This is a genomic window from Clostridium zeae (assembly GCF_017312485.1).
Taxonomy (GTDB): domain Bacteria; phylum Bacillota; class Clostridia; order Clostridiales; family Clostridiaceae; genus Clostridium_AR; species Clostridium_AR zeae.
In genome coordinates this window covers 1-57,671 of sequence record NZ_BMBA01000004.1, presented here as the reverse complement: position 1 = coordinate 57,671, position 57,671 = coordinate 1, and the positions used below count along the sequence as shown (strand labels likewise).

Annotated in this window: 52 protein-coding genes and 1 rRNA gene (1 of these 53 running past the window's edge); 42 read left to right on the top strand and 11 right to left on the bottom strand. The window is 31.0% G+C overall.

Annotated features, from left to right (window positions below; all coding sequences use genetic code 11):
• Both J3477_RS17435 and J3477_RS17430 read left to right on the top strand, forming a co-directional pair.
• Positions 1-1,031, top strand: the end of a protein-coding gene (locus tag J3477_RS17435) for a glycyl radical protein (protein ID WP_206871220.1). The gene continues 1,375 nt to the left of window position 1, outside the view; 1,031 of the gene's 2,406 nt are visible here — the last part of the coding sequence; its start codon lies beyond the left edge, outside the window; its stop codon occupies positions 1,029-1,031.
• Positions 1,032-1,153: 122 nt separating this feature from the next.
• On the top strand, positions 1,154-1,831 hold the full coding sequence (locus J3477_RS17430; RefSeq protein WP_206871219.1) for a fructose-6-phosphate aldolase: 678 nt from the start codon (positions 1,154-1,156) through the stop codon (positions 1,829-1,831).
• Between the two features lie 174 nt (positions 1,832-2,005).
• Here the strand turns inward: J3477_RS17430 and J3477_RS17425 are convergent, their stop codons facing one another.
• Entirely contained in the window at positions 2,006-2,245 is a 240-nt protein-coding gene (locus tag J3477_RS17425; RefSeq protein ID WP_206871218.1) for a hypothetical protein, read from the bottom strand.
• A 212-nt stretch (positions 2,246-2,457) separates the two neighbouring features.
• Here J3477_RS17425 and J3477_RS17420 point away from each other — a divergent pair, with 212 nt between their 5' ends.
• Positions 2,458-2,883 (top strand): hypothetical protein, encoded by a 426-nt coding sequence (locus J3477_RS17420; RefSeq protein ID WP_206871217.1) that lies wholly within the window; start codon positions 2,458-2,460, stop codon positions 2,881-2,883.
• 124 nt (positions 2,884-3,007) lie between these two features.
• Here the strand turns inward: J3477_RS17420 and J3477_RS17415 are convergent, their stop codons facing one another.
• Complete coding sequence (locus tag J3477_RS17415; protein ID WP_206871216.1) at positions 3,008-4,069, bottom strand: oxidoreductase; 1,062 nt, start codon at positions 4,067-4,069, stop codon at positions 3,008-3,010.
• Positions 4,070-4,198: 129 nt separating this feature from the next.
• Here J3477_RS17415 and J3477_RS17410 point away from each other — a divergent pair, with 129 nt between their 5' ends.
• Positions 4,199-4,582, top strand: a complete 384-nt coding sequence (locus tag J3477_RS17410) for a winged helix-turn-helix transcriptional regulator (protein WP_206871215.1) — start codon at positions 4,199-4,201, stop codon at positions 4,580-4,582.
• A gap of 96 nt (positions 4,583-4,678) precedes the next feature.
• On the opposite strand, the gene J3477_RS17405 is transcribed toward J3477_RS17410, so the two are convergent.
• A complete protein-coding gene (locus J3477_RS17405) occupies positions 4,679-5,671 on the bottom strand; it encodes a Gfo/Idh/MocA family protein (RefSeq protein ID WP_206871214.1) in 993 nt (330 codons plus the stop codon).
• A gap of 302 nt (positions 5,672-5,973) precedes the next feature.
• On the opposite strand from J3477_RS17405, the gene J3477_RS17400 reads away from it, so the two are divergent.
• The 7 genes from J3477_RS17400 (at position 5,974) to J3477_RS17365 (ending at position 10,430) form a co-directional block, all read left to right on the top strand.
• On the top strand, positions 5,974-6,276 hold the full coding sequence (locus tag J3477_RS17400; RefSeq protein WP_206871213.1) for an immunity protein CdiI family protein: 303 nt from the start codon (positions 5,974-5,976) through the stop codon (positions 6,274-6,276).
• Between the two features lie 177 nt (positions 6,277-6,453).
• Positions 6,454-7,152 carry a flavodoxin family protein gene (locus J3477_RS17395; RefSeq protein ID WP_206871212.1) on the top strand — a complete coding sequence of 233 codons (699 nt, stop codon included), beginning with the start codon at positions 6,454-6,456 and terminating at the stop codon, positions 7,150-7,152.
• A gap of 24 nt (positions 7,153-7,176) precedes the next feature.
• Positions 7,177-7,659 carry a WapI family immunity protein gene (locus J3477_RS17390; protein WP_206871211.1) on the top strand — a complete coding sequence of 161 codons (483 nt, stop codon included), beginning with the start codon at positions 7,177-7,179 and terminating at the stop codon, positions 7,657-7,659.
• Positions 7,660-7,921: 262 nt separating this feature from the next.
• Positions 7,922-8,347 carry a hypothetical protein gene (locus J3477_RS17380; RefSeq protein ID WP_206871210.1) on the top strand — a complete coding sequence of 142 codons (426 nt, stop codon included), beginning with the start codon at positions 7,922-7,924 and terminating at the stop codon, positions 8,345-8,347.
• A gap of 60 nt (positions 8,348-8,407) precedes the next feature.
• Complete coding sequence (locus J3477_RS17375) at positions 8,408-9,130, top strand: hypothetical protein (RefSeq protein ID WP_206871209.1); 723 nt, start codon at positions 8,408-8,410, stop codon at positions 9,128-9,130.
• Between the two features lie 318 nt (positions 9,131-9,448).
• A complete protein-coding gene (locus tag J3477_RS17370; protein WP_206871208.1) occupies positions 9,449-9,982 on the top strand; it encodes a GNAT family N-acetyltransferase in 534 nt (177 codons plus the stop codon).
• Between the two features lie 250 nt (positions 9,983-10,232).
• Positions 10,233-10,430, top strand: a complete 198-nt coding sequence (locus tag J3477_RS17365) for a transcription initiation factor TFIIIB (RefSeq protein ID WP_206871207.1) — start codon at positions 10,233-10,235, stop codon at positions 10,428-10,430.
• Between the two features lie 265 nt (positions 10,431-10,695).
• Here J3477_RS17365 and J3477_RS17360 read toward each other — a convergent pair whose 3' ends face one another.
• Positions 10,696-10,977 (bottom strand): YmaF family protein, encoded by a 282-nt coding sequence (locus J3477_RS17360; protein ID WP_206871206.1) that lies wholly within the window; start codon positions 10,975-10,977, stop codon positions 10,696-10,698.
• Between the two features lie 401 nt (positions 10,978-11,378).
• On the opposite strand from J3477_RS17360, the gene J3477_RS17355 reads away from it, so the two are divergent.
• The 8 genes from J3477_RS17355 to J3477_RS17320 all read left to right on the top strand — a co-directional run bounded on the left by J3477_RS17355 (position 11,379) and on the right by J3477_RS17320 (position 18,072).
• Entirely contained in the window at positions 11,379-11,807 is a 429-nt protein-coding gene (locus tag J3477_RS17355) for an NUDIX hydrolase (protein WP_206871205.1), read from the top strand.
• Between the two features lie 70 nt (positions 11,808-11,877).
• A complete protein-coding gene (locus tag J3477_RS17350) occupies positions 11,878-12,183 on the top strand; it encodes a MazG-like family protein (RefSeq protein WP_206871204.1) in 306 nt (101 codons plus the stop codon).
• A 178-nt stretch (positions 12,184-12,361) separates the two neighbouring features.
• Positions 12,362-13,426: an ROK family protein gene (locus J3477_RS17345; protein ID WP_206871203.1), complete on the top strand. Its 1,065-nt coding sequence runs from the start codon at positions 12,362-12,364 to the stop codon at positions 13,424-13,426.
• 156 nt (positions 13,427-13,582) lie between these two features.
• On the top strand, positions 13,583-14,620 hold the full coding sequence (locus tag J3477_RS17340) for a S66 family peptidase (RefSeq protein WP_206871544.1): 1,038 nt from the start codon (positions 13,583-13,585) through the stop codon (positions 14,618-14,620).
• Between the two features lie 279 nt (positions 14,621-14,899).
• Complete coding sequence (locus J3477_RS17335; RefSeq protein ID WP_206871202.1) at positions 14,900-15,667, top strand: prolipoprotein diacylglyceryl transferase; 768 nt, start codon at positions 14,900-14,902, stop codon at positions 15,665-15,667.
• A 31-nt stretch (positions 15,668-15,698) separates the two neighbouring features.
• A complete protein-coding gene (locus J3477_RS17330; RefSeq protein ID WP_206871201.1) occupies positions 15,699-16,664 on the top strand; it encodes a DUF5700 domain-containing putative Zn-dependent protease in 966 nt (321 codons plus the stop codon).
• 147 nt (positions 16,665-16,811) lie between these two features.
• Entirely contained in the window at positions 16,812-17,489 is a 678-nt protein-coding gene (locus J3477_RS17325; protein ID WP_206871200.1) for an HAD family hydrolase, read from the top strand.
• A gap of 136 nt (positions 17,490-17,625) precedes the next feature.
• On the top strand, positions 17,626-18,072 hold the full coding sequence (locus J3477_RS17320; RefSeq protein ID WP_206871199.1) for a GNAT family N-acetyltransferase: 447 nt from the start codon (positions 17,626-17,628) through the stop codon (positions 18,070-18,072).
• 154 nt (positions 18,073-18,226) lie between these two features.
• Here J3477_RS17320 and J3477_RS17315 read toward each other — a convergent pair whose 3' ends face one another.
• Positions 18,227-18,706, bottom strand: coding sequence for an NUDIX domain-containing protein (locus tag J3477_RS17315; RefSeq protein ID WP_206871198.1), 480 nt, complete (start codon positions 18,704-18,706; stop codon positions 18,227-18,229).
• Between the two features lie 435 nt (positions 18,707-19,141).
• On the opposite strand from J3477_RS17315, the gene J3477_RS17310 reads away from it, so the two are divergent.
• From J3477_RS17310 to J3477_RS17285, 7 genes are all read left to right on the top strand, one after another.
• Positions 19,142-19,405 carry a CD3324 family protein gene (locus J3477_RS17310; protein WP_206871197.1) on the top strand — a complete coding sequence of 88 codons (264 nt, stop codon included), beginning with the start codon at positions 19,142-19,144 and terminating at the stop codon, positions 19,403-19,405.
• Positions 19,406-19,653: 248 nt separating this feature from the next.
• Entirely contained in the window at positions 19,654-20,733 is a 1,080-nt protein-coding gene (locus J3477_RS17305; protein WP_206871196.1) for a nucleotidyltransferase domain-containing protein, read from the top strand.
• Between the two features lie 53 nt (positions 20,734-20,786).
• Positions 20,787-20,918: an N-acetyltransferase gene (locus tag J3477_RS26335; RefSeq protein WP_284692008.1), complete on the top strand. Its 132-nt coding sequence runs from the start codon at positions 20,787-20,789 to the stop codon at positions 20,916-20,918.
• A 301-nt stretch (positions 20,919-21,219) separates the two neighbouring features.
• The gene (locus J3477_RS17300) at positions 21,220-22,074 is read left to right on the top strand and encodes an Hsp33 family molecular chaperone HslO (RefSeq protein WP_206871195.1); all 855 of its coding nucleotides are present in this window, start codon (positions 21,220-21,222) and stop codon (positions 22,072-22,074) included.
• 130 nt (positions 22,075-22,204) lie between these two features.
• Entirely contained in the window at positions 22,205-22,957 is a 753-nt protein-coding gene (locus tag J3477_RS17295; RefSeq protein ID WP_206871194.1) for a MerR family transcriptional regulator, read from the top strand.
• 65 nt (positions 22,958-23,022) lie between these two features.
• On the top strand, positions 23,023-23,283 hold the full coding sequence (locus J3477_RS17290) for a YkuS family protein (protein WP_206871193.1): 261 nt from the start codon (positions 23,023-23,025) through the stop codon (positions 23,281-23,283).
• 287 nt (positions 23,284-23,570) lie between these two features.
• Positions 23,571-24,854 carry an MFS transporter gene (locus J3477_RS17285; protein ID WP_206871192.1) on the top strand — a complete coding sequence of 428 codons (1,284 nt, stop codon included), beginning with the start codon at positions 23,571-23,573 and terminating at the stop codon, positions 24,852-24,854.
• A 61-nt stretch (positions 24,855-24,915) separates the two neighbouring features.
• On the opposite strand, the gene J3477_RS17280 is transcribed toward J3477_RS17285, so the two are convergent.
• Positions 24,916-26,007, bottom strand: a complete 1,092-nt coding sequence (locus tag J3477_RS17280) for a hypothetical protein (RefSeq protein WP_206871191.1) — start codon at positions 26,005-26,007, stop codon at positions 24,916-24,918.
• A 218-nt stretch (positions 26,008-26,225) separates the two neighbouring features.
• The gene (locus J3477_RS17275) at positions 26,226-26,978 is read right to left on the bottom strand and encodes a YiiX/YebB-like N1pC/P60 family cysteine hydrolase (protein WP_206871190.1); all 753 of its coding nucleotides are present in this window, start codon (positions 26,976-26,978) and stop codon (positions 26,226-26,228) included.
• 358 nt (positions 26,979-27,336) lie between these two features.
• On the opposite strand from J3477_RS17275, the gene J3477_RS17270 reads away from it, so the two are divergent.
• Both J3477_RS17270 and J3477_RS17265 read left to right on the top strand, forming a co-directional pair.
• A complete protein-coding gene (locus tag J3477_RS17270) occupies positions 27,337-28,713 on the top strand; it encodes a bifunctional metallophosphatase/5'-nucleotidase (RefSeq protein WP_206871189.1) in 1,377 nt (458 codons plus the stop codon).
• A gap of 290 nt (positions 28,714-29,003) precedes the next feature.
• Positions 29,004-32,009: a carbohydrate-binding protein gene (locus tag J3477_RS17265; protein ID WP_206871188.1), complete on the top strand. Its 3,006-nt coding sequence runs from the start codon at positions 29,004-29,006 to the stop codon at positions 32,007-32,009.
• Positions 32,010-32,247: 238 nt separating this feature from the next.
• Here the strand turns inward: J3477_RS17265 and J3477_RS17260 are convergent, their stop codons facing one another.
• Complete coding sequence (locus J3477_RS17260; RefSeq protein WP_206871187.1) at positions 32,248-33,138, bottom strand: helix-turn-helix domain-containing protein; 891 nt, start codon at positions 33,136-33,138, stop codon at positions 32,248-32,250.
• A gap of 121 nt (positions 33,139-33,259) precedes the next feature.
• Between J3477_RS17260 and J3477_RS17255 the strand changes: the two genes are divergently transcribed.
• Positions 33,260-34,180 (top strand): type 2 periplasmic-binding domain-containing protein, encoded by a 921-nt coding sequence (locus J3477_RS17255; RefSeq protein WP_206871186.1) that lies wholly within the window; start codon positions 33,260-33,262, stop codon positions 34,178-34,180.
• 78 nt (positions 34,181-34,258) lie between these two features.
• Positions 34,259-37,126 (top strand): excinuclease ABC subunit UvrA, encoded by a 2,868-nt coding sequence (gene uvrA, locus J3477_RS17250; protein WP_206871185.1) that lies wholly within the window; start codon positions 34,259-34,261, stop codon positions 37,124-37,126.
• 195 nt (positions 37,127-37,321) lie between these two features.
• Here uvrA and J3477_RS17245 read toward each other — a convergent pair whose 3' ends face one another.
• The 3 genes from J3477_RS17245 to J3477_RS17235 all read right to left on the bottom strand — a co-directional run bounded on the left by J3477_RS17245 (position 37,322) and on the right by J3477_RS17235 (position 41,427).
• Positions 37,322-39,058, bottom strand: coding sequence for a cellulase family glycosylhydrolase (locus J3477_RS17245; RefSeq protein ID WP_206871184.1), 1,737 nt, complete (start codon positions 39,056-39,058; stop codon positions 37,322-37,324).
• Between the two features lie 819 nt (positions 39,059-39,877).
• Positions 39,878-40,507, bottom strand: coding sequence for a hypothetical protein (locus tag J3477_RS17240; RefSeq protein ID WP_206871183.1), 630 nt, complete (start codon positions 40,505-40,507; stop codon positions 39,878-39,880).
• A 182-nt stretch (positions 40,508-40,689) separates the two neighbouring features.
• A complete protein-coding gene (locus tag J3477_RS17235) occupies positions 40,690-41,427 on the bottom strand; it encodes an AraC family transcriptional regulator (RefSeq protein ID WP_206871182.1) in 738 nt (245 codons plus the stop codon).
• Between the two features lie 374 nt (positions 41,428-41,801).
• On the opposite strand from J3477_RS17235, the gene J3477_RS17230 reads away from it, so the two are divergent.
• The 12 genes from J3477_RS17230 to J3477_RS17175 all read left to right on the top strand — a co-directional run.
• Entirely contained in the window at positions 41,802-43,070 is a 1,269-nt protein-coding gene (locus tag J3477_RS17230) for an ABC transporter substrate-binding protein (RefSeq protein ID WP_206871181.1), read from the top strand.
• Positions 43,071-43,313: 243 nt separating this feature from the next.
• Positions 43,314-44,192: a carbohydrate ABC transporter permease gene (locus tag J3477_RS17225; RefSeq protein ID WP_206871180.1), complete on the top strand. Its 879-nt coding sequence runs from the start codon at positions 43,314-43,316 to the stop codon at positions 44,190-44,192.
• Positions 44,192-45,037: a carbohydrate ABC transporter permease gene (locus tag J3477_RS17220; RefSeq protein ID WP_206871543.1), complete on the top strand. Its 846-nt coding sequence runs from the start codon at positions 44,192-44,194 to the stop codon at positions 45,035-45,037. The genes J3477_RS17225 and J3477_RS17220 overlap by 1 nt, the downstream gene beginning before the upstream one ends.
• 241 nt (positions 45,038-45,278) lie before the next feature.
• Complete coding sequence (locus J3477_RS17215) at positions 45,279-47,564, top strand: glycoside hydrolase family 65 protein (RefSeq protein ID WP_206871179.1); 2,286 nt, start codon at positions 45,279-45,281, stop codon at positions 47,562-47,564.
• Positions 47,565-47,915: 351 nt separating this feature from the next.
• The gene (locus J3477_RS17210; RefSeq protein WP_206871178.1) at positions 47,916-49,319 is read left to right on the top strand and encodes a M24 family metallopeptidase; all 1,404 of its coding nucleotides are present in this window, start codon (positions 47,916-47,918) and stop codon (positions 49,317-49,319) included.
• Between the two features lie 390 nt (positions 49,320-49,709).
• Positions 49,710-51,212, top strand: a complete 1,503-nt coding sequence (xylB, locus tag J3477_RS17205; protein WP_206871177.1) for a xylulokinase — start codon at positions 49,710-49,712, stop codon at positions 51,210-51,212.
• A gap of 318 nt (positions 51,213-51,530) precedes the next feature.
• Entirely contained in the window at positions 51,531-52,679 is a 1,149-nt protein-coding gene (locus J3477_RS17200) for an ROK family transcriptional regulator (RefSeq protein ID WP_206871176.1), read from the top strand.
• A gap of 205 nt (positions 52,680-52,884) precedes the next feature.
• Positions 52,885-53,532: a fructose-6-phosphate aldolase gene (fsa, locus tag J3477_RS17195; RefSeq protein WP_206871175.1), complete on the top strand. Its 648-nt coding sequence runs from the start codon at positions 52,885-52,887 to the stop codon at positions 53,530-53,532.
• Positions 53,533-53,791: 259 nt separating this feature from the next.
• Positions 53,792-54,415: a DUF4867 family protein gene (locus J3477_RS17190; protein ID WP_206871174.1), complete on the top strand. Its 624-nt coding sequence runs from the start codon at positions 53,792-53,794 to the stop codon at positions 54,413-54,415.
• A gap of 188 nt (positions 54,416-54,603) precedes the next feature.
• On the top strand, positions 54,604-56,076 hold the full coding sequence (locus J3477_RS17185) for an L-fucose/L-arabinose isomerase family protein (RefSeq protein WP_206871173.1): 1,473 nt from the start codon (positions 54,604-54,606) through the stop codon (positions 56,074-56,076).
• A gap of 553 nt (positions 56,077-56,629) precedes the next feature.
• Positions 56,630-57,001, top strand: coding sequence for a hypothetical protein (locus J3477_RS17180; RefSeq protein ID WP_206871172.1), 372 nt, complete (start codon positions 56,630-56,632; stop codon positions 56,999-57,001).
• 491 nt (positions 57,002-57,492) lie between these two features.
• Positions 57,493-57,671 (top strand): 16S ribosomal RNA (locus J3477_RS17175); the annotation flags it as partial.

Below are 57,671 nucleotides of genomic sequence, written 5' to 3'. Positions count from 1 at the left end.
TTAAAGCCTTTGAACTTACTTTAAATGATGGATATGATAAGAGAACAGGACATACTATGCTTTCTGGTAATGGATCACTAAAAGATTTTGAGACTTATGAGGACTTGTGGAAAGCATGGGAGAAAAATATTGAATATTATACAAAGTTATCTATTGTTTCAGATAAAGTTGCAGACACCAATCTTCTAGAATTCCCAGATATACTATGTTCATCTTTGATTGATGATTGTATTGAACGATGCAAAACAGCAAAAGAAGGTGGAGCTGTTTATGATATAGTAGCAGGTCTCCAAGTTGGACTTGCAAATGCAGCTAACAGTTTTGCGGCTTTGAAAAAGGCAGTTTATGAAGATAAACTTCTTACACTAGAACAGATTATAGAAGTGTTAAATAATGACTTTGAAGGTGAAGAAGGCGAAAGAATCAGAAGGCTTTTAGAGAATATAACTAAGTACGGTAATGATGAAGATTATACAGATAATATAGCTGTAGAGGTTTATAAAACTTATATTAAAGAAATTAGTAAATACAACAATACTAGATTTGGTAAAGGTCCAATAGGTGGTAATTACGGATTATCTACTTCAGGAATATCATCAAATGTTCCAATGGGATGTGTAACAGGAGCAACTCCAGATGGAAGAAAAGCATGGACTCCAGCAGCAGAAGGGTGTTCTCCAGTTCAAGGTACAGACTTTAAGGGACCAACTGCAGTACTAAAGACAGTGTCAAAGCTTCCAAATATATTAATGACTGGTGGACAATTATTAAACGTAAAATTTTCGCCAAATCTAATAAATAACGAAGTAGGTTTCCAAAAGTTTGTTATGTTAATAAAGAGCTTTATTGCTATAAAAGGTTGGCATATACAGTTTAATATAATATCTGTTGAAACTTTGAAGAATGCAAAGGAAAACCCAGAAGAATATAGAGATATAATTGTAAGGGTTGCTGGATACTGTGCGCAATTTGTAACCTTGGACCCAACTACTCAAGATGATATAATAAGTAGGACAGAACAAAAGTTTTAATACGATACTAAATTAAGGTGTCCACACATCTGGTACTTCGTTAAGATATGTAAAGTACTACAGAAAAAGTGCACCTGAAATATTTTAGTAATACCAAATAAATTTGATGGAGGAATAAGAATATGAAATTTATAATAGACTTTGCAAACTTAGATCAAATTAAGGAAATGTACGAGTATTATCCATTAGAAGGGGTTACAACTAATCCTTCAATATTAGCTAAGGAAGGCAAAAATCCTTATGAAGTATTAAAGGCAATTAGAGAATTTATTGGAACAGAGGCAGAGCTACATGTTCAAGTGGTTTCTTTAGAAGCAGCAGGAATGCTTGAAGAGGCGCATAGAATTCAAAAAGAATTAGGCACTAACACCTATGTAAAGATACCAGTATCTAGAGAAGGCTTAAAAGCAATAAAAGCTCTTGCAGCAGAAGGTGCTAATATAACAGCAACAGCAATCTACACACAAATGCAGGCTTATCTTGCTGGAAAAGCAGGTGCTCACTACGCAGCTCCTTATGTAAACAGAATTGATAACTTAGGTGCAGATGGAGTAAAGGTTGCAAAAGATATTCATGATATATTTAAGAAAAATGGCTTAAAGACAGAAGTTCTTGCAGCAAGCTTTAAAAATTCACAACAAGTTTTAGAACTTGCAAGATACGGAGTTGGAGCAGCAACAGTAGCTCCAGATGTTATAGAAGGCTTAGTAAAGCTGGATTCTGTGACAGCTGCAGTAGCTGCATTTACAAAAGATTTTGAAGGTTTATGCGGTGAAGGAAAGACAATGCTTGATTGTTAATATCTTTTGTACATCTTTGGTGTTTGAAAGCTGAGATGAAAACAATTTATCTAACAGAAGCTAAATTATAATATCGTATATATTTGATAACTTAAAGCCTTAAAAATAAATTTATATATTAAAATCCACCTGTTAAGTAATGATAACAAAGGTGGATTTTTTACTGTTCAATCATTAAATTATCCTTTTAGCTTTTTTCGTTAACAAAGTAGTAGAAATAGCTGCAAATATTAAAGTAGGTATAATGTTAATAGAAAAGGTTCTTATATAATACTCCTTAAGCTTGTCAAGAAATGTTGCACTTTCATCCCAATGGATTTGAGCGAAAACATTATTTGCTATGTATCCAACTATTAGATAAGAAATAAGAAAAGTAATAATGAAAGTTAAAAAAATTCGTACTTGTTTATTCATAGAACTCACCTCCTAGTAGATATACTTCGATAAGTTGAAAAAAAGCCTTTTTTATAGTGTATAATTATATGGAAAAATTTTCAATTACAAAATGAAATTGTATAAGGGCTAATTTTAGTGCTCAAAAGTATAATATGTATAATTTATAATTGAACAGGTATCTTCTGTAGCTTATCCAAATATATTTGTATAAATATAAGGGGGATGAAAAAATGAGAAACTTTAAAATGGTGTTATTTATTACTTTAATTATATTTTGCGGAAGTTTAATTAGTGATATGGGTTTTAGTAAGAAGAAAACAATTGATTTAGGTAAACTTGAGAAGGATTTAAATAATGTAAGTTATAGCTTTGATTTTTATAGTCAAAAAAATATGCTTTTAGGAAGCAAAAGAACAATTGAAGTTGGTAAGGAAGATGTAATTATTTATGATTATAAAGATATTGATTTGATGGAGATAGATGAAGCATCAATTAGCAAGGATGGGTATGTAGTAGGTAATTACATGATAGACTGGGCGTCAAAGCCTCACTTTTATAAGAATAATAGTTCTATAGTACAATACATTGGCGATGACAATAAAGTTATAAAGGCTTTAAGTGATCTGTGTGGAAAGCAGTTTGCAGGACAGGAATAATGTTGGAGCAATTAGCTTAATGGGTCATTGAGTTAATTTTAAAGCTATTACAGGATATAATCTATATCATTTTCTTTTTATAAAAAACTCTGCTATGTTAGCAGAGTTTTTTGAGTTAATTGTATTATTTTGCTTCTTTATTTCTATCAAATAAAACTTTTCCAGGGCAAACTTGAGATTGGCCGAAATACTTACATTTTGCACAGCTTAAACAAGCCCCAGTATCTTTTCCTTCTTTAGCGTCATTTGCCCAATTAGGGTTTATAAGGACACCCCTACCTATATCTATTATGTCTACCTTAGTTTCATTTAATATTTCTTCAGCTAGTGCAGGAGATTTAATACTGTTAACTGCAAATACTGGAACTGAAACCACTTCTTTTATTTTTTCTGCAGCATATACAGTGTGAGCATATTTATATCCTTCAGCTATATTTACAATCTGCTCGCTCATAAAACCAAAAGAAACATCAAGGAAGTCTATACCGTTAGTATCTAGAATTTTAGCGTAGTGTAATCCATCTTCTAGAGCTGGTTCGAAACCTGCTAAACGAATTCCAACAATAAAGTCCTGTGGAGTAACATTTCTAATTCCATTTATAATTTCTAGTACAAATTTTTCAGGATTAATACCATATTCATCAGTTCTCTTATTTACATTTTTATTTAAGAACTGGCTTATTAAGTAGCCGTGACATCCATGAAGTTCAATACCATCGTATCCAGCTTTATAAGCTCTTGAGGCAGCTTCAATAAAATCCTTTTGAATAGATTTTATATCTTCTATAGTCATCTCACGGCCAACAACAGTTCTAAAAGGGCCTTTATATTCATAAGCACTTGGACATATCGGATTTTCTGATATTGAAGTTACTCCTGCATGATGAATTTGAATAAATATTTTACTACCTTCTTCATGAACTGCATTAACAATTTCTTTTAGTCCTTCAATTTGATCATCGTTCCATATTCCAAGTTGTTTTTCCATTAATCTACCATCTATGTTAACACAAGTAGCTTCTTGAATTATTAATCCTGCTCCACCTTTTGCTAATTCTCTATAGCGCTGTATATTTCCTGATGTTACATATCCATCTTCGGCTAGTCCGATTACCATTGGAGGAACAGCAATACGATTCTTTAGTTTTAAGTCTTTAATACTAAATTCTGAGAATAACTTAGTCATTAATCCACACTCCTACTTAACTATTCATTTACAGTTAATATATTATTTGATATGCTACTATTATATTTTACTAAGGAACAAAATAACAAGTACGCACATTTTTGTGCCTTAACTTAGGAGGCATTAACTATGAAGAATTCTTTAAAAGGAGTAGAAGTTATAGATCATGAAGAGTGTCCAGTTCTTCAAGCACTTGAAATAATAGGGGGCAAATGGAGATTACCTATAATATGGATTATTTCTGCTGAAAAAAGCATCAGATATAATGAACTTAAGCGAAAAGTACCGGGAATCACTAATATTATGCTTACTCGTTCACTGCAAGCACTAGAAGAATATGGACTGGTAAAAAGGATAGAATATAATAAGATACCTCCACACGTTGAATACTCTTTAACAGAGGCTTGCTATGAACTTTTACCTGCATTAGCAATTATAAATCAGTGGGGGAAAAAGATGTTGCCGATATTTAATAAAGGTAATGAGGATAAGAAAATATCAGCAAGCAAGTAAGCCTAATAGTGATATTTAAACATAGGCTTTACTTGTTGATGTATTATTAAATTTGATGAAGAATTTTATTATAAACTAAATCATAGAGTATATATCTTATCTCAGTGAATTTAACATCTTATCACATAGTATCATAGTAGCAATATTATCTTCAGCATTTGATATTGGATTTTCGCCAGTTTGTAAACAAGTTGCAAAATGTTTAAGCTCCCCTACAAATCCTCTAAGATATAAATCTCGATAGGATCCTGACATTGGTGTTCCGGATGGAGTGAAAACACTATCTTCTTCTGTATGGGATGCAAAAGAAACATCATTGTTTTTCTTGCTTCTATGAATAATAATCTTATTGATTTCCTCTGCTTGAACAAAACCATCGTCAAAAGTTATAGTCATATTTTCACTTTCTCTTGACCATGCAGTCATGCTAGAAAAATAAACACTACCAACAACTCCTGATTCAAATTTAAGAGAAAAACATTGAGAAATATTTTCATTTATATTGTTGTTGTATCCACTAACTTGGGTTACTTCACCAAATAAAAATCTTATCAAATCAATAATATGAATTGCAGCAAGCTTTATAAAATCTTGCTCATTTTTACAAAATGGGGTTCCATCTACAGCAAAATTCACAACAAAAGATCGAGGCTCTCCTAATTTTTTAGATTCTATTATTTCTTTAATTTTTGTATAACATGGTGCAAATCGCTTCATAAAGCCAACCATAACTGATACATTGTTCTCTTTTGCAGCTTCATGTATTATACGGGCCTCTTCTTCATTCCACCCTAATGGCTTATCGACAAAAACATTTTTACCTAATTTAATACATTCTAAAGCAATTAAATATTGGTCCTTTGGTTGCGCAACAACTACAACACCTTGACACTTTTCAGAATTTATCATTTTCTTATAATTATCATATGCAGTTCCTTCACTTCCAAATTTAAGTAAAGCTTTTTTTGAATTTTTAAGATTGCGAGTAGAAATTGCTTTTATATTTATTCCTGCTTCTATGGCAGAAGGATATATATTAGTTGAAGCATGAAAACCTGCTCCAATAAAACATAAATTGATTTCTTGCATATTAATTATCAATCCTTTCATTTGGGAGTCATTAAAGTTTTTCTAGAAAAATTTTAACACAAAATACACTTAAACACTATTTTTAGCGAACCTCATCCTTTTTATTTGGCATTTCAAAAAATACAGGATTTCAAATTAATCTCACAATAGGACGTTTTATTTAGTAATAAGATTATTTGAGCATTTTTGAACTATTAATAATTATTACAATAATATGGTGATTATTCCGATTGCTGGTGTGATATAATTCTTATATATTATATCAGATTAGTACATTAGTTTTTAATTAGGGTGGTGCTTTAATGAGATGTTTTTGTGAAAATGAAGGTCTTGACTTAAAACTTGAAGCAGATTTTTGCCCAGATCCCTTATGGTGTTGCAAATGTGGATGCAATCTTGAGATAGATGAATTTTCTATATCAAGCCACCTTAAAAGTGAAATAAGACAGTGGCTTTACAACTATGAACAATTATCTAATTATGAGGCTAGATCAGAAGAACTTTTTAAGTTTTATAAGGAGCATAATTCTCAGGGATTACAATTGGCAGAAAAAATTCAAAGTGAGTTGGGAGAACAATATACTATTTGTTATTATCCTTCGTGATACTCTGATTATTAAATTACCATACAATATATGGACATTTCTGAAAGAAGTTTATATAACAATATAATGTTTGCTTTCGGATAGAAAAAAATTATAACAAATTTCGATAGGTTAATTAAATCCAGTAGATAAAATATAAATCCATACAAAATAAATGAAAAAGTAGGGGATAGTAGTATGAAAATTGTAGTTTTGCACGGGCAGATGCATAAGGGCAGCACTTATAACATCACAAAACTTTTTTTAGACAAACTTTCGGATAAGGACCCTGAGATAACAGAGTTTTTTATGCCAAAGCATGCACCAGGCTTCTGTATAGGCTGTTTTAATTGTTTTACTAAAGGTGAGGATAAATGCCCACATGCTGATGTGGTACAACCTATCGTAAAGATAATGGAAGAAGCAGATCTAATAATTTTAGAATCACCCTGTTATGTATTTGGAATCAGTGGTCAACTTAAAACCTTCCTAGATCATATGGGATATCGATGGATGCCACACCGTCCCCATGAGAAAATGTTTAGTAAAATTGGATTAGTTATTTCAACAGCAGCAGGTGCAGGAGCAAAAAAGGTTACAAAAGAGCTTAAAAGAAATCTGTTCTATTGGGGAGTACCTAAAGCCTATAGTTATGCTAAGCATGTTGGTGCATTAAACTGGGAAACTGTAAAACCAGAGAAAAAGAAGCAAATAGAAAATGAGGTAGCAAAGTTAGCTGAAAAGATATCACGTGAAGTTTGCAATGTAAAGCCAGGTATAAAGACAAAAGCTATGTTTAAAATAATGAAAATGAACCAAAGCTCCAATGACTGGAATATGACTGATAAAGAGTATTGGATAAAAAAAGGTTGGCTTAATGGAAAGAATCCTTGGTAAGGGATAATTTGAGCGGTGACTATTATGGTTAAGAAAGAAGAAATATATCAGAATTGCCCATTTGCCGAGTTAAAAGCAAGTGATGGCTCTGCAAGAATAAGAATCTGTACGTACAGATATCAATTTCCTGAAGCTACAAATAAGTGGGATGCTGATTGGTATATGAATTATATTTTATTGAACATCAATGGAATTTCTGCTGAAATTGATAAACCTATAATTGAAGGTAGAGTTTTAACACATCTGTTGGAAGAACTTATTAAATTTAAAAGAAATGAAATCAGTGATATTTTCTCATCTTTTACAGAACCGGAAATTAATTTCTTTTTATCTAATGATTTATTAATAGATAAAAATATTTTGGTATCAGGAGAACTGATTGAATATAAAGTTAATGCAAATAAGGCAAAGGTTAAGTTTGAGTTTAAAACTAATTTGGCTTTACTTGAGAAGTTTATCACTGGAATACAGCGAATACTTGAGATGTTTCCATCAAGATACTATTAAAGCTACTTGGTTATTAGGATTTATTAAAGCCATTTATTGAACCTATTCCAGTCATATGCTATAATTACCGTAAAATTCCAGAATGAGCGAAATTAAAAGGAGATTTGGTAATGTTAGATGAACAGATTATATTTGAAAGTAAAGAACTAGTTGAAAACTCAAAAATTGTAATGGTAGGAACAAATGAGGAAAATAATTATCCCAAATGATAGTGGTGATTGAATATATAAAAACATAATTATAAATGAAAGAGGGGCTAAGAATGAAAAAGAATAATTGGGGAGCATATTTTTTGTATGCGGTGTTATTTTTTTGTTACATTGTACTAAGCAATAAGTTGTTACTATCTATTGATAAAGAAAAGCAAATGACATATCAAATTATGCCATTAATTTTATGGTCAATGTTTATTTTTATCTTATTAGGTTTATTACTTGGATTAGAAAAGCTTATATTAGAGCTGAGAAAAAACGGAAGTTGGAAAATTAATATACCTAAACTTGTTTTTTTAGGGATACCAGCACTTTATCTTTCTTTAGGCGTACTGATATACTATTCATCTTTCATTCCACAGGTTTTATCATATCCAATCCAATTCTTTTTGCAGGATAACATTAATTTCTTTTCAATTTTTCAAGTGATTTTAGGTTATGTAATTAGTTCGAGTTTTGTTAAGGTTGAAGACTAAGAATATTTTATTTGAAAATATCTTTCACAAAACCATAAAAGAAAGAGAGAATAGCTAGAAATGAATGATATAGCATTAATTTGTGTAACACATGATCCATTTGGGAAAAATATAAATCTTGTGAAAAAGCTTAGTACTACCTTAAGTGAAATTTATATGAATATGTTTATAACAGTAAGTGAAGAAACAGATAAATATTTAATAAATGAGCTGATAGATAATGGATTTAATGTGAAGATTATACCGAAGAAAGGCGCCGCTCATGCTAGAAGAGAGGCTTTGAAATTTGCATTGACAGGTATAAATCAGTATTTTCATTACTGTGATTTTGACAGATTACTAACTTGGGCTGATAGATATAGAGATGAACTTAAAAATACAGTCATCGAAATACCTAAGAATGATTTTACGATCCTAGGAAGAACAGAACGAGCATTTAATACTCATCCTATTGAATGGGTTGAGACTGAAAAAATTACTAATAAAATTTTTTCTTTAGAATTAGGACAAAATGTTGATATAACTGCTGGTTCATGTGGCTTTTCAAGAAATAGTGCTCAATTAATATCAAGTAACTCAAAGGATAAAATGACTGATGCAGAATGGCCAATGATAGTATATAGAATAGGTAAGATGAAAATTGGGTATAAAGCAGTCGAGGGGCTTGAGTATAGAGAAGAAGTAAATGGATATTCAAGAGAAATTGAAGATTCAGAAAAATGGTTTGGAAGAGTGAGACTATGCTACATTATTAGCCAATCAGCTATAAATACTGGGAAGTGATTCGAGTAATATGTATTATTAATAGAATAATTCAAATGCCATATTATTCAGAAATGAATTTTACGGTATTTTTTTGCGTTGAAATACAAAAGGTGTATAAACGATGAAATTATTGTAAATGTACTATTCAAATTGTTTGTACAATAAATGCCTTTAAAAGCTAAATCATGAGTTAGAAAATTATATGAAAATACGCAAGAGCATATTAATTCTATGGAATTTATTGGTATAAAATGATATAATTGTAGGCAATAAATAGAGAATATTAAGGGCTCTGTAAAAATATAATAGGACATGCTATGTATTGGAGGGATAATATTGTTAGAGCTTTCAAAAGGAAATCAAAATCTTATGATTAGAAGAGCACGTACTGAAGATGCAGTAGAATTAAATGAATTCTATAAAAACATAATGTTAGAAACTGATCATTTTGGTTATGAAGTTGATGAGTTTCACATTACAGATGAACAACAAGCACATACGATAAATATGTTTAATCAAGCAGATAACGCAATCTTGCTTGTGGCAACCTTAAACGATAAAATTGTAGGAAATTTATCTTTTAGAGCAGGTTCTTCAAAAAAAATTCAGCATGTTGGTGAATTTGGTATACAAGTACTAAAAAATTATTGGAACTTAGGAATAGGGAAAGAACTTGTTAAATGCTTGATAAATTGGGCGAAAGAAAATGAAAAAGTTTATAAAATAAGTTTAAGGGTAAGAGCCGATAATCAAAATGCAATACATTTATATAAAACTTTAGGATTTATGGAAGAAGGTATTTTAAAAGGGGAAATGATGTGCAATGGAGTCCTTTATGATTTAATATATATGGGGATTGTGGTAGATTAATCATGTTCCTTCAATCTACATGCGTTACTTTAAATAGATGTGTAGATTGTACTTCAAAAGAAAGAGTTTGCAATATCATTTCTATAATGGAAGTGCAAGCTGATAGTAGTCGAATGAAGTTATTTATAGTTGATGAGGAATGTGGTTATTAAGATAGATTGCTCTTTTACGAAGACGAAATTATAATGCAGGAATATTGAAAAATGAAAAGTTTTATTATCACTACTTACAAAATTGGAGGAAGAATTGAATGAACAATAGAAATGAATGTCCTATTTGTGGCAGCAAGGAAATCAGTAAAGGGATATTAGGAGGAAGTGATGTAGGTGCAAGAGTGATGCCTATAGGGAAAATTTTCACAATGGGATCTGAAATAATAGTAATAATGTGCACTGATTGTGGGCATGTGTTGTCAATGAAAGTATTAGAACCTAAAAAATTTAAGTAAATGCTATATAAATGATGGAACATCATTACTAAAAAAGCGAAATTAAAGATCTTTAAGAGACGAAGTGTAATTAAATATTTAAAACACCGCACTTTTCAAAGTTGAATTTTGCGGTGTCTTGTTGTACATTATAATTTCTAGAACCTTAGACTTTCATATAAATTACTAGGTACTTAAGTAATTTGGGAATTGGATTTTTTGTATTATTGTTCTGATATAGTCAATTTGATTAGAAAAACAGTAATATTTAATGTGTTTAAACTCTTTAGTATCGATATTTACTTGTTGTGTCACTGATAGAATGATAATGTTCTTCGGAGATATACGTTATTCCAGAAATATAATGAATATGTCCTCCATGAACTTGATAAGCTGGGCTTGTTTCAATGATGTAGTAGTGCCTATGTCCATCTTCATAAGCTGTGTATCCAGCTATATGATGTACATGAGGAACTCCAGTAGGAGCTGGTGAAGTTTCTCCTTTATAATCATGACTATGGCCGTCGTTGATAGATGTCATTCCTGAGTAAAAATGGGTATGATACATTTTTATACTCCTTAAACAAAGATTATACTTATAGTATATAAAACATATTATTTAAATGTTACTTCAAGTATTTTTTAACTGAAGAGTTAAGAGAATAACGTTGTGCAAAACATTATAGAAGCAAGAATATAAAAGAGTTATATGTGAGATTAAAAAATATATAATTATAAGAATAAGTTAGCAATTCGCTTATTTAACTACTTAACTTTAAAAAGCTAATAATACATATTACTTAGATACATTTTATTAAAATAAGTTCAATTAAATTACATGCAGGAGCTACAAGATGTAATGCTCAAATTTTTCTAATATGATACTTTAATAACAAAAGCTGAATAATAAATTTCAATATTATATATTTATAACTTAAAGACCTATGTTAGACAAGTAGGAGGGATCAGATGTTAAAAGTAAACTTTTATAAATTAGGATTGATAAAAGATAGTGAACTACGCTTTGCAGTAATAGTAGCTAAGCATAATGGAAAATGGGTGTTTGTAAGACATAAGGAAAGAGAAACTTGGGAAATTCCAGGAGGACATAGAGAAATAAATGAAAATATTGAAGATGCTGCTTCAAGAGAACTTAAGGAAGAAACTGGAGCAATAGATTTCAATATGATACCAGTTTGTATTTATTCAGTAGAGAGAGATAAAATCGAGTCATTTGGACAATTGTTTTACTCAGAAATTAGTAATATAGGTGAATTGCCAAACTCTGAAATAGGTGAAATAAAATTGATTGATAGCATACCAAATGATTTAACATATCCACTTATTCAACCGTATTTATTAAAAAAAGTGCAGGAGTATTATGTCTATTCTAAATAAATTTGAAACCTTCCTGTAGGATATAGAAGAAATGCTAATTATAATGAATTAACAAAATGGAGGATTAGCTTTGGAGGAATTTTCTGATATACAAAAAATAATATTTGATAACAAAGTGCAAAAAGGATTTAATACTACTAATGTTGAATTGGAATTCTGCTTAACTAGTGGTGAACTTGCTGAAGCTTTTGAAGCATATAGAAAAAATCTAGAGACTGCAGGTGAAGAGTTAGCAGATGTTGCTATATATTTATATGGCATAGCAGAAATCTTAGGTTTGGATTTAAACGCAGAAATTTTAAAAAAAGTAAATAAGAACAAAGATCGTATATATAAAAATATTAATGGTGTAAACACTCGAGTAAGTGAAGATTAATCTTTAATACCCAGCTACCCAAAAATGTAGGCTGCGGTATTTTTTTGAATCTTTTTAGGAATGAATTAAAAGCTTAAAATAATATTATTAAAGCTAATTGAAATAGGATAGAAAAAGAGTTACACTTATATCAGATACTTTTATAAGTATCTGATATAAGTGTAATGGAGATGAGTTTATGGGAAATATTTCAGGAAAACCAACTACAATGAAAGAAATTAATATAGGGTTAATTAAGAAAGCTCTTAAAAAAATAGGAGCAGCAACAAGAGCTGAGCTAACAGAAAGTACTGGAATAAGTCAAACCACAGTGAGATCATTATTAGAAGAATTGTTGGGTAGTAATGAAGTAATTAGACTTGGATTAGATAAATCCAGTGGAGGAAGAAGAGCCGAAAGATACGCCCTAAATTTGAATGAAAGTTTAGTATTATCTTGTTATATAAGAGATAGACATATTGATTACGTTATATCAAATACATCTCGAGAAATTATAAAAGATGAATACATTGAGATAGAAAGTAATAATTATCTTTTTGAGATTGAAAAAATTATTGAGAATAGTATAAAAGATGGTATGGCTATTAAGGCGATAGGAATAGCTGTGCCAGGAGTAGTGGATATAGATAAGCGAAAGTATTTTTATGGGAAGAAATTATCAGGCTGGGAAGAAAGTAATATTGGAGAATATATTGAGGATAAATATAATATTCCTGTAGTACTTGAAAATGATTTGAATACAATTGCATATGGGTATGGAGTTCAGCTTATTGACAAACTTCATGTGGATGATTTAGACATCTTAAATATGATATATATACATTTCACAAATGCAGGTGTAGGATCTGGTATTATCGTAAATGGCGAACTTGTTCATGGTGGTAATAATTTTGCTGGTGAATTAGGATTTATGCCTATAGGTAATGAGGGGCAATACCTACAATCAATAATTGAAAGTAATCCAGAAGAAATTAAATATGTAGATGCAGTTTCTCGACTAATTGCAACGGTAAACTGTGTTATAAACCCAGATATAGTAGTTATAGGTGGAGAAGACTTTAGAAATGATCTTATTAATTCAATAATAGATAATAGTAAAAATTACAGTGCTAATAATATAGTCCCAGAAATTTTCTTAGCAGAAAACAGTAGAAGAGATTGCATTGTTGGTATAGTTGAACTTACTATAAAACTTATGTATTCAGGTATCAGGTTGATTGATAATGGGAGAAAGAATAGATAGAACTTTAATTATAGCTTAAATAATTCAAAATGTTTAGGGTGATAGCCTCTAAATATAAAGTTTTGGTATTTACTGATATGGGTTCTATGATATAATCTTTGTATATTTTTACATATTAGGAATGTATTAAAAAATCTTTGTATTACGAGAGGTAAGATTATGAATTTGGTGAAACCGAACAGGTTAAAACGTGGAGATAAAGTTGCTACAGTGAGTCTATCATGGGGTGGGGCCGGTGATGATGAGTTACTTTGGAGATACAATCTAGGTAAAAAAAGACTACAAGAACAATTTGGCTTAGAAGTTGTGGAAATGCCAAACACTTTAAAAGGGTCAGAGTATCTATACAATCATCCAGAAAAGCGTGCAGAAGATTTAATGATGGCTTTCTCTGATTCTTCAATAAAAGCAATTTTCTCATGTATAGGTGGAGAGGAAAGTATACGATTGTTACCATATATGGATTTCGATATTATAAGAGATAATCCGAAGATATTTATAGGATATTCTGACTCAACTATCACGCATTTCATGTGTCTTAAAGCCAATCTATCAAGCTTCTACGGTGCATCTGTTCTTGCAGAGTTAGCTGAAAATATAAAGATTTTTGATTATACTGCCTACTGGTTAGAGAAGGTTCTTTTTGGTGCTTCTCCAATTGGTTTAATATCACCTACCAATGAGTGGACAGGAGAAAGAGTAAGATGGCTTGAAAGTAACTCAATGGTTAAAAAAGAGATGTTTAAGAATCAAGGATATGAATTTTTACAAGGTACAGGAGTGATCGAAGGACGATTAATTGGAGGCTGTATTGAAGTTATGGAAATGATGAAAGGTACTACCTTATGGCCATCTCTTGAGATGTTTGAAGATAGTATTTTATTCTTTGAGACTTCAGAAGATATGCCAGACCCATCTTATCTTGGATATTGGTTAAGAAATTATGGTAGCCAGGGCATATTACAGAAGGTAAAGGGAATTATCTTTGGTAAACCATATCAAGAAAAATATTATAATGAATACAAAGCTTCAATTAATAAAGTAATATCTGAATTAGACCTTCATAGTTTGCCAATTATCTACAATATGTCCTTTGGCCATAATGAGCCAATGATGTGCTTACCTTACGGTGCAATGGCACAGATTGATTGTGATAAGAAAGTATTTACTATACTTGAATCTGGCGTAGTTTAGATGATTAAGTTATTACTTTCTTTATGTATTCGCTGAATAACGTTGCTTCAGCGTTTTTTTATATCCGAAAAGTAAGAATTGTGTGATGTTTACCAATAAAGTATATAATAGTAATTTATGGTATAATAATATGAAATAGATCAATTATGTTTACCTTTATTTTGGTTCGAAAGACTAATGATAATGAAGTAAAATATCAATTATGAAGTTTTTCATCAATGTAATTACATAAATTTTATGACACATCAATAAAGAAAAAGAGAATGAAGGAGAAAAGTTATGTACAACGAGTTAATAAGATTTGGACCAATCACAATTTATGGATATGGTTTGATGATTGGAATCGGAATTTTAGCTGCCTATATTGTAACAGATTATAGAGCTAAGAAAATAAATGTAGATAGAGACCCAATCTTTAATATAGCTATATGGGGTGTGATAGGAGGCATACTTGGAGCGAAACTCTTGTATTACATGACTGTAATAAATCAAATTATATCCGACCCTAAGCTCCTTCTTAATATATCTGATGGATTTGTAGTTTATGGAGGTATAATTGGAGGAATCTTATCAGCATTTATATACTGCAAAAAAGAAAAGATAAATTTCTTAAAATATTTTGATTTAATTATACCTTCGGTAGCTTTAGCTCAAGGTTTTGGTAGAATTGGATGCTTTTTAGCTGGATGTTGCTATGGTGAAGAAACTACAAGCAAGATCAATGTAATCTTCAAACACTCTAACTTTGCTCCAAACAACGTGAGATTAGTTCCAACGCAATTAATTTCAAGTGGATTAGACTTTCTTAATTTTGTTGTACTAATTTTTATAGCAAAATACAAAAAGGCAGACGGTATAGTGGCAGGATGTTATTTAGTCTTTTATAGTGCTGGAAGGTTTATTCTTGAATTTTATAGAGGAGATCTAGTACGTGGAAGTGTCGGAAGTTTATCTACTTCTCAGTTTATTTCTATCTTTATGTTTATTATTGGATTAGGGATTGTATTTGCAAAATCAAATAGAAAGATAGATGAGATAGAGAACTAAAAGAAAACGATATTAATAATATGGAGTTTTAATGATGATTAAAATTGATAAGTTAGCAATTGAAAAATCTTTTAGTATATTTAAGAATATGAATAGCAGTAAATCAATTTCAACAGAAATGGTTAAAGAGTATTACGAAACTCCTGGAATGATTTTTCTGAAAAAACATCTTAAAAATTACGGTGGCTTAGAATTTACTGAAGAATTGCTTTTGCACCTTTTAGAGGATATCAACTTAAATAAACAGATACTATCTAAAGACAATATATTCTTGAAAAGTATGAAACTTGGATTGAGTTATGTAGATATCGTTAAAGAGGATTTTAGTAAATTACATTTTAATGATGTTATAGAAAAAGCTATTAATTTAGCTGACATATATTTACCTAAAAAGATAAGTGGTGATAGTATAATTTATCTTTTATACGGAATTAGGGGAACTGGAATAACCTTAAGAAGTGAAATTGCTATAGATCTTTGTGATGAGTATTTAAATAATAATGGACATATTAATATTGAAAGATTAATAAACTTGATTGCACATGAACTTCATCATATAGAGGTAAACAAACTTTTAAACAAAAGAAAGCAAAATGAGGACAACTTAAAAAAGCAAATTTTGATTGATTTTGTTGGAGAGTTAATGTCTGAAGGAGTAGCTTATTATTATTTGCCAAGCCCATATGATAAAGAAGGAATGCTAAATATAAAATGGAATAATAATATAAGAAATCTTGATAGTATCATGTTTGAGTTAAATAATTATGTTGAAAAAATTTTAGATGGGCAAATAGTAGATTTGAATGATTTAGGACATTTGTTTAATGAAGGTTTAAAGGGCTATACAGCAGGATATACAATGGTGAAGCTTATTGATAAAACCTTCGGAAAAGACAAAGTAATAAATTGCCTAGAAGATTGTTTTATGTTCATAGAATTATATAATCAATCTTTAAAAAAGCTAAATTGTAGATATCCAAAGATTATATTAGAGTAACTATCGTGTGTGAATATAGAATGGGTTTAGTATTTATTATAGTTGAAGTTTTAATTGATCGATAATTTAGTATAAATAATTAAGAAAAGAAAGGTATGAGCTTGCTTTAGATTTTTATGTTTTAAAAAAGTTCGTAGGTTATAATATATGAAATTTGACTTAATATGTATCGATATGTTTCAAACATTGGTGAACATACAAGCACGAAAGTTTTTTATTTGGAGAAGAATTTTAAAGGATCAGTTCAGTGAAGAATTGGCACTTGAATGTGCGAAATCGGTGAGTAAAAATGTTATTACCGGATTTCATGAAAGTGCATCAATTAATGGCGAGTTTGTAAATTTAAAAAACATGTTTAAACCTTTCTTTAGGACTGTATTTGAAGAGATGAATATTTGCTTTAATGAGGAAGAGGCAGTGAAAATATTCATGGATGAACATACCAACTCTGAACCTTATGATGATGTTGAAAGTTTTTTTGCTTTAATAGGAGATGCTATACCGATATGCCTAGTTACAGATGCAGACTTTGAAATGGTAATGCCTATAATAGAAAAATATAAGTTTGATGAGGTATTCATATCTGAAAAAGTAATGTCTTATAAAAATGAACCTAATAGTAAAATTTTTAAAGAAGTATTGAGACATTACTCAATTGATCCAGGAAAAGTGCTTCACATAGGGGACTCGTCCTCAGACATTATTGGAGCTAATAGGGTAGGTATTAAAAGCTGTTGGATAAATAGAGACAACTTAGAATGGAACTATAGCATACAACCTGATTATATTATTAAATCACTGAATGAAGTAGTAGATATTTTATAAAAGATAAAATTTATGATGAACATGGACGTATCACCTTAATATAAGATTTATTTTTTAAAATGCATCTAAAAAGTCAGAGGCATTTTGAAAATATTTTTGTATTGAAGAAGTGGTACATCTATATATGGAGGATAAGATGCTATATCGCAAAGCAAATATAAGTGAAATAGAACAATTAAGTGAGTTGAGAAAAAAACAATTAGCTGACGAAGGAATAGAGCCTACCATAGATATTGATGAAGAACTAAAGACTTTTTTCTATAATAAATTGAGTGATGGTACTTTAATTCAGTGGGTAGTTGAAGGTAATGGCGAAATCATCGCTACAGCTGCCATAGTATTTTATGAGTTTCCACCTACATATACAAATAAAAATGGTAAAAAAGGCTATGTTACCAATGTATATACTAAGGATAATTATCGAGGCAAAGGAATTGCAACTACTTTACTAGATAAACTCGTAGAAGAGGCTAAAATAGCTGGAGTGACGAAATTGTGGTTAGGTGCTTCAAAGTTAGGAAGGCCAGTATACAAAAGATTCGGCTTTAAAGAAAATGATTCGTGGTTAGAATTGAATTTATAGTGCTTATGGTTCTTCGATATACCATAATTATAATTAATTATTAGATTTATTTAAGATAGAAAAATAATAAAGCATGTGGTTTAAAATTGAGCTACCTGCTTTATTAATTACCATTTTGTAATTTAATTTGTACATACTTTTAATATAACGGACATTAGCCATGATTATATTGTATCCGTTCTGAACCTAAAAACATTGGTATTTCACTATTAATCATTTTTTCAATATTATTATTCAATACAGTTGGCAATAGACGAATTTTAGATAAATGGTCGATTTCAACCCATTCGCTACTTATCTGCATATCATCAACTTCTGTTGGTGCTTTTACAGTAGTATCAGCTAATTCACATAGAAAGATGTGATACATCTTATGAATATATTCTGGATATAATTTTCTTGTTATAGGATTCTCACAGATTTCTTCACATAAGGCTGAAAATCTTTTTGGAATAACAGAATAGCCAGTCTCCTCAAGACATTCTCTAATCACTGCTTCATGTAGAGTCTCATATGTATGTTGGCCGCCACCAGGTAAAGAGTAATATTCACCATTGTATTCATCAAAACATTTGTTTAATAACACCTTATCATCGTTAATAATAATTGCTTTTGCAGCACTTCTAACACTCATATATAAACTCCTCTATATTATCATAATGAAATACAATTTAATAATTACATATTATACCATAGTTGAATGAGTTTTAGTATCACCATAAGTGAAACTTCATATTAGAATTTAGCTAAAAAGAAGGGTAAAGAACTCAAAAAACTAGAGATTATTTGGATAAATATGCTATAATTGTAAGTGATAAAGTGTAAGTTGCTGCTCTTAAATAGCACGTAACTTATTGCCTAAAGCACATTAATTTTAATGAGAGGTGTCACTATGAAATATAATTTAATGTATAAAGAATTGCTCAAAATTCTCTGTGCAAAGTCTGTTAGTATGACTTTTAGCGACAATTTGCACAGAGATAAAATTAAGTCGCTTCTATAATATAAATAAACGCATACGCAGGCTTTGCTTCCTTAGTTTAATACTAAATTTAAGGAGCTGAGCGATATGAAATATGTAAGAGTTGATAGTGTTTTGCCAGAGGATTTAATTAAGGAGATTCAAAAATATATCCAAGGTGAATATATATACATCCCATCCTGCCCTGAAAGCAGAAAAAAGTGGGGAGAGAAATCTAATAACAGAGATTATCTAAACAACAGAAACGCTGATATATGCAGAAAGCATATGGCTGGTCAGACTATAAGAAGTTTGGCAGAAGAATTTTATCTTTCTGATAGCAGCATTAAAAAGATTATATATAAAAAATAACGATAGTTTGAAGCTACTACTCAGATCATGAGGAGTAGCGTTTTTACTCTATATGAAAGTGTAAAATTTAAATGAGATAAATCTAAAGATTTAAATAGTTTGATAAGCATTTTATAAAAAATAATATAGAAAAAACTATTCTCTTTCATTTTGGTTGGAAGAGATATTAAAATTTATATATAGTTATAAGTTATTGAGATTTAGGCTTTAATTCTTAGACAATTAATTAAGTATGGAGGGGTGTAAAAATGAATGAAATAATAATAAATAGACTAAAACAAAAGAATAAAGAATTGATAAATATATTAATACAGAAGGTTCAAAATGAATATGAAAATGATATTGATTTAATTGGCATCTGCGGATCCTTTTTTACCGGTGACTTTCATGAAAAATCAGATTTAGATCTTTTAGTAGTTTTGAACAATGATAGAGGCTGGGGATTTGCAAAATGTTTCATATTAGATGACATTGGCTATGATTTCTATGGATCCACATGGGCAAAGCTTGAGGATATGGCAAACTTTGATAATACTTTTGTATCTCACGTTATAGATGTTGATATAGTTTATTCAAGAAATACTGATTGTATAGAAAGATTTATGAAACTAAGAGAAAAGGCATTAAATATTATAAATGGTCCAATGAATTCAGAAATACTGAAAAAAACAAAAAAGCATTTAGATGGTGCAATACTTTCATATGGTGAAATGATGCTAGAAGATGAAATAGGGATTGCGAGAAAATTATCTGGAGATGTGATAAATAATTTGATTAATACTGTATGTTATCTCAATCATAATTATTTTAAACTAGGAGTTAAGCATCAACTAGAAGAGCTCATGGCAATGGAGAGAGTCCCTACAAATTTTGAAAGACATTTCAATAAGGTAATATTTGCAAAATCAGTAGTTGAAATCAAACAAGCTACAGCAATACTTATTAAGGTAGTTAGAGAATTATATAATGAGATAGAAGAAGAAATCATTGATAAACTAGAGCCTACAAAAGACAATCTTAAAGGAACCTATGAAGAGGTTTGGTCAAACTGGAGAAACAAAATACAATATGCATTAGAGCATAAGGATATATTTTTGGCATTTTCCTCTGGTGTCAGCTGTCATAATTTTTATAATGAAATGCATATTAGTAGAGGAACAGCTTTAATAAATCTGATGAAAGATTTCCAGGCTGAAAATCTAGAAAAATTTGCAAATGCATTTAATGAGGCTATGGAAATTTATAGACAGGAGTATGAAAAACTAGGTATTAAGGTGGTTATATATGATTCAATTAGTGAATTTAAAAAAGATTACCTTGGATACTAGGATTTTTAGCTATATTAGTGAAAGTATAGTATAGTTTAGAAGGTAGATTAACTTTGTTCACCTTTGAGGTTAATCAAAAAGCACAAAAGTTTTACGAAAATAATGGATTTGAAATAATTGGAAAAAGAAATGACAATGAAGAAAATCTAAATGATATAAAATATGAGTGGGTTTGTAGTAATTAAATTAATATATAGTTTTTTATATTCTCTCGGTGTATTTAAAGATGCACCACTTCGATCTGAAAGTTATTTTAAAACTCTGCTGGATTCTGAGCAGAGAATTTAAAATATAAATTCTATTACGAAGTGGTACATCTATATATGAGAGGATTTTTTTGCTCAAAAAAACTCTTGCACCTAACCCTACGTTAGGTTGTATAGTTTACTTAACGGCTATTATAACCTTACGTAAGGGTAGAAAAAATTGTTACAAATTTTAAATTATTAAAATAGCTGAATAAGTTGAGAGAGGCTTTGTTTAGTAATGAAAAATTGCATTTTGAAGACATTAGCATATAACAAGCAAGTTAGAATTTTATTTATAGACAATACTAATATGATAAAAGAAGTATGTAACAATAAAAATACTAATAAAGTGCTAAAAACTGCACTTGGAAAAACTCTGACAATTACAGCCTTAATATCTGGGCTTTTAAAAGGCAATCAGAGAATAAGTATAAAAGTTAATGCAAGTAATAGAAACTATAAAATTTTTGCTGACTGTGATTCCTTTGGAAATGTCCGTGGATTTATTAATGATCAATTATTAAACGCGTATTTACATAATATTGAGGAAATGTCTATAGAGCAATTAATAGGGAATAAAGGATGTATTCAAGTACTTAAGGATTTAGGGATGAATAGCATTTTTACTGGTATAACTGATATGCCTTATGGAAATATAGTAGATGATTTTTACTACTACTTTAATCAAAGTGAGCAAACTGATACATTTTTCTCAGTGAATTTATTATATAATGAGAACAATGAAATTATTTTGTGTAGAGGCATAATGGCGCAGCTTCTTCCAGGGGCTTCAGAAGGAATAATTAATGAAATAAAAGAAATTATAAGAGAAAATCAACAAGTTCTATTAGAAAAGGATGTGGCTTTAAATAAAATCCCAATGTTGTTATTTGATGATATGGAAATTATGGAGACAAGTGAAGTTAGATTCTTTTGTGGATGTAGTAAGGAAATGTTTTATCCATTGCTATATTCATTAGATAAGAAAGAAATTATAGATGCATTAAACCAAAATAAGTCCATCGAGATAGTATGCAATGTTTGTGGGAACAAACACAGCTTTAGCTTTGATGAGTTAAAGACTTTGATTTAATATAAATATTCCAGTTCTATTTTATAAAACTAGCTGACAAATCTATTTGCTATTGATGACAATTTATTTATGAAGTGGTTCATCTATATTTTAAGGTTTACAATGAAATGTACAATTAGAAAGAGATGTGATGAAAGTGCAGAATAAAAATTGGAAGGTTGGAGAGTTATCTAAACTTGCCGGTCTTACTATTAGAACCCTTCATCATTATGATGAAATTGGATTACTTAGTCCTAGCTTTCGTAATGATGCGGGACATCGTCTTTACTCAGAAGGAGATATAATCAAGCTTCATCAGATTATGTCACTTAAACAACTAGAGTTTTCTTTGGACGAAATTAAAAATTTTCTTGAAGATCCAAAGTATAATCCAATTGATGTCATAGATATGCAGCTAAAAAGGTTGGATGAGGAGATAAAACTTAAAAAGCAACTAAGAAGTGAGCTTAATGAATTATTAGACGTATTTAACTCCTGGAAGAGACCTTCCTTTGAGCAATTCATAAATTCAATAGAATTAATTAGAAATCAAAAGAAATATTTTACTAAAGAACAACAGCTTAGGCTAAAAAAACAATATGATAAGCTAGGTGAAAATAATAGTAGCGAGCTTATGAACAGTTGGAGTAATATAATAAGTTCCTTTCAAACTGAAATGGATAACGGCACACCAATTGATGATTTAAAGATAATTAAACTTGCAAAGCAGTGGCAAGAAGGAGTTAATTTTTTTACTGATGGAGACTCTGAAATCATACACTCTGCAGAGCGCTATTATATGGATAATCCACAAGCTGCAAACGGAAGTGGGATGAGTGGTGAACTTTATGAGTATATAAAAAAAGCGCTGGCAAATATAGAACGAAAGCTTTTACCAAAATAAACATGTATACTCACATCTTTCACAGGGGAAAATGAGTAAGAAAAATAAAGAAGAGGTGAGAACATATGAAAAAGATTGGTGTAGAACAAGGTTTATCTATGATTGCTGACTATTTAAGTAGTCAAGGATTTTCTGTGGAAATTTTAGGTGGAGACCTTAAGAGCAATGCATCTAAGTGTGAAAGTTTTGATGCAATAGTTGCATCAGACTTAAATACAGATATGATGGGATTTAGTGATACTTCAACAAATGTTCCAGTTATTAATGCAAGCGGGTTGACACCAGAAGAAATAAAGAACGCAATACAGCAGAGAACAACTAAATAATAATTAATAAGTGATCTCCTTAAGGAAACACTAATTAGGACTCACCTGTTCATAGTAATCCAAAAGTACCTAAGCTAAGGATTGTCTTTGAAGAGATGAGTCTATTTTCGTTTTAGATAAATGAAGCTTCAAATTGAATAGCTTTTATATAATTTTTAAATACTATAAAGTTAGTTTTGATATTATAATATGGTTGACTTTGTATTATAAAATAACAAAAAGTGTAAAAATAATAAGTATGGTGTATAATTAGATTACATTTGATCAACAAAAGGAGGACATCTTTCTTGGATATAAAAAGACATTTATCAGTATATAAAGGATTACCTAAGGATATATATGTACTTTTCATCTCAACGGTAATAAATAAAATGGGTAGCTTCATCGTGCCGCTGATGACCTTAATTTTAACAGAAAAGATAGGGTTTTCAAAGTATGAAGCTGGACTATTCACCACAATAGCAATATTATCGCAAGCTCCATTTTTAGTAGTGGGCGGTAGTTTAGTTGATAGATTTGGTAGCAAGAGAATAATCGTAATATTTCAATCTTTAGGATCGCTACTTTACTTAGCTTGTGGATTTATGAAACCTACAGTTGCAGTAGCTGTGCTTATAGTAATTGCTTCTAATATGTATGCACTGGCAACGCCAGCATTTAATGCTATGGTACCATCAATTACACCAAAAGCATTAATGAAAAACGCATATTCATTGATGTACCTAGGCTCAAATTTAGGTTTAGCTATAGGACCAATGATAGGCGGGATTCTATTTAGTAAGAACTTCTTAAATCTTTTATTTATCTTAGATGCAGCTAGTACAATTATATCTACAATGATGGTTTTCTTCTTTGTTAGAGGTAAGGCTAAGCTTAATGTAGCAATGTCTAAAAATAAAACTCAAGATATAAAAACTGATAGTAGTGGTTCTATTTTTTCATTCTTTCTTAAGAATCCAGTAATAATTGCATTTTCATTAATTATGGTAGTATATTATTTTTGTTATGTTCAATGGAACTTTTTGCTTCCTTTACAAACAGTAGAGGCATTTGGTAAGGATGGAGTAGGTGTTTTCTCTTCCTTATTTAGTATTAATGCGATAACAGTAATAGTTCTTACACCAATACTAACATCTGTAACAGCAAAAACCTTTCCATTAAAAAGCATGTTTGTGGGTGGCATCTTGTACTTTATAGCCTTTGGAATGTTTGCTATTAATAGATATATATTAGTTTTCGTTGTAGCAATAATTATAATGACTGTTGGGGAAATTTTAGTCACTATAAATTCAAATAATTATATAGCACAGCTTACTCCTAAGAAGTATCTCGGTAGAGTAAACTCCATATTTTTTCTTTTCATGGGCGCTGGTTTTGCTACTGGACCCTTGGTAATGGGAAGTGTAATTACGTTAGTCAGTTTTCAAAATGCTTGGATTATGGTAGCTGCTCTTATGTTATGTGGTTCATTCTCAATGTACTTTCTTAAGATGGCAGAGAAAAAGAAGAGTGTTGAAAACAAAAATAATTTCTCTCAAGAACGTGAAGAAAGAATAAGCAAGGATGCTTAATAAAAAAGAGTTTGTAGGTAACATTACTTTAGTACCTTCAAACTCGTATATCAGATAAGACTTACTTTACAAAGAATCCTCCGATGTAAAAACGTGATTGAGTGAGTTTTCTATCTTTGTTAATACTTACTTTGCTAAGGAGAGTGAGATTTTTCATATCATAAACATATAGATTTTGCATATCTTGACTATACATATAATCCTTGTACCTTATAGTCTGAACCATAGCGTTTTTCATTTCAATCAACTTTTTATTACCATCCTTAGGATCGAAAATAGTAATTTTATTTAGATTAGCGGAGTAAGGATTACAATGAGTGATATAAAGTTTATCGTTATACTCAATTATCTGATTTGGATTAAATTCGCCAAGTTCTATATTCTCTAATCTATCAGTTTTAACATTGAATTTACTCAGAATTTTTGACTCATCATTTCCTTTAATATCTAGATTGTTCGTAAAATAAATATCGTCACCAATCTTATAAGAATCTAGCTGTTGCGTACCACAGCCATATAAAGGAATTTGCTTTAATAACTTTAAGCCTTTAGACTCAAAAAGAAATAGATATGGAGTATTAACGTTATTTTTACTAATAGTACCCCACGCATATAAAATATTATCATAGCATTTAAGTGAGGAGATTATAACTCCTTCCTTTTGCCATTCGTAAAGTTGTCCGGTTGAAGTATCACATTCAGTTATGTGTCCGATAAAATTAAGTGTGTTAGTAGTATATACATCATTATTATTTACTGTAAACATTAAGACTGCTGGCTGACTTATATTAAAGGTTTTGTATTTTCCTGTATTCAAATCAAATTTGACAATAGTTTTTAAATCCTTTTTATTACCAAGGCCAAGAGGAACAATATAAAAATTATTGTTACTCAAATAAGGCACTCTTGTCTGATCTCCCATATCTCCAAAGGGGAGCTTTTTCTCGTCTAAAAAGTCGAGCTTTTCATCGTAAAAAGAAATATACCCTATATTTTCATTTTGGGTACTTTGAACAATACCTATATGTATATCAGATATTTTTCCCTGTTTAATATAACGATTTGAATTGTAACTGTAAAATAAATAAATTATGCCGGTTATGATTAATATGACTATTATTATACTAAAAAGTACTTTAAAATATTTAGACATCAACTCACCTCGATTATCAAAGATATATACAATAAAATGCATAACAAGAAACATAAATAACATAGCAAGTACATTTTATTGGTGGAATGTACTTGTTATGTATATATGTATCACTCCATTATGGAATTTATATTTTCAAAACTGCCTTCTCAGAAATTAAAGGCAGTTTGAAAATAGTTTAGGAACTGAAATGAAACATAATTATAAGTAATGTTTCATTAATTAACGTCCCAATTATTTCTATAAGTAACAACTACTTTGTCATTTGTTAGTAGTTCTGTAGGATGAATTGCTGACGCAATAGTGTAACCAAATGTACTTATATCATATGAGTCTGTGTTTAAATCAATTCCATAGTTATCTTTAAAACTAGCCCAAACAAGTTGTGAACAGTAGAACTTTGATCTTGTAGACATGTTATAGTAATCATAGTTATAAGGAGTACCTACCTTACTTTTACACCATTCAGCTGCAGCGGCGTCCTGATCTACAGTTGTTGATGTAACAGTACCTGCAGCACAAGAATTTCTTGTTGTATTCCAGTTGTTTTTACCAATAACTACCCCAGTATTTAAAGCTTCTACAACCTCTGAAGCTGAGTAAACTATTGCGCCATGTCCAAGAGGAATAATACCTGAGTACTTATCATCAGTAACTAGTATTACACCTTTTCTTGTAGGATAAGTGCCACCTGAAATTGCTGTTAGTGAAGATGTTTGTGATGTCAGTGACTTAGTTGCACTTACTTTAGGGTCATTAACCACTTTTTTATTAGCTAAGGCTTCATTTAGTTTCTTCAATGTTTCTGAGGAAGAAGTGGTAGATTTCGCTTTTTCCAAAGTGTTATCAATTGTTTGTTGTGTTAAAGCTGTATGGTTTGAAGTGGTAGTTGTTGCGAATGCTTGTACAGAAAAAACTAATGTTAAGATAGATGAGATAAATACTGTGTAAAATAACTTTCTCTTTTTCATGTGAAGATCCTCCTAATTTTAAATTTTGTGTTCAATCATAAATATTAAAAGAAAATTAGAACAGTAATTGTAATAATATTACAATATACAATTATTGTAACATTTTAATTGTTAAAAAGCAATTTATTTGTAAAATAACAATATAATTTTAACGATAATAATTTGAAAATGTTAATGTAATAGTGTTAAGTTTTTATACCCATTTCACAATGACTTTAGTAGTGGATAAATATGCTATAATGGTATTTATTTAGTAAATAAAGTTGTAGATAATTTATTATTAAATATATAAAAATAAAGAGTTGAAATTCATTTTTAGAACGATATAATAAAGTTTTTTAAGTAAGGAGCGGAAAAAATGAAATTGACTATATTACACACCAATGATATTCATAGCAATTTTGAGAATTTTTCAAGGATAGCAACTAAGATAAAAGAACTGAAAGATGAAAATACAATAGTACTTGATGCTGGAGATTTTGCAGATTTTCGTAGTATGGAATTGCAAGGGACAAAGGGGATTGCTGCTTTAGAATTATTAGAAAGCGCTGGGTATGATGCAATAGCTGTAGGTAATAATGAAACTTTTAATGGGATAGAAACTCTAATAAATATGGCTTCTAACTCTAAAATTCCTTTTTTAAGTTGTAATTTGTTTGACTTAGAGTTAAATCCAATAAAAGGTGTAAGAAGAAGTTCCATATTAAATAAAAATGGATTGAGAATATTAGTAATTGGAACATCTCCAGATATAGGTCCATTTAATGAATTAGGTGGATTTAAACTTAAAGATCATATTGAAGTAATAAAAGAAGAGATAGCTTTTAATAATGGCAAGTATGATTTATGTTTAGTACTTTCACACTTAGGTATGGAGAAAGATAAAGAAATTGCAGAAAAAATTGATGAAGTAGATGTGATAATTGGTGGTCACTTTCATATATTGATGGAAGAACCTGAGATAGTGAATGATACAATTATATTTACATCTGGGTGCTATGGAGAAAACCTTGGGGTATTAAAAATAGAAGTAGATAATACTAAAATTGAAATTATAGAAGGTAAAAATATTAATATTAGTAATTGCAAAGTATGTGACGATATTATTAAAGTTCTAAAGGAAAATAAAGAGAAGGCAATAGATAAACTAAGCAAACCTCTTTATGAACTTGATCGTAATCTTTGGCATGATGTAGTTGAGGAAAATCCAATGACTAACTTATTAGCTGATGCTTTAGTAGATGTACTAAAATGCGACTTAGGTATAATAAACAGTGGAGTATTAAATGGTGGGATTAGAAAAGGAAAGGTCACACTTAAGAAACTTCTAGAGATATGTCCTTCACCATTAAATCCAACTTGTTTTCAGATAGAAGGAAAGTATCTGCGGGAGGCCTTACAAAACTCTTTAGATACCGACTATTGTTATGCTAATGGAATGGGTCCAGGCTTTAGGGGGAAATATGTAGGTAGATTACATGTATCTAATGCTATTATAAAGCACAACGGTAGAAATATAATTGATATATTTATTGATGGAGAAAAACTTGAGGATGATAAGACGTATACTGTTGCTTCTTGTGATTATCTTCAAAGAGGAACTGGTTATAACTCATTAAGCAATAATAAAAACGAAAAATATAATCATGAATATTTAAGAGAAACCTTAAAAGAATATATAGAAAAGAAAGAGTTTGTTGAAAGAGCCTTTGTAGATAGATGGATTTTGGCATAATGAATTTGTTATAATTCTGAAATTAAAAAATAAGATTATTAAAGACATTAAATATTTTCAAGAAATATAAGTTTGGGAGCATAGATAGATTAATTTTTACTAATCTATCTATGCTCCTATTTTAATGTTTTTATATTTAGTAGTTTTATAGAAGGTTTGGTTGATTTTGTTTTTGCACGTAATATTAATTGACTGAAAAATAAAAAATTAGTTTATTTATTGAAGTAATTGACAAATAATAAACGAAATGCAAGAATATAAGTGAATATTAAATGTGAAGAGGTGGCCAAATGTCAACAAAAAAATGCTTTAAAAGAATTTTGACGGCATTGTTAATTGCATTCATGACTATTACCTTACTTCCGACAGCTAAAGTTTTTGCAGCAGCATCTGGGGTGCCAGGAGTACCAGTATTGTCCTCAAATCAAAGTGGAGGAGATTACGATGGCAACTATGATATTTCAGTAAACCTTTGGTATGGAAACAACGGGACAAGCTATAAATTATATGAAAGATTGGGCATTAGTGGAGATTACAAAGTTGTAAGCGAGGGAGCCTTACAAGATAATTCGCCAAATCCTCAAAGTTTTGTTATACCAATACGCAATAGATCAGCAATTGGAACCTATAATTATTATGTACAATTAATCAATAGTTATGGTACAAGTACTAGTGCTGTTCTGGGTGTTCAGGTAGGTAAAGATGGAGGCACCAAAATACTTATTGATGGTGTAGATAATGATGGTGTTAAGCTCCAATACACAATTTCTCAAGGTTCAAAGGATTATAAAATCACTAATGTGAGCAATACAAGCAGTAGTTTTAAAGTGATTTCGAGCAATACTGATTCAGTTAAAGCAACGATGATCAGTAGCAATACAGTGAGATTTGAAGGCTTATCTGCTGGTAGAAGCGGAATAAAAATAGTAGATCAAGTCACTGGAGAGATTAGACAATTTGGAATAAGAGTTAAAAAAGCTGATGGTACCTTACCTGGAATGCCTGACTACGTATCCGTTGGACAAGTTTCCGAGGATACTGACAGTGATTTGAATTTCTGGAAAGATACCAGTACTGATGACAAAAACAAACGTTCAGATATTAGATATATCTATATCAATGGTGGTCCTACAAATGGCTGGAGAACATGGACTACTGAAGAGGGTGCAAGGGCAAAGAGCTATATTACTGAAAGCTTAAAGCTTGGCATGATTCCTTTCTTTGTATATTACAACATACCTGATGGAAGCGAAAGCTACGATGTTGATAAAACTCATATCAATGACAAAACCTACATGGAAGCATATTTCAAAGACTTAAAGTTCTTATTAGACATCTGTGCACAATATGGTGGAGATGAAACTATCGGACTACTTTTCGAACCAGATTTCTTAGGATATATGATGCAACAATCAGGCACAACTCCTGATAAAATCTCTGCAATGGTTGATGCAGTATACTCTTCTGGAGTATTAGACAAGACAAAAGATCCTACCTTTGGCAATAATGTAAGCGGCCTAGTTCAAGCAATCAATTATACAGTAAGAAAATACTATAAAACCGCATATTTTGGATGGCAGTTTAACATATGGTCTTATAGTGGACAAGTTCCTTCAAAAGGACTTTTGCACAAAACCGAAGATGTGGGCTGGGATGCTGGAAGACAATTCATAAAACAGGCGGCTACTGAAACAGCTAATTTCTACATGTCAGCAGGAATAACTTCTAACGGAGCTGATTTTATCTCTATTGATAAATATGGGCTTGATGGAGCCGCTGAAAGTGGAGCTAAGGATAATCCACAGGCTTCCACATGGTTTTGGAATTCAGATATTTGGAACAATTATTTATTGTATGTTAAAACTCTAAATGAACAAACTAAAAAGCCAGCAATACTATGGCAGCTTCCTGTAGGAAGAATAAATAGTACACTAGAGGCTAACCCATATAATGGTGGAAGCTTTGCAGACCTTACCGATGCGATAGGAAGCTATGAAGACTCCGCTTCAACATATTTCTTTGGAGATAGCTTTAAACCTGGAGCAGGCAATAGAGCCACTTACTTTGGGAAAAGTGATGCCAAAGACCCTAAGATAACTGTTAGTGGAGACGCTGTTACCTGGGGAGCTCATATGCAAGAGGCCAAGGATGCAGGAATAATATCCTTGCTATTTGGAGCAGGAGTTGGTCCAAGTACTCATGCTACTGGATCTCCAGCACCAGACGGATATTGGTGGATAACTAAGGCTCAAAGATATTTGAAAAATCCAGTGAAATTGAATAGTACTAATGTAAATACCTTAAAGGCAGCCACATTATCGGCAGGTACTGTATCAAACGGAAGCTACACTTTAACAGCGGTAGTACCAGCATATAACACAGCTACTTCTTATAAAATATTTGAAGGGGCAACACAGATAGCAAATGGTACCTTGACAGCTGGAAGTACTTCGGCAGTAACTTTAACAAAGCAAGTAACTGGTAAGAGCGCTGGAAGCTATGATTATACTGTAGTAGTATATGATGCTTCAAACTTAGCTGCAACTTCAAACAAAGTTACAGTAACAGTTGGTACTGTTAATAGCTTAAAGGCGGCGACATTATCAGCAGGAGCAGTAACTAACGGAAGTTATACTCTAACAGCAGTAGTACCAGCAAATAATACCGCAACTTCCTATAAGTTATTTGAAGGAACCAACCAATTAGCTACAGGCACTCTAACAGCTGGAAACTCATCAGCAGTAACTTTAACTAATCAGGTTACAGGTAAGAGTTCAGGAAGCTATGATTATACTTTTGTTGTTTATGATGCCTCAAATGTATCAGCAATATCAAATAAAGTAACAGTTTCTGTTGGAACTACGAATACTTTAAAAGCAGCGACATTATCAGCAGGAACAGTAACTAACGGAAGTTATACTCTAACAGCAGTAGTACCAGCAAATAATACAGCAACTTCATATAAGTATTTTGAAGGAGCAAATCAAATAGCAACAGGTACATTGACAGCTGGTAATTCCTCATCGGTGACTTTAACAACTCAAATCACTAATAAAGCTGCTGGTAGCTACAGCTATACTATAGTTTTATACGATGGTACAGGTAAATCAATTACATCAAACTCAGTAACTGTGACAGTAGTAAATCAAGGTTACCCAGCATGGACTGCAGGAGTAACCTACAAAACAGGAGATATTGTTTCTTATAATGGAGTTAATTATACATGCTTACAAGGACATACTGCACAGGTAGGATGGGAACCACCAGTTGTTGCAGCTCTATGGAAAGCAGTTTAACATTAAAATAATTATTAAAAGACCTGGAAGTATTATATACCTTCAGGTCTTTTATGATTTTTATCGTTTGTTGTAGTTTTATAAATATCATATTATTAATATAAAATAATGTCTCTAATGAAAAAAGAAGGTTTAGACGCTGGTTAAAGCTATTTTATAAAGTTTAAGTTTAAGAATATTGTTGAAGTTAAGTGGTTATAAAGCATCGGATGTATAACCGCTTAATTTCAACACAGTCTTATAAAAATGATATAGGAAAATACAAATCACATTCACAGTAGTTCTTATTACATTTTGCATAGTTTATATATTCAAACCTAAATTTTTCCCTTAGATCAAATTGAACTGTGGGCATCCATGTGTTAAAAACATGATTCCAGATATCAGATAAATTCTTTGAGGAAATTTCTTCAGGACGATGGAGTCCCATATAAGTAAAGACACCATATTTGTGAGGAAGAATATGTTTTACTTTCATATCTTCAGGGACAATACTGTTTTCACATATTTGTATGGAAGGTTGGTAGAAGGTATATTTTGTTAAATCTTCTGGAACAGTAGTAAACCCAATATAAACATCCTTTTGTATTGGATTAAAAACTCTTAATCGATGATTGTAGAAAAAGTCTAGGCCGTATTTATTGGCTATTTGTGATCTTTTATTTTCTTCAATATCTACCATATATTCATGACCTGCAATTGAGAAAGCAGGGAATATAGTTATTGAACGGAAAAAGATAAGGCCATCTCCTGAACAATTCATAAAATTTGCATTGAACTTATCTAAAATTTCTAGTGGGCATGGTTTTTTACGCCATTTTGAAGGGGTTATGTTGAACTCTTCCTTGAAAACTCTGTTATAGGTTCGTTCGGATCCGAAGGAGTATTTTGAAGAAATGAATTCAATATTGCTTCGTTCGTGGATTAGGTCACTTAGAGATAAAGCAATTCTTCTCCTTCGAACATATTCCATCAAACCTGTAGTGGTGGCACCTTTCCATATTCTGAGTAAGTGAAATTTTGAAATATTCACATTCTCTGATATGTTATCTAGAGTTAAGGGCTCCAAAAGATTATTTTCGATATATTCAGTTGTATTGTTTATTATTTCTAATAAATAATTATCCATTATTCTCAACTCCAGCAATTTTTGTCCTGTATTGATAAAAAAAGACAAGTATAATTGTACCATAAGCTAAATCATAAGAACAATTGTTTCTTTAATTAATGAATCGAAAGGATTTGAGATTATGGATAATATACTTCAGTCAGAGTTAAGAGATCGATATAATGCTGCGGTGAATAGCTTTGTTAGCAAAGTTAAGGATGATCCTAATGTTGTTGCAGTTATTGTCTGCGGCAGTGTGGCCTATGATGTTGTGTGGGAGAAAAGTGATATTGACATGACCTTAGTTGTCAGAGATCAGACTATTAAGAATACATCTTATTGTATTGTGGAAGATGGTATAACAATCAATGTTGAACTTATGTTAAGAAGTTCTTTTAAAAGAAGTTTGGAGAGAAGCATTGGAGGAACTTTTTCTCAATCCTATTTCTCAAAAGGTAAGATTATGTATACCAGCGATGACAGCCTCTATGAGTATTTTGAGGATATGAAAGTCATAGGCAGCGATGATATTGCCTTATCAACCTTTTACAGAGCTTGTATCCTTGTTGGCATATATGATAAATGTCAAAAATGGCTCACAATTAGGAAGGATCCACTTTATGCTCAATATTATCTTTTAAAGGCTGCAGAGGTTATAGCAGATATGGAGCTTTGCTTAAATGGTGAGCCAACCTCCCGTGAGGCCATACAAAAGGCTCTTAAAATTAGTCCAGAAGTACTTACTAACTTCTATCAAGAGGCAATGTCTCATCACTTCAGTGAAGAAGAAGTTTCAAAAAACATAGAGAAACTTGACCAGTACCTAATGAAGCATCTTGATATTATAAAAAAGCCTGTGATTGAATATATGTCAGATGAACAAATAAAGACCAGTACACTTATTTCTAAGCATTTTCATATGGATAGCCATTTCATTATTGGTATATTTGAGTATCTAGCTGATAAAGGCGTTATTGAAAAAGTGTCACAAACAATTCGCATAACACCTAAAAGCAAGCTAGCAGTGGAAGAACTAGGTTTTTTATTGGTACCAGACTTATAAGCTTCAGTTTTCTATTTCGCTAATGCGTTAATTTTTAGATGAATTTTTATACTATGTAAATAAGAGAGGAGATGTAATATGTCAATAAGAACAAGTATTGAGGTATCGGGAGCTAAGCAAAATAATTTAAAAAATATATCCGTAGAGATACCTAGAGATAAGCTTACGGTTATCACTGGAGTATCTGGTTCAGGTAAATCTTCTTTAGCCTTCGATGTTATATATGGAGAAGGGCAGAGGCGGTTTCTTGATTCTATATCAAACTTTGCTAAAAGCCGTATCAGTCAGTTGAAAAAAGCTAATGTGGACTATGTGAGAGGGTTGTCCCCTGTTATTGCAATTGAACAGAAAAAAGGAAACAACAATCCACGTTCGACGGTAGGTACGGTTACAGACATAAATGATTATATGAGACTTTTATTTTCTACAGCAGGCATAGGTAGATGCCCGGAGTGTGGAAAACCTCTAAAGCAATTGTCAGCAGCACAGATTGCTGAACATATTTCAACACTGCCATTAGGTACAGTAGTTGAACTTAGGGCACCAGTATACAAAATATTTGGAGAAGATTATGAGTATACCTTTCATCTAATAAGAGAAAAAGGTTATAGAAGATTACTTATTGACGGAGTACCTTTTTCTTTAGCTGAAAAAAGGGAACTTGATGAAAGCAAGGAATATAAAATTGAATTAGTAATTGATCGCTTTACCTTAAGACAAGATACTTATATTCAGCTGACAAAATCCATAGAGGCTGCAATGGTTGCACTGGATGAGGACATTATGATTAAAGTAGAAGTTATTGGAGAGGTTGATGCTTCATTTTATAAAAAATTTGGTTGCTTAGAGCATCACTATACCTTATGTGAAATGCAGCCCTTCCACTTTTCTTTTAATTCTCCCACAAGTTCATGTCATACTTGCTTAGGAGTAGGAATGTCCTATGTTGTAGAACCTAGATTTTTAATTGTAGCACCAGAAAAAAGTATAAACAAAGGGGCACTAAAAAGTTCAGTGTTTAATCCAGCAGGCAAGGATAGCTACAGAACTGTGATGATGTATAGTCTTTCGCAAAAATATGACTTTAGTCTTGATACTCCTTTTAAGGATCTTCCAAAGCATATTCATGAAATACTGTTTTATGGAACTAAGGGAGAGGTTGTAGAAATGCTGCAGCCACCTTTTTCGGATAAGAAAAACTGGATAACTGGAAGGGCTAGACCTTTTAAGGGATTTGTTTACGAGTTAGAGAGCTGGTACAAGAATTATATAAGGAAGTCATCTACTACCGAAGCTTTTGAACCTAGCTTCATTAAAGACTGTATGATAGAAAAGATATGTCCCGAGTGTCATGGGGCAAGATTAAAAACTCAGAGACTCCAGATTACTGTTGGTGGACTAAATATAGATAAATTAAGTAGAATGCAGCTTCCAGAGCTATTGGATTTTTTAAAGAAGTTAACCTTCGAGAAAGATATTGAGGAAGTTGCAAATACCATTATACGTGAAATAAGCTCAAGATTAAAACTCTTGGTGGACATTGGTCTCCACTATATAAATCTTGGTAGAAGAAGTGACAGCATTTCTGGTGGTGAGATGCAGAGAATTAAGATGTCTACACAGATAAGCAGTGAGCTTATGGGTATGTTATATGTGATGGATGAACCAAGCATCGGACTCCATCCAAGAGATTCTATGAGAGTCATAGATACAATGAAGAAACTACGAGATATAGGCAATACGGTTATTGTGGTGGAGCATGATATGGATACCATAAGAAGTGCTGATCACATCATTGAAATAGGTCCAGGACCTGGTGTTCATGGTGGTGATATAGTTGCTTCTGGTACCGTTGAAGATATTATGAGGGAACCTAAATCAATAACAGGACAGTATTTAGCCGGTACAGAGCATATACCTGTACCTGAGAAGAGAAGGAATCTAGATGATAACTTCTTGTCCATTCAAGGCGCAAGAGAAAACAATCTTAAAAATGTGGATCTTGATATACCTCTTGGTGTTTTTATCTGTGTTACTGGAGTATCTGGTTCTGGTAAAAGCTCATTAATAAATGAGATACTTTATAAGCAGCTTAAAGTTAATAAAACAGGCGCTAGAATAGTATCAGGAGAACATGATTTTGTTTTTGGAGCAGAACTAGTAAACAATGTGATAAACATTGACCAGACTCCTATTGGCAGAAACAGTAAGTCAAATCCTGCAACCTATATAGGGGTCTATGATAAGATACGCCAGGTTTTTGCCATGCAGCCAGAAGCAGTAGAAAGGGGATACAAAGAAATAGATTTTAGTTTAACCCACGCCAATGGTACCAGATGTGAACATTGTGGTGGAGATGGAATCCTTGTAACAAACCTCCAATTCATGGCAGATATTGAAACCATATGCCCTGTATGCAAGGGAATGCGCTTTTCTGATGAAGGCCTTGAGATTAAATATAATGGGAAAAGCATTGCAGATGTGCTTGAAATGACTGTTGAAGAGGCACTTGAGTTTTTTAAAGATCATAAATACCTAAAGCATAAATTAGAAATAGTTAATGAACTTGGGTTAGGATATATGCGACTTGGTCAAAGCTCAACAACCTTATCTGGTGGTGAAGCACAAAGAGTGAAACTAGCCTATGAGCTTTCAAAGATAAAGAGAGGAGCACACAATTTATATATCTTAGATGAGCCAACAACTGGACTTCATCTTTCAGATATTAAAAAGTTAATTTACTCTTTAGGAAAACTTGTTGATAAGGGTCATACAGTACTTGTGATTGAACATCATTTAGATGTGATAAAGTCTGCAGACTACATCATTGATATGGGACCAGAAGGTGGCAGTGGAGGAGGCTATGTTGTTGCGGAAGGTACTCCAGAACAAGTAGCAAGGATCGAAGCGTCACATACGGGAAGATTTCTTAGAACAGTACTTTAATAACAGGCAAGTTCAATCCAGTCACCTCACTTAAACATACCTTGAAAATATGAGCTTTAGTTCTAATAATTTTTAAAAGAATTAATAAAGAGGACAATAGGTATATTTGGTTTTACGCACAAATATGTGCTGTTTGATTATTAGTTAAAAAGAGTTTGTAGCTATATTGCAACTATACCTACAAACTCTAAATTTTTAATTGGATTTTACTGAAGTTCCACTCTTTGTGATGTTATATTGTATTATTTCTCCGCTCTGGAAATGTAGTTTTAAGGTTATTACTCCATCATTACATGCACTAAAGAAATTACTTGTTAAAGTTACTACATTTGTACTGTAGTTAGCTGTGTATGCATCACTATACTGCTTATAAGTAGTCCAGTTTTGTGGACCGGCACCACTACCGTCAGAATAAACAGCTTCTAGGGTAGAAAGTTTTGAACCATTAAAAGCTACTGGGATATTAAAACCAGAGGTAGTTCCAGTTGCTGAACTTAGTACCGGTGTAGTATAGTAATTCAAAAAAACATTCCAATCAACTCCAGCAGAGAATTTCATTGTTAGTGTAGCTTTGGTTCCGTAGCTGCCACTTATAAACTTATTTACATAACTTCCTTTTAAGGTTACTATGCCATTTGAGTAGGTATAATCAGTTCCTAAAACTAATTTTGTACTTCCATTATATATAGAAGACAAAGTATTTCCGTTCAAAGTTAAATTCATTGAAATGTCTTTAGTCCTATCTGCGTATTTAACGAAAAGCATATCAGATGTAGAATATGAGTTTCGTGAAGTCCAAGAAGCTTTCAAGGTATTATATAAAGCTTGATCATTCCAAGTATAACTAGTTCTGTTAAGAAGATTTCCATTATCCCAAAGCATTAAAGCTATGCCTTTACTTTTAGCATAATAATTGATGTAGTCAAAATACTTTAACAACTCACCATGCTCGATTGCGCTTGAAGAACTGTCAAAGGCGAGTAGGCCATATTCACCAGTTACAACTCCTATTCCGTTAGCTGTGAAATGATTGTATACTCTGTCAAAGGAGCTTGTAAGGTCAGAAATTGTTGTGCTGTCAAAAGTTGTTGTTCCAGCAATATTTACACTAAAAGGCCAATAGCCATAGTAATGAAAAGTAGCCATAATATACGGATCATTAAAACCTGAAATTGTGTTGTAAAGAGAAGTACATCTGTCATCACTATTGTTGGTATTTAAAGTTGGAAGAACAAGCATACGAGATGTGTTATTACCACCTGAATTTCTAACAATAGTTCTAAATTGAGTATTCACAGCTGAAAGTCTCTGCATTTGTATATCAGTGCTTACATCACCACTATGATTTTTAAAATATGGTTCATTTAAAGACTCGAAGCATACTTTTGAAGAATAGCTTTTAAAGTAATTAGCAAGCTGAGTCCAGATAGCTTTGTATTCTGTCATAGAAACTCCATTATCGTCATCTGCATTTATATATTCTGCCCATTCCCAGGAATCATGATGTATATTTATCATTACATATAAACCTTGATCAAGAGCCCATTGAACAACCTGAGCATAACGAGTTAAGTAGGTAGAATCTATGGTGTAATTAGGAGCAGCTCCAACACGACCATAAGCCGTAAAAGGTATTCTAATACTTTTAAATCCTTGACTTTTAATTGTTTGGATTAGTTGTTGAGTTACTACTGGATTTCCCCATGAAGTTTCACCAGTGCTTCCAACTGAGTCAAAACTGTTTCCGAGATTCCAGCCAGGCTGCATTGATTCAGCATAAGTTTGGGAGTTAGTCTTAGTTGTAACAGCAGCCTTTATATTCTTAACCTTTGTAGCAGCATTTGCTTTTGTTGGTTCAGTTTTAGCTAAGCAAGTTGAAAATGTTAAAACACAAGCTGTCAAGAGCATTAGTAACTTTTTTGTTTTCTTCATGATAATAGTCTCCTTTTCATTTAAGGCTATGTTTAACAAAAGCTGAGTTTTAAACAGAGCCTTGCTAATATAATAGGGTGCAGAATTAAATTCATTAATTTTGCTCATCTTAAGTGAATACTTTATCATGGTGTTATTGTGAATTAACGGGATACTTTGTAATTAGATTTATATCTTCAAATTTTCCTCTCAAAACCCATAGGAGTTTTGGAAATATATCTAGGATTGAAGTTTTTCATCTTTAACGTAGATTTGTATAAAACTAACTAAGATTAAATCAGAAATTTTTGGTATAAATAAGAAGCGTATATTGAAATGTAATTAGTACTATTATTTCTAAAATAGATATGTAATGCATTACAAGTTAATTATAGTATTTTAAAAATAAAATGATATACAAAAAAACAATTATAATGTAAAAAAACACCAAATTTATTATCCGAATATAAATAAAAGTGATACATTGAACTGTTGTTTTTGAAATCACTTCTTTTTTATAAAATAGTCGTAATAACATAGGTGATGTTTTTAAAGCTTTGTATTTTTCAAAAAGAGGAATTATAATTTTTTATGGAACTTAGCTAAAAGCTTAGCATTAGGATAAGATAAATATCAACGTCTGATTAGTACAATAATATTAAGAAGCTATCTCAATCATTATAAGATTGGAATAGCTTCTTAGATATTTAGTATGTAATTCTTTGCGTAAGCTCATTAAGGATGAAATAACTCTAAACCTAAAGGTATAAGTTTAATTATAGAGTTGTTCATCTAAAGAGCATCGGAGGAATAAGCACTTAATTAAAAAGGGCACAATTTTTACTTTTGAATTGGTTGCTCCTGTATATCTATATCAGTAATTCTAAAAGTTTTATCTCCTTTAACATTATGAGCAAGAGTTAATCTTACTTTATCAATTTTATTAATTTCATTTTCAGTATAATTTACAATTATAGTTTGATTGCTACCATAATAGGTTTTTGAGCTATCTTTTAAAGTAACAAAAATTCCTATTTCAGACTTAGCAATATGATAGCTTATAAGTTTTTCCGTATAATTCTTCATAGAATTCTTAAAATTATCAGTTCTATCTCCAAAGGCAGTTCCATTATCAAAACCAGAGTATGTACTCAGTTTATCAAAAGCTTGGTCTACAGTTGACGGTGTACAATTATAAAATCCTTGAATGAAATCTGCAATAATAGGATTAATCATTTCTTGAACCTTATTATTGTCAGCTAATTCTTGAGTTTCTTTTTGTGAGAATGCTTGTACACTAGAATCCGTAGATATATTTTTAGAGCTATTCGATTGATTACTTTGAAGTTGCTTTGTTTTGTCAACTTCGACTTTCTTTGATACTTCAGTTTTACTGCTGCAACTTACTAGCATCATTGTGCAAGACATAACCGTTAAAAGTATGTAAGCAAATCTTTTTATAATAACCATCCCCTTAATTAACTCTATATAATAAAGATTAAAGAGTGAAAGTTATTACTGCAACCATCAATATTTACCAATAGGGTAAGGCTTAAGAACATTCATATTGAAATCTAAAATTAATAAGGCTGAAGAGTTAAGAACTCAACAGCCTTACTTTATTATAAATATCTACTTAGGTTACTCTAAATTTATAAGCTAACCTTAGAAATCAATGCTTGTCTTCTATAATCTTTAGGAGTTACCCCCATATGTTTTTTACAGAAACGAGAAAAATAAGTTATATGGCTAAAATTAAATATTTGGCTTATTTCAGTTACGCTCAAGTTAGTATTGTTTAAGTAAAGCTGTATAGCTGAGATTTTTACCTCGCTAATGTAGTCAGATAAGGTTTTACCAACTTCTTTTTTAAAAGCGGCTGAAAGATAATTTGGATGCACGCTCACTATAGAAGAAATTTCTTGAAGAGTTAAGGGAGTTTCAATATTTTTCTTAATATATTCAATCACACGATTTATAAGAGGATTGTAGAAGTACTGTTTGTACCTTTTTGAAACATTAATAAAATCGTTTAACATAAAGTATTCTAAATTTTCTAAAGCATTGATATTAGAAGTATCATCTATGAGATTGATATAATAATCACTTAATATAAATGCAGTTTCAGTATCCAAACCTGCTTCAATTACGGCTCTAGTGAAGATTGTGCATGATCCAATAATGGAATATTTAAGGGAAGTCAATGGATGTTTGGACAATTGAGCCCTCTCAAGTGAATTAATTTTCTTTAAGATATTAGTTGCGGTATCAGTATCCAATTGTTGGATACTATGTACTAGTTTTGATTCAAGTTCATAAGGCGGATGAATATAAGAGGCATATCTATTTTTCGCCATTGTATATTCAATTTTTTTGTATATGCTCTGCATTTTCTGTATCACCTCAAAAAGTAATCTTAATAAAGTGTAAATTTTATTAACATTGTATAAAAAATTATAGTTTTTCTTGTATATAATGTCAATATAATCAATAACAAATTAAGGAAAAAACAGCGCTGATATATGTAAAGGATTCCTTGGTTCTTAAACATAAAATTATTATAGCTTTATATCTAAATCTATAAAAGAGCTTTATAAGAAGATTGAACAGCAATACTTATATTGAAAAATATTAGTCTGCATGGCTCTTACTGTAAACGTTTTAAAGTCTGCAGTTCAAAACTGATGTCTAAATAATAATTAATATAGTTACTATAAAACTTCCAAACTAATAGAAATTAAATTAGAAAATAGGGGGAAAAAGTATGAAAACAAAAAAATTATTAAGTGTTCTTTGTGTTATGGCGGTTGCTTTATCAACAATGGTTGGGTGTGGATCTAGTTCCTCAACTACAAGTAATAAATCAAGTAAGGCAGAAGTTACTTTAATTCAAAACAAGGTTGAAATTCAAACAGAACTAGAAGCTGCAGCAAAACAATTTAATGCATCTCAAAATGACGTTGAAGTGAAAATTTTAGGATCTGCTGGAGATAATCTAGTTACTACTTTACAATCACAGTTTGCATCAAGCCCTGCAAAAGCACCTACAATTTTTACCTGTGGAAGTGGAAGTGAGTTTGAAAAATTCTTCAAGTATATGGCACCAATGGATTCTGCAGCAGCAGCAAAGAACATAGCTAAAGGACAGGCTGAAGATACAATGAAAGATGGGAAGCTTTATGGACTTCCACTAGCAGTTGAAGGAATTGGACTAGTATATAATAAGCAAATATTTAAAGATGCAGGAGTTGATGCTGATAGCATAAAAACTATGGATGATTTAGCAGCTGCTTGCGAAAAAATATCAAAGGTTAAGGGTGTTGTAAAACCACTTGCATTTGCGAAGGAGACTTATTTCCAATTTATGCATCCATTTAACTGGCCTTTTGCAACTATGAGTAATTATAAAGATGTTATCACTAAGGTTACTAATGGACAACTCAACCTTAAGGATGTTCCAGAAGTTAAGAAATATGCACAGGATTTAGAAAAACTAAAACCATACACAAATCTTGCAAAAGATAGTTATGACGATCAAGTTGCTGGTTTTTCACAAGGTAAATATGCAATTATCCATCAAGGTAACTGGTCTCAATCAATAATAGATCAATACAAAGTTAGTTTTGATTATGGAATGATGCCAATGCCAGCTAACGGAAATGCCTCTTTAGCTGTAGGAAATACAAACTTCTTCCATGTAAATAATGCAGCAACAAAAGAACAACAAGCTGGAGCAATAAAGTTCCTTGATTGGCTTCTTACTACAAAAGATGGACAAAAAATTGTTACTGACAAATTTAAAGTAATACCTGCTTATAATGGCTTTGATACAAGTAATTTAAGTGTTCTATCTAAAGAAGTTGCAAAATATTCTGATGCAGGAAAAACTATTCCATGGACATTCAATCTATTCCCCGCAGGTGTTGATAAAGATTGTACAAGTGCAATGGAAAAGTTCTATGCTGGACAAATAAACTCAGATCAATTATTAGATGAAATACAAAAGGTTTGGGTAAATGCTGCAAAGAAATAACTTGAATATAAATGAAAATCTCTAATAGAAGATTTTAAAGGTAACCAATAGAAGAAATTAAATTGTACTTGCTCGAAAATCGCGGAAGCTAAGGATTTTCGGGCATGTATAATTTGTTATTGGAGAGAATTGCTTAGTTTATTTTAAATTTATTTATATAACTCCTGTGAATTTTAGATGGAAACTTTAAAAAGATAATAAGGGTTTATATATAAAATAAAGATAAGAAATGGAGCGAAAATAATGAATAGAAAGTTTAAGGACAAAATGACCACGGCATTATTTGTTCTACCGTCATTATTCATATTTGCCAATGTTGTTGTTATCCCTTTTATAATGGGGATAATATATTCCTTTACCAACTGGGATGGATTTGCTTTTACAGGTGCTAGTTTTGTGGGATTAAAGAACTATATTTCAGCATTTGATGATGGAAAATTTGCTACATCATTTTGGTTAACAACCAAATATGTTATTGCTATGACTATTCTTGTTAATATAGTTGGACTTGCATTAGCAATGTTAGTAACTTCTAAGGTTAAATTTAAAAATTTCTTCAGAGCTGTATATTTTATGCCTAACTTAATTGGAGGACTAATATTAGGTTTTATATGGAAGTTTGTATTTACAAAATTATTTGAAAGTTTAGGGCAAATGACTCATACTTCTAAATTCTTTTTCAATTGGCTTGATAATCCTACAGCTGCATTTTGGGCATTAGTTGTTGTAGGAGTATGGCAAATGGCTGGATATGTGATGATAATCTATATTGCTTCTATTGAAAGTATATCTGATGAAGTTTTAGAAGCCGCAGATATTGATGGAGCAAGTGCATGGCATAAATTTAGGAAAGTTATTCTTCCTCTAATAGCCCCTGCCTTCACAATAAGTTTATTTGTCACTTTAGCAAATTCCTTTAAGCAATATGATACAAATTTATCTTTAACCAACGGGGGACCTTATGGAACAACTGAACTAATAAGTATGAATATATTTTCAACAGCCTTTGGTTACAACAAGTATGCACAGGCACAAGCTAAGTCAATAATGTTTTTCTTGGTTATAATGGTGATCACTGTTATACAGATTTCTATTACTAAAAAGAAAGAGGTTGAAATGTGATGAAGTCAAAATTTAGAGCATCCAAGATCATCCTTGTACTTGGAATTATTACAGCAGTCATGACTTTATTTCCTATATATATTATGTTAGTCAATTCCTTTAAGGGAAGAGAACAAATATTTACTGATACCCTTGGGTTACCTAAAGCTTTAGATTTTTCATATTATATACAAGCAATTGATAAAATGAATTTTCTACATGCATTAGCTAATTCTTTAATAGTAACAATAGTCAGTACAATACTTATTATAACTTTTTCCTCGATGACAGCGTGGGCTTTAGTTCGTAGTAAGTCAAAAATTGCAAATATCATATTATTAGCTTTTGTAGTTACGATGCTAATACCATTTCAGTCAGTTATGATTCCACTGATGCAATATATGAGTAAGTGGGAAATTCCTTCAATTAATTTTTCAATGATTAATACCTTTTATGGTTTAATTTTTATGAATATTGGATTCGGAACAAGCCTTGCAGTTTTTCTATACCATGGGTTTATAAAAGGTGTTCCACGAGCTTTAGAAGAAGCTGCAATGATTGATGGCTGCAATAAGTTTCAGTTATTCTGGAGAATTGTGTTTCCAACTTTAAAACCAATTACAATAACAGTAGCAATTTTGAATGTGATTAGTTTATGGAACGATTATTTGCTACCTTCCTTAGTATTAAGAGATCCAGAGCTTAGGACAATTCCTTTATCAACCTTCTATTTCTTTGGAGAATTTACAATTCAATGGAATTTAGCTATGGCAGGACTTGTTCTTACAGTAATACCAGTAGTTATATTTTATTTGGTATCTCAAAAACACATCATTAAGGGAGTCATGGCTGGTGCAGTAAAATAACACATGCAGCTAATAGTGTACAGTTTGTATTTTAATTTTATTTTTAAGCTTCAATAAAGAACTAAAGATGAAACACTTCAATCCGAAATCAATTTTCAAGACTCCTGTGGGTTTTGAGAGGAGAATTTGAAGATATAAGTTTAATTATGAAGTGGTTCATCTAGATAAATATTTAAAACAAATTTGATGCATAGGTGTACATTTTTAATAAAATAACTAAAACAGAAAGAGAGTATTAAACATGGAAAATGAATGGATTATAAGTGATAATTGTTTAGAAGAAAAGAACCTTTTGAAGAATGAAAGTCTTTTTAATGTATCAAATGGTTATTTAGGTGTTAGAGGTAACTTTGAAGAAAAGTACCCAGAAAATTATAAAACCATAAGAGGAACTTATATAAATGCATTTTATGAAGATGCACCTATTCAATATGGTGAGAAAGCATATGCTTTTCCAGAGACAATGCAGAAAATTGTAAATGTCATTGATTCTCAGGATATTGATATAATAATAAATGGTGAAAAATTTTCTGTCTTTCAAGGAACTATTAAAGCTTTTAATAGGTATGTAGATATAAAAAAAGGATGTTACATAAGGGAAATACAATGGGTTTCACCACTTGGAAAAGAACTTAAGCTTAAAATTACAAGAATGGCATCTTTGAAGTATCTAGAACTGTTTATTATTAATTATGAGATTGAAAAAGTTAATTTTGATGAAGATATTATTATTGAGTCATCAATTAATGCAGATGTGTCAAACTTTACCGATGAAAATGATCCTAGAGTAGGCAATGATCATGCAAAGATATTATCTGTAAAGTCAATTACAGCAGAAAAAGAAGTTATGCAAATAGTATCTGAAACAGAAAACTCAAAAAACATAGTTGCAGTTACCACAAGACATCATTGCGATGCTTACAATGAAGTGATCGTTAAGAATACAGAAAAAAGCGCTGAAAACATAATTAGAATTACTAAAGGAAGCAAAATAATAAATTTCACAAAATATAATGTATATACTGATTCAAGGCGCCATGAAAATGTAGAAAATTGTGGTTTTGAAATAGCCGAAAAACTAAGTACAATTTCTTTTGAAAGCCTACGTGAAACACAAGAAGAGTATCTAAATAAATTCTGGAGTTTAGCAGATATAGATATCGTAGGTGATGAGAATCTTCACCAAGGACTTAAATATAATTTGTATCAGTTGCTGCAAGCCGTAGGGAAGGATGAAAAAAGTAATATTACAGCTAAAGGCTTAAGTGGAGAAGGGTATGAAGGCCATTATTTCTGGGATACTGAAATATATATTCTTCCGTTTTTTACCTTATGCTACCCTGAATTAGCAAAGGGGTTATTAAGATATCGCTATAATATTTTGGATGGTGCCAGAGAAAGAGCCCTTGAAATGGGCCATAAAAAAGGAGCTGCATATCCTTGGAGGACCATAATAGGCAAGGAGTGCTCTTCATACTTTCCAGCTGGAACAGCTCAGTATCATATTAACGGAGATATAGCCTATTCATATATACAATACTACTTAGCAACAGGAGATTTTGATTTTATAAAAGAATTTGGCGCAGAAGTGATTTTTGAGACAGCAAGGATTTGGCTTGAAATTGGTCATTTTGATAAAGGCTTATTTAAGATAGACGCAGTTACTGGACCTGATGAGTATACAGCAATAGTAAATAACAATTACTATACAAATGTTATGGCAAAATATAATTTAAAATGGGCTGTGAAATTTTACAATGAATTAAAATGCAAAGCTGAGAATATACTTGAAAGTCTAAGTAACAAGATTGGAATAACAGAAGAGGAAGTTAAAAACTTTGAAAATGCTTATACAAATATGTATTTACCCTATAATGAAGAGTTAAAGATAAATGCTCAAGACGATACCTTTTTAAATAAGGCGGTATGGGATTTTGAAAACACACCAAAAGAAAACTACCCATTGCTTCTAAATTATCACCCTCTTACAATCTATAGATATCAAGTTTTAAAGCAGGCAGATACTGTATTGGCTCATTTTCTAGTAGAAGATGAAGCTGACTTTAGCACTATTAAAAACTCATATGATTATTATGAGAAAATTACAACTCATGATTCATCCTTATCATGTGCAGCCTACAGTATTATGGCTTCTAAAGTAGGATATCCAAGCTTAGCATATAAATATTTTATTGAAACTGCAAGACTGGATCTAGACGATACTCATGGAAATACAAAAGATGGTATACACACAGCCAATATGGGCGGAACATGGATGTCTATAGTGTATGGGTTTGCAGGATTAAGAATAAAAGAAGATTATGTTTCATTAACTCCAAAGTTACCTGAGATTTGGAATGAACTAAGTTTCGGATTTTCGTATAAAGGTAACCATATTAAGGTTTATATGAAAAAAGATAAAACAGAAATAATAAGCGAAGGTAATTCCTTAATAAATCTAAAATTGAACAATATATTATATGAAATTAATGGAGATGAAAAAATTATCCTTGAAATAAAAAGGTAAGAATCACTGTTTTATAAACTAATTCAAAGGCAATTAAATTGAATTTTAAATTAAAGAACCAGTTAATAGGGTTGTTAAACCTATACTGGTTCTTTGTTTTTAAAATAATACAAGAAATTAGAATTTTAAGCATAAGCTATGTTTAAAAACTATTAAGTATAAAATAGTTGTTGAGCTAGGAAATCTATAAGTTTGTTAAACTAAAAAAGTTTTAAATCTAATTTTCTTAAAATGACAGCTTATATTATTAGGAATAATCACTTTTGATTGATATAATAATTAGCATAGAAATAAAAGATTGTATATTTATTTGATTTTTTATAGTTATTTAAAGATTTTTAGGAGGAAAGTATGAGAGAGTATAAATATTCAAATGTTAATTTAACTGAAATAGATGTGCCAAAATGCGATAACGATGGGATTCCTGTAATACTATCTGATAGCACTATGGAGGAAAGAAAAAATAAAGTACTTTCTATTATGAAAAAGCAAGGCTTAGATTGTGTTATTGTATACAATGATCTTGAGCATGGGGCAAACTTTGAGTACTTAACTGGATTCCTTACTAGATTTGAAGAAGGACTTCTAGTTTTACATAGTGATGGTAAAGCATACTTAATTCTTGGAAATGAAAACACTAAGATGGTTAACTACTCAAGGATACCAGCAGAATTAATTCATTCACCGTATTTTTCACTTCCTAATCAACCAATGGAAAATGAAATGAGTATGAAACAAGTGTTTGAAAAAGCAGGCATTAAGGTAGGGCTACATATTGGGTTAGTTGGATGGAAAAACTTTATAAGCGATCTTTATGATAACAGAAGTTTTTTTGACCTGCCTTACTTTATAGTAGATGCGGTTAAGGATATTGCAGGAGAACAACATATATGCAATGCAACACATATGTTCATAAATGCTGATTATGGAGTAAGAGCTACTAACAATGCCAATGAAATAGCTCATTATGAGTTTGGTTCTTCCTTAGCTTCAGACTGTGTACTTAATTCTATGAATGCATTAGAAGTGGGAAAAACAGAGATGGAGATAGGAAATTATTTGAAGGTATACGGACAGCCAACTAATGTAGTTGCTATAAGTTCAACTGGGAATCGGTTTGAGAATGCTAATTTATATCCTTTAAACAAAAAGATAGAGTTAGGAGACAAGATCTCTCTGACAACTGGATATAAAGGTGGATTATCTAGTAGAGCAGGATATGCAGTAAGTAGTAAATCTCAACTTTCTGAAGCAGTTAAGGACTATGTAGATGTAATTGCAGCACCATATTTTACAGCTATTGTAGCTTGGCTTGAAAGTATACATATCGGCATGAGTGGAAGTGATATGTATGAAATTATTGAAAGGGTTTTGCCGAAAGAAAAATATCACTGGTCACTGAATCCAGGCCATTTAACTGCAGATGAAGAGTGGATGTCATCACCGATTTACCCTAAATCTAAAGAAACCTTGAAAAGCGGTATGCTTTTACAAATTGATATTATACCATCTATGCCAGGCTATGGCGGTGTTGGGGCAGAAAACGGTATTGCTTTAGCAGACAAAAGTTTAAGAGATGCAATTAAGAGAGATTACCCAGAGTTATGGTTACGTATTGAAGAAAGAAGAAAGTATATCAAAACGGTTTTAGGTATACATTTAAGTGAAGAAGTATTACCTCTATCAAGTACAGTAGCATATCTTAGACCATACTTATTAAATAAGAAAAGTGCTTTTATATATATAGAAGAGTAATAAAAATAATTATATATGAATTGCTAATTACATTTAATTGTGATTAGCAATTTTTTTACTTTATATGAACTATGAAATTTTCAATTTATCTAATTTATATTGCAATTTATCTAAATGCTGAAGGAGTTCATAGCTAAATAAAATTTTATGGAAAAGTTTACAAAAAATATTGACTAAGAGAAAAAGAGGAAGTACAATTAACTTATTAAATGACATTTAAAAAGTCATTTTAAATGTAAATTAAAAAGATTACGGTTGATAAAAATATGAAAGTAAAAAGATATAACTCGAAATTAGCAATGATTTTAGAAAGTACACTACTAAAGGTGTATCTATTCAATGAATCGGTATCAAGTAATGAATGATTATTAAGAGATGGGGGAGTAAAATATGAGATATCTATTAGGCTTGGATATTGGAACATCAGGAACTAAGACAGCTTTATTTGATGAAGAAGGGAACACAATAAAAACTGCGACCTATGAATATGATTTATTTCAACCACAAGTAGGATGGGCAGAACAAAATCCTGAAGACTGGTGGGAAGCATGCGTTAAAGGCATAAGAGATGTAATTGAAAAAAGTGGTGTACAAGCTAGTGAGATAAAGGGTATTGGCTTAAGTGGACAAATGCACGGACTTGTTTTAGTTGATAAGGATAATAAAGTTATAAGAAATTCTATAATATGGTGTGATCAAAGAACAGAAAAAGAATGTGATTACATGACTGATGTTATAGGAAAAGAAAGATTAATCAGGATAACAGGAAATCCAGCTTTAACTGGCTTTACACTTTCCAAGTTATTATGGGTAAGGAACAATGAACCTGATAATTATGAAAAAATATATAAGATTCTTCTTCCTAAAGATTATATAAGATTTAAACTAACAAATGTATTTGCTACAGAAGTTTCAGATGCAAGCGGTATGCAGATGCTAGATATTAATACAAGAAATTGGAGTGAAGAACTACTTAAGGACTTTAATATAGATAAGGCTATATTAGCAGACGTATATGAGTCAGTAGTTGTGAGCGGACATGTTACTGAAGAGGCAGCAAAATTAACTAATTTAGCTCAAGGAACACCTGTTGTTGGAGGAGCTGGAGACCAAGCTGCTGGAGCAATAGGAAATGGAATAGTAAATGAGGGAACAATCTCAACAACAATAGGAACATCAGGAGTTGTATTTGCATCAACTGATTCTCCTAGATTTGATAAAGAAGGAAGAGTTCATACTTTATGTCATGCAGTACCTAATAAGTGGCATATAATGGGGGTTACTCAAGGTGCTGGATTGTCCTTAAACTGGTTTAAGAGAACTTTCTGTGCAAAGGAAGTCGAAGACAGCGAAAAATTAGGCGTTAATATATACGATTTATTAACTGAAAAGGCATCAAAATCAAAACCAGGAGCTAATGGAATAGTTTATCTTCCATATCTTATGGGAGAAAGAACACCTCATATAGATCCTAATGTAAAAGGTGCATTTTTAGGAGTATCACTTATAAATAATCATGATGATTTTGTTAGAAGTATCATAGAAGGCGTAAGTTTCAGTCTTAAAAACTGCCTGGATTTAATAGAAGACATGGAAGTAAAAATAGATGAGATTAGAGTAAGTGGTGGTGGAGCAGAAAGCAGTGTATGGAGACAAATATTAGCTAATATTTTCCAACATTCATTAAATACAGTAAAAGCATCAGAAGGTGGAGCTTTAGGTGTAGCGATATTAGCAGGAGTTGGAGTTGGAATATACGATTCAGTTGAGGATGCATGTAATAAAATTGTAAAAAGTAATTCTAAAGTAGAGCCTAATGTAGATTTAAAAGAAGTATATTCAAAGGTATATGAAGCATATAATTCAGCTTATCCTAGAATAAAGGACTTTTAAAGATAGGTTACTTTAATTAAGTAGTACGTCAAGGAATAATATGTGTGATAAGAACTGAAGGCATCTTCAAATAATATAAATAAGTTTAAGTTTAGTTTTTAACACTAATACTAAAATAGCATGTTTTAGAACATCTAAAGCACTTGATTTCTGATGAATTTTAGGCAAAAATGAAGTAGTAGTAGATGTGGAGTATTTATAGTAATAGAATAGTAGAATTTATAATCCACAAGTTGCAACAATTTAACAACGTAGAACAGTGTTATTTTTCTTAAACTACCATTGTTTATATGTTATTTGAGAGGAGTATTTTCAGATTTGATGGAAGTGAACCACAGTAAAATTAAAGAGACAAATAGAAAAAAGATAATTGGACTATTATTAGAAAGAAATGAAATTACAAAACTTGATATTTCAAGGATATTAGATATAAGTATAACAACAGTTTCTACAAACATAACGGAATTAAAAAGTGAAGGTATAGTAGAAGATGTACGATCTTTAGAGTCAACTGGTGGAAGAAAAGCAATTGCAATCAAGCTAAATGAAAATTGTAGATATTCAATTGGAGTTGCACTAACACCAAACCACATTAAGATATCCTTAGTTAATTTAAAAAGAGAGATCATCGATAATATAAGAATCAGACATAAAAACAGTGGAATGGAAGAACTTATTACTATAATAAAAGAAAACTTAGAGCTTATTATGAAAAAGTATGAGCTGGATGATAAAAAGCTATTAGGAATAGTATTTTCACTCCCTGGAACTGTAGACTTTGAGAAGGGAATAATTAAATATGCGTACCTTCTAAAAGCAAAAGATTTCAACTTAAAGGAAAGATTTCTATATTTAAATGTTCCTATTTATGTAGATAATGAAGCAAATCTATCAGCATATTATGAATTTTTGAGTAGAAAGGATATGCTGAAAAATCTACTTTATGTTTCAATAACGGATGGGTTGGGTCTCGGTATAGTAATTGATGGGAAAATATACAGAGGTGACAACAATTCATCTGGAGAGCTTGGTCATATTAAAATAGCTATTAACGGTAAAAAATGCAAGTGTGGTGCAAAGGGATGTCTTGAAGCTTATACTTCAATGAATTCTTTAATTGATAATTATAATGAAATAGCTGAAACATCAATTTCTGACATATATGAGTTTGAAGAAAAATATATCCAAGGTAATGAACTTGCAATAAAAGTTTTAGAGGAATACTTGGGTATTCTAGGAATTGGTGTATCAAATTTAATTATGATATTAGATCCTAGTTGTATAGTAGTAGGCGGGGATATAAACAGTTTACTGAAAGATAAAATGGTTTTACTAAGAGAAAGCGCATATAAAGACAATTCTTTTACAAATGAAAATAATTGTAATATTAAATTAGCTGATTTTAAAGAATCTTACCTTTTGGGGGCAGCGATGATGCCAATAGAGGAATTTTTGCAAATTAAATAATTTAAAAATCAAAATACAAACGGGTTTCTGTATGGAAATTAGGTTTATATAAATAATGAATTTAGTCTATATTTTAAGGCTAGGACAATATGTATAAATTATATTTCATTAGAAGCCCAATATTTTGAAAACTTATTAAATGAATTTTAAAAAGTCATTAAAGAAGTTTATCGTAGTACAAGGATATAACAAGGAGAGATAAAATATGAAATTTTTTTTAGACACGGCAAATGTAGAACATATTAAGCAAGCAAATAAAATGGGAGTAATTTGTGGAGTTACAACAAATCCATCACTTATAGCAAAGGAAGGAAGAGACTTTAATGAGGTTATAAAAGAAATAACGGAGATAGTTGATGGAGCAATAAGCGGAGAGGTAGTTAGTGAAGATGCAGAAGGCATGATAAAAGAAGGAAGAAAAATAGCTGCAATTCATAAGAATATGATAGTAAAGATTCCAATGACTGAAGAAGGTTTAGCAGCAACTAAGGTTTTAGCAAGTGAAGGCATAAAGACAAATGTTACTTTAATTTTCTCAGTAACGCAGGCTTTACTTGCAGCAAATGCAGGAGCAACTTATGTAAGTCCATTTCTAGGAAGAATAGATGATATATCAATGGATGGAATGGATCTTGTTAGAGATATAGCAGAAATATTTGAGATTCATGGTATAGAAACAATGATAATTGCTGCAAGCGTTAGAAATCCAATTCATGTTATACAAGCTGCAAAGTCAGGCGCACATATAGCAACTGTTCCTCATAGTTTAATGCTTCAGATGGTTAAACACCCATTAACAGACCAAGGGTTAGAAAAATTTAAATCAGATTGGGCAGCAGCTTTTGGAAAGTAGAAGAATATGATGAACGAAAAATTAGACAAGTAATCAATCAATGCAATAAGAGTACATTCTGTAGCTTCTATATAAAAGTCTAAATTAAGACATCCATGGCTTTAAGATAATTTACTTTAAATATGTGGTCCCTCGTTGAAATTGAGGTGTGACTCAATTTACCCGTTTACAAAATATTAATTGTAGAAGTACCTCAGTTTCAACATTAATATAAAATACTAAAAATTTAAATAAATATATAAATGAAAGGAATATATATATGATTATTAAAAGTGTAAATGATAAAGCGTTTAGAAAATATGGACAAATATTAAAGAATTATGACTGTAAAGAGATACTTGATAAAATGGAAAATACTCCACTTCCACAAGATGTAATTTATGAGCCTTCTGTTAAAGAATTTGAGGAACTAGCAATAGCAAAAGAACTAAGATTAAGAGAATTTGGAGAATTACCAATACAAATAGGCTTCTGCAACGGTAATAACTATATGTTAAATGCTGTAGAATACCACCGCACATCAGAAATAAATATAGCAGTAACAGATCTTATACTTTTAATAGGAAGTCAGCAGGATATTGAAGACGATTACTCATATGATACATCTAAAATAGAAGCGTTTTTAGTTCCAGCAGGAACTGCAATTGAAGTATATGGAACTACACTTCATTACGCACCATGTAACGCTAAGAAAGATGGATTCAGATGTGTTGTAGTATTGCCAAAAGATACTAATCTACATTTAGAACACAAGGTAGAAAAAGTTAATGAAGATGCGCTACTATTTGCAAGAAATAAGTGGCTTATTGGACACAAAGACACTGATTTAGGTGAACAAGGAGCGTTTATAGGTCTTGTTGGAGAAAATATTTCAATAAAGTAAGTGAAATATTTTCTTGGTGAATATAAAAAATGAAAAAAATAAAGTTTTTTAAATTTATGTATTCTAGTCAAAATCCAGTAATGTTACAAAGCAAACAAATGTCATCAGTTATAGATTCAAAATAATTATTAATATAGATAGTAAGAAAAATTCAATATGATAAATTAATTAAAATGGAGGATTTAAAAATGAATAATACACCAAAAGTAAAATTAGGAATTGTTGCAGTAAGTAGAGATTGCTTCCCAATGGAACTTTCAGCTAATAGAAGAAAGGCAGTAGTAGAAGTATTCAATGGGGAGATTTTTGAATGTCAAACAACTGTAGAAAATGAAAAAGATATGAGAAAAGCATTAGCAGAAGTTAAAGAAGCAGGTGTAAATGCGTTAGTTGTTTTTCTTGGAAACTTTGGGCCAGAAACTTCAGAAACTTTACTTGCAAAAGAATTTGGAGGTCCAGTTATGTTTGCTGCTGCCTCAGAAGAAAGTGGAGACAACCTAGTAGGTGGACGTGGAGATGCATATTGTGGAATGTTAAACGCAAGCTACAACTTAGCACTTCGCAATATAAAAGCATATATACCTGAATATCCAGTTGGGACTGCGGCAGAAGTTGCAGAAATGATTTCTGAATTCGTTCCAGTAGCTAATACATTAATGGGTTTAAATAATTTAAAGATAATATCATTTGGTCCAAGACCTCAAGACTTCTTAGCTTGTAACGCACCTATTAAACAGCTATATAATCTAGGTGTTGAAATAGAAGAAAATTCAGAACTTGATTTATATGCTGCCTTCAATGCTCATGCAAATGATTCAAGAATACCAGAAGTTATATCTAGTATGGAAAAAGAACTTGGAGAAGGAAATAAGATGCCAGGTATTCTTCCAAAGCTTGCTCAATATGAAATTACACTCTTAGACTGGATGGAAGAACATAAAGGCTCAAGGGAATATGTAGTATTTGCAAATAAATGCTGGCCTTCTTTTCAAACTCAATTTGGTTTTGTGCCATGCTATGTAAACAGTCGTTTAACTGCTATGGGTATTCCTGTATCTTGTGAAGTTGATATTTATGGAGCTTTAAGCGAATATATTGGAACTTGCATAAGCCAAGATGTTGTAACTTTACTTGATATAAACAATACTGTGCCTGTTGATATGTATGAATCAGAAATAAAAGGAAAGTTTGATTACACATTAAAGGATACTTTTATGGCATTTCACTGTGGAAATACAGCTGCCTGTAAATTAACTTGTGGAACTATGAAGAATCAAATGATAATGGCTAGAGCCCTAGAGCCAAATCAAGAACCAAACATAACAAGAGGAACTTTAGAAGGAGATATAATTCCTGGAGATATTACATTCTTCCGTCTACAAAGCAATGCAGATGCAGAACTAACAGCTTATGTAGCAGAAGGTGAAGTGTTACCAGTTGCAACTCGTTCTTTTGGTGCTATAGGTGTATTCGCAATTCCTGAAATGGGAAGATTCTATAGACATGTATTAATAGAAGGAAGATATCCACATCATGGAGCAGTTGCTTTTGGACATTTTGGAAAAGCAATATACAACTTATTTAGATACTTAGGGGTTAAAGAGGTAGGATTTAACCAACCTAAGTCAATGCTTTATAAGACAGAAAATCCTTATAAATAGAGAACTGTAAGTTATTAATATAATACTGCACAGCATAACATGCAGTACTTAGCTTAAAAGTGAGTGGTAGATAGACAATTTACCACTCACTTATTTTACCTGTTAGTTTATTAAGGTACATTAAAAAAGTCAGATGTGAAAAAAGATATTTGTGATAAGGTGATGATTTTGTAGTTAAAAAAGACATCATTAGATATTTTTTTAAATATATAAATATATAAATATATAAATATATAAATATATAAATATATAGGAAAGATGCGAGTTTAAGACTTGTATTCAAGTATTGATGATCTAAAAAAGAACTGATTATGAAGTAAGAAAAAAATTATGATAAGGTAAACATTTTATAGATAAATGAAGCGTATACTTGTATAGATGTATTATAAAATGATTGCAAAAATTTATAAAATTATATATTTTATATTATAAGTTGAGCTAGAAACACTAAAATACTTATAAACACATGTGTAAAAAATTAATTCTTTGAAGAGTATGAACTAATTATCTTTTATAAGAATAGATTGATAATAGGTAAGGGGTGATCGATTTTATGAGTAAAAAAAATATAAAATTTCATTGTGAAAAATGTGGTAAAGTAATTGATACTGATGTAAGTGAGTTTTATATTTATAAAGATATCTCAGATGCTCCTAAAAAGATTCACGATATAATAAATATAATAATAAATGAAGAACATCACTTAAGTAAAAATTTTTGTTCTATTAGATGCTACAATTTATTTTTTTGGGAGAATGTAATATTACGTAGTTCTTTATATAATGCAATTGAAAGTGAAGCAATGGGATGTCTTCTGACAACAACTTCAGATAATATTCCCTCTGCTACCTTGAAAGAAGTAAGCTTAGAAGATTTAGAGAAATACGTTGAACAAAAAATTAGATATATAGAAGATAATTTATAAAAGCCTAGTCTAGGCTTTTTATTTTTTTAGAAATTTATAATTCAATTGAAGCTGTGGTTACATTGATTAAATTTAGAAAGTTATTTTATTTATTAGTTATGTTACAGTATAACAGTTCCTGGTGTATCAATTTATGGAATATGTTGAAATATAGAGGAATATTAAACAATGTACAAGTAATCTTCTTTAACAGTGATTTATACGATATATACAATTAAAACATATGTTATTATAAATCTTGTCGCTGCAATGCAGAGGGACAAAGACACAAATATTAAGAGTTTGTTTTAAGAAAATAAATTTTTAAAATGAGTGTTGACAAAAAAATCTTACGGTGGTAAGATGAATAAGCTGTCAGAATGACGGCAATAAAAACTTGGTCTTTGAAAATTAAACAGAGAAGATAAACAAAGTCTAAAACTAGACTTAAACTAAACCAGCAATTCTTTTGAAAAAAAGACTTACTAAGTAAGTAAGCTATGATTAAACTTTAAATTGAGAGTTTGATCCTGGCTCAGGACGAACGCTGGCGGCGTGCCTAACACATGCAAGTCGAGCGGAGAAAGTTCTTCGGAACTTTCTCAGCGGCGGACGGGTGAGTAACACGTGGGTAACCTGCCTTATAGAGGGGGATAGCCTTCCGAAAGGAAGATTAATACCGCATAACATT

Excerpts from the sequence above, each read along its gene's own strand:
- J3477_RS17430 (WP_206871219.1), top strand. The coding sequence starts at position 1,154 with ATGAAATTTATAATAGACTTTGCAAACTTAGATCAAATTAAGGAAATG.
- J3477_RS17425 (WP_206871218.1), bottom strand. The coding sequence starts at position 2,245 with ATGAATAAACAAGTACGAATTTTTTTAACTTTCATTATTACTTTTCTT.
- J3477_RS17420 (WP_206871217.1), top strand. The coding sequence starts at position 2,458 with ATGAGAAACTTTAAAATGGTGTTATTTATTACTTTAATTATATTTTGC.
- J3477_RS17415 (WP_206871216.1), bottom strand. The coding sequence starts at position 4,069 with ATGACTAAGTTATTCTCAGAATTTAGTATTAAAGACTTAAAACTAAAG.
- J3477_RS17410 (WP_206871215.1), top strand. The coding sequence starts at position 4,199 with ATGAAGAATTCTTTAAAAGGAGTAGAAGTTATAGATCATGAAGAGTGT.
- J3477_RS17405 (WP_206871214.1), bottom strand. The coding sequence starts at position 5,671 with ATGCAAGAAATCAATTTATGTTTTATTGGAGCAGGTTTTCATGCTTCA.
- J3477_RS17400 (WP_206871213.1), top strand. The coding sequence starts at position 5,974 with ATGAGATGTTTTTGTGAAAATGAAGGTCTTGACTTAAAACTTGAAGCA.
- J3477_RS17395 (WP_206871212.1), top strand. The coding sequence starts at position 6,454 with ATGAAAATTGTAGTTTTGCACGGGCAGATGCATAAGGGCAGCACTTAT.
- J3477_RS17390 (WP_206871211.1), top strand. The coding sequence starts at position 7,177 with ATGGTTAAGAAAGAAGAAATATATCAGAATTGCCCATTTGCCGAGTTA.
- J3477_RS17380 (WP_206871210.1), top strand. The coding sequence starts at position 7,922 with ATGAAAAAGAATAATTGGGGAGCATATTTTTTGTATGCGGTGTTATTT.
- J3477_RS17375 (WP_206871209.1), top strand. The coding sequence starts at position 8,408 with ATGAATGATATAGCATTAATTTGTGTAACACATGATCCATTTGGGAAA.
- J3477_RS17365 (WP_206871207.1), top strand. The coding sequence starts at position 10,233 with ATGAACAATAGAAATGAATGTCCTATTTGTGGCAGCAAGGAAATCAGT.
- J3477_RS17360 (WP_206871206.1), bottom strand. The coding sequence starts at position 10,977 with ATGTATCATACCCATTTTTACTCAGGAATGACATCTATCAACGACGGC.
- J3477_RS17355 (WP_206871205.1), top strand. The coding sequence starts at position 11,379 with ATGTTAAAAGTAAACTTTTATAAATTAGGATTGATAAAAGATAGTGAA.
- J3477_RS17345 (WP_206871203.1), top strand. The coding sequence starts at position 12,362 with ATGGGAAATATTTCAGGAAAACCAACTACAATGAAAGAAATTAATATA.
- J3477_RS17335 (WP_206871202.1), top strand. The coding sequence starts at position 14,900 with ATGTACAACGAGTTAATAAGATTTGGACCAATCACAATTTATGGATAT.
- J3477_RS17330 (WP_206871201.1), top strand. The coding sequence starts at position 15,699 with ATGATGATTAAAATTGATAAGTTAGCAATTGAAAAATCTTTTAGTATA.
- J3477_RS17325 (WP_206871200.1), top strand. The coding sequence starts at position 16,812 with ATGAAATTTGACTTAATATGTATCGATATGTTTCAAACATTGGTGAAC.
- J3477_RS17320 (WP_206871199.1), top strand. The coding sequence starts at position 17,626 with ATGCTATATCGCAAAGCAAATATAAGTGAAATAGAACAATTAAGTGAG.
- J3477_RS17315 (WP_206871198.1), bottom strand. The coding sequence starts at position 18,706 with ATGAGTGTTAGAAGTGCTGCAAAAGCAATTATTATTAACGATGATAAG.
- J3477_RS17310 (WP_206871197.1), top strand. The coding sequence starts at position 19,142 with ATGAAATATGTAAGAGTTGATAGTGTTTTGCCAGAGGATTTAATTAAG.
- J3477_RS17305 (WP_206871196.1), top strand. The coding sequence starts at position 19,654 with ATGAATGAAATAATAATAAATAGACTAAAACAAAAGAATAAAGAATTG.
- J3477_RS17300 (WP_206871195.1), top strand. The coding sequence starts at position 21,220 with ATGAAAAATTGCATTTTGAAGACATTAGCATATAACAAGCAAGTTAGA.
- J3477_RS17295 (WP_206871194.1), top strand. The coding sequence starts at position 22,205 with ATGAAAGTGCAGAATAAAAATTGGAAGGTTGGAGAGTTATCTAAACTT.
- J3477_RS17290 (WP_206871193.1), top strand. The coding sequence starts at position 23,023 with ATGAAAAAGATTGGTGTAGAACAAGGTTTATCTATGATTGCTGACTAT.
- J3477_RS17280 (WP_206871191.1), bottom strand. The coding sequence starts at position 26,007 with ATGTCTAAATATTTTAAAGTACTTTTTAGTATAATAATAGTCATATTA.
- J3477_RS17275 (WP_206871190.1), bottom strand. The coding sequence starts at position 26,978 with ATGAAAAAGAGAAAGTTATTTTACACAGTATTTATCTCATCTATCTTA.
- J3477_RS17270 (WP_206871189.1), top strand. The coding sequence starts at position 27,337 with ATGAAATTGACTATATTACACACCAATGATATTCATAGCAATTTTGAG.
- J3477_RS17265 (WP_206871188.1), top strand. The coding sequence starts at position 29,004 with ATGTCAACAAAAAAATGCTTTAAAAGAATTTTGACGGCATTGTTAATT.
- J3477_RS17260 (WP_206871187.1), bottom strand. The coding sequence starts at position 33,138 with ATGGATAATTATTTATTAGAAATAATAAACAATACAACTGAATATATC.
- J3477_RS17255 (WP_206871186.1), top strand. The coding sequence starts at position 33,260 with ATGGATAATATACTTCAGTCAGAGTTAAGAGATCGATATAATGCTGCG.
- uvrA (WP_206871185.1), top strand. The coding sequence starts at position 34,259 with ATGTCAATAAGAACAAGTATTGAGGTATCGGGAGCTAAGCAAAATAAT.
- J3477_RS17245 (WP_206871184.1), bottom strand. The coding sequence starts at position 39,058 with ATGAAGAAAACAAAAAAGTTACTAATGCTCTTGACAGCTTGTGTTTTA.
- J3477_RS17240 (WP_206871183.1), bottom strand. The coding sequence starts at position 40,507 with ATGGTTATTATAAAAAGATTTGCTTACATACTTTTAACGGTTATGTCT.
- J3477_RS17235 (WP_206871182.1), bottom strand. The coding sequence starts at position 41,427 with ATGCAGAGCATATACAAAAAAATTGAATATACAATGGCGAAAAATAGA.
- J3477_RS17230 (WP_206871181.1), top strand. The coding sequence starts at position 41,802 with ATGAAAACAAAAAAATTATTAAGTGTTCTTTGTGTTATGGCGGTTGCT.
- J3477_RS17225 (WP_206871180.1), top strand. The coding sequence starts at position 43,314 with ATGAATAGAAAGTTTAAGGACAAAATGACCACGGCATTATTTGTTCTA.
- J3477_RS17220 (WP_206871543.1), top strand. The coding sequence starts at position 44,192 with ATGAAGTCAAAATTTAGAGCATCCAAGATCATCCTTGTACTTGGAATT.
- J3477_RS17215 (WP_206871179.1), top strand. The coding sequence starts at position 45,279 with ATGGAAAATGAATGGATTATAAGTGATAATTGTTTAGAAGAAAAGAAC.
- J3477_RS17210 (WP_206871178.1), top strand. The coding sequence starts at position 47,916 with ATGAGAGAGTATAAATATTCAAATGTTAATTTAACTGAAATAGATGTG.
- xylB (WP_206871177.1), top strand. The coding sequence starts at position 49,710 with ATGAGATATCTATTAGGCTTGGATATTGGAACATCAGGAACTAAGACA.
- fsa (WP_206871175.1), top strand. The coding sequence starts at position 52,885 with ATGAAATTTTTTTTAGACACGGCAAATGTAGAACATATTAAGCAAGCA.
- J3477_RS17190 (WP_206871174.1), top strand. The coding sequence starts at position 53,792 with ATGATTATTAAAAGTGTAAATGATAAAGCGTTTAGAAAATATGGACAA.
- J3477_RS17185 (WP_206871173.1), top strand. The coding sequence starts at position 54,604 with ATGAATAATACACCAAAAGTAAAATTAGGAATTGTTGCAGTAAGTAGA.
- J3477_RS17180 (WP_206871172.1), top strand. The coding sequence starts at position 56,630 with ATGAGTAAAAAAAATATAAAATTTCATTGTGAAAAATGTGGTAAAGTA.